Here is a 57,671-nt window from a genome sequence, read left to right as displayed (position 1 = left end):
GCCCGGCTCCAACTCGGAAAATTACAATTGGTGCGAGCCAACCAGTTGTTACTCTCGGGGGCCAGCGACCCCAAGAAGTCGCTCGCGCGGGACTCCTTCATTGCCGCTTCGCAGACATTTGACACCATCGTCGAGAACCTTCGCGGCAAGTTGAAGGAGATGCAGGGGCAAAAAATTGATGCCAACGCCGATCCGCAGGCCGCGGCACTTCGGACTCAGTACCGTGGTGATTTTCTCGATGCAAAACTGAATGCGGGCGAAGCACGAAGGTTGGCTGCATTGACGTACTCTGACCCTGCGACCGACGGCAAAACGTTGCTTGAAGAAGCGATCGCCGAGTTCAAAGACCTCAGCGATAACTACGATGGTTTCGTGACCGGAGCGATCGCGTTGTTGAACCTCGGTCAGTCTCAACAAGCGATCGGCGACGACCAAGCAGCGACCGACAGTTTTATGCGGCTGCTGGAAAAGCCCGATCTCGATCCGCTGCGTGACGCACGGTTCCAAGCGACCAGCGGATTGATCCAAATCGCTCTTGCCAAATCGCCACCCGACTACGATCCCGCAATCGGCCGAGGCAAAGCGATGCTTGCAGATCTACGCATGGACGAAAAAAAATCGCCAAGTGTGCTGCAGTTGAAACTTGATCTTGCAAAGGCCTATCTCGTTAAAGCAGACGATACAGCGAACACTAAAAGTGCCGAGCGAAAAACCGCGGAATCGGAAGGCCGCCAACTGCTCAATGACATTCAAAAGTTGCCCGGCAACCATGCCGCCGAGTCGGCAGAGCTTTTGCGTGGATTGGGTATTGAGGTGGATGATGTGGAGATGCCGAAGGCCGAGGATCCAAAAAGCCTTGAAGATGCGCTCGATTCGGCGAAAAAACTTCTTGAAATCAGCGAGAACGCTCAACAGGCACTCACGATTTTGTCACAACAAGGTGGCGATAGCTCGGAGATGCAATCGCAACGGCAAGAGTTCGCCAAGCAGATCCGCGATGCGAGATTGATTGCGATCCAGATCTTGCAGCGGGGCATCACGATGATTCATAGCGAGACCGATCGCGAGTCGCTGAATCAAGCCCGACAAATTCTTGCCTACTTGTTGTACCAAGAAGAACGATACCGTGATGCGGTTGTCGTCGGCAGTTTTTTGGCACGCACATCCCCAGGTACACAGATTGGCATGGAAGGAGGACTGCTCGCACTTCGCTCGTTCCAAAAGCTGTTGTCGGAGGTCCCCGAGGAATCGAATGGGAATTTGGTGGAACAAATCGAATTATTCGGTAATTTCTTGACCGAAGCGTGGCCAGGTGATCCTCAAGCCTCCGCTGCTCAGGGCATCATGATTCGGTTGGCTTTACGAAGAGATGATTGGGATCAGGCCCGAACGCTTATCGACAAGATGCCCGAGGGAGCCGAGCGAGCAACGTTTGATCGCCTGCTCGGTCGATTGTTGTGGAATGCCTTCATTGCCGCCCGTCAAGCGAAGCATGCGGAGGAGGCATCCGCTTTGTTGGCCAAAGCGGAAAACGCCCTGCGGTCGGGAATCGATGGGATCGCTGGCGAGAGGGCCGAAGCCGAAGGGATGCAGGCCGCATTGGTCTTGGCCAAGGTTTACTTGCGGCAAGGTGACAGCAAACGGGCGCTCGCTACTCTGGATGATCCGAAATACGGACCGATCAAATTGGCGGAAGCTTTGGCGGCAGACGACGATGCGTTTCGCGGTGATTTGGCGGCAACGGAGCTCAGCACCATCGTGGAGCGAATGACAAGCGAAGGTGGTGATCCCGATGCGTTGTTGAGCCGAGCGACTGCGGCGATGGAGAAACTGCAAAGGAGCTTTTCGGGAGCCGAGGGACAACAGCGTCTGAATCAAATCTATGTCGGCATGGCGAGGGGGCTTGAAGAAGAGTTGGAGACCGCGCCCGAGGCAAAGAAAGCGAAATTGATTGAAGCGTTTCGCGTGATTCTTAGCCGAATTGCCGAATCGAGTAAGGACCCGGCTACGTTGGAGTGGATCATGCAAACGCTGGTTCAATTAGGTGAGGCTGCGATGGCGCCGAATGATTCCAAAGCGACCGGCCAAGCGGCGGAACTCCTCAAGACAGCGGTTGCGACCTCCAAGCGGTTGGAAAAAGCATCCCAACAGGTACCCCTTTCGGTTCGCTTCCAGCTTGCGCGGTCCCAACGGTTGCTTGGCCAGTACAGAGATGCGATCGATTCGTACGAGAAAATCTTGCAGGAAAAGCCGACGATGCTCGACGCGCAGGTCGAAGCGGCGACCGCGTATGAAAAGTGGGCGGCCGAGTTGCAGCCGAAAGTGGCCGTTCGTGCTTACGAAGCAGCGCTCAACGGAGCCCGTCCCGGAGCGGACAACAAGCCTGTGATTTGGGGCTGGGGAAAAATCAGCCAATTGACCAGCCGCGACAAGAAGTTCGCGGAAGTCTTTTTCGATGCTCGTTACCACGTGGCGTTGTGCCGTTTCCTGTGGGGGCGGGCCGCCAAAGATACGAAAATCTTGAATCGTTCCGAATCCGACGTCACGCAAGTCGCCGCGTTGTATCCCGATCTCGGCAATCCGGCTCAACGAGCGAAGTTTGATTCGCTACTTCGTCAGATTCAAAAAGCGATCGGAAAACCTGTAACAGGCCTGCCGAAACCCAAAACCTAGGCTTTGAAGAAGCATGAGCAAACAACCCTTTTCTAAGATAACGATCACCGCGTTGTCGCTGGCAAGCCTGCTGGTCAACGCGAGTTCGGTCCGCGCTCAGAGTGATCGAGTCTATCCGTTGACCGGTTCGGCGATCATCGGTGCTGTGGCAAAAACCGACGCGCAAGGGATTCAAGTTAAGCGAGGCAGCAACACAACCAACTTGTTGGCTGGCGAGATCCGAAAAATCCTTTTCGAAGGAGACCCGTCTGCGTTAACCAAGGGACGTGAATTCGCACTCGATGGCCAACACGAAGAAGCTCTGAAGGAACTGAACGGTATCGATCTTGATTCGCTGCCACGGGAAGTCATCAAGGCGGATACAGAATTTTACAAGGCATTTAGCCAGAGCCAATTGGCGTTAGCCGGGCGCGGCGATAAGAAAGCAGCGGCCGCAGCCATGCTTGGCTTCGCATCCAAACACCGCGACTCGTGGCATTTCTATGAAGCTGCCAAAGTGGTCGGCGATCTGGCATTGTCACTCGGCAATACGAAAGACGCACTCAAGTTCTACGGTGCGCTTTCAAGAGCCCCAGCGGTGCCGACCCAGATCGAATCGGTTTATTGGACGGGCATGACCCATTTGGCTGCGAATGACATTGCCGCTGCGAACACCGAGTTTGACAAGATTCTCGTTTTGAAAGTCGATTCCGTTGCGGCGGCTCGGCTGCAATCGCTCGCAAAGGCTGGTAAAGCAACCGCGCTCGCCAAAAGTGATCAGGCCGATGAGGGGCTCGATTTGATTTCGGGGCTGGTCGCGGACATGAGTTCCTCCGACGTCGAAATGGCCGCCCGCGTCTACAATTCCCAGGGGGCGATTTACGAAGCCAAGGGGGATATTGAAGGAGCCATTTTGGCCTACCTCCATACGCATTTGATGTTTTCGAGTCAAAGTGATGCGCACGCAATCGCCTTGTCCAAATTGGTTGAATTATGGCCGAAAGTGGGTAAGCCACAGCGAGCGGCCGAAGCGCGTGACGAATTAAAACAACGGTACCCTGGATTTGGTTCCTAGAACGCCTGTTTTGTCCGATCAGAAACCGGGGCACCGGATGCTGACGCGCCGACGCGAAGTAGAGTATCTTATGAATTCGCTCAACAACCCCATTCGGACGCGAATGCGATCCGACGCACGCAATAAAAACACCTTTGCCCGCTACTTTCTCGGAGAGTTTCGTTGATGTTCGCTTCCTGCGGTTCCCTTCTGCGACGATCGGCCTTGATTGACCCGACACGCCGTCACTCGTTTCGCTTGATCATGATGGCGTTGATCGCGTCGTTGTTCGTTTCCGTATCGGCAATGGCTCAGGATGACGCGATGGAGGAGTTCGGCGTCGTTGACGAGCCCGCGGCGGCGGTCGACGCACCGCTCGATGACGGTGCCGCCGATGCGGGGGCTGCGGCGGACGGTGCGGTGCCGGCCAATGTCAAGAAAGACGAGAACCTGCTTGAATGGACCATCAATTCGCTTGGCTACGGGTACTTGTTTATTTTCTTAGCCCTGTCCATCACGTTGGTTTCCTTGTTTGTGATGAATGTTTTGGCGTCCCGCCGCGATGTGCTCTGTCCGCAAGAATTGATTGAGAATTTTGAAGACAAGCTTAACGAGAAACAGTTCCAAGAAGCCTATGACATGGCGCGAGCGGACGAATCGGTGCTCGGCAAAGTGTTGTCGGCCGGGCTCGCCAAATTGTCGCGAGGCTACAACAAGGCGCTCGAGGGGATGCAGGAAGTGGGGGAAGAGGAAAGCATGAAGCTTGAACACTTGCTTTCCTACATGGCCTTGATCGGCAATCTCAGTCCTATGATCGGGCTGTTCGGAACGGTGCATGGAATGATCTCCTCGTTCCAAAAGATTGCTCTTGGCGGCTCGACCCCGAACCCCTCGGAATTAGCCGAAGGCATCTCCTTGGCGTTGTTCACCACGCTGCTTGGGTTGGCGATCGCGATTCCCGCAATTGCGGCCTACAACGTACTGAGGAACCGAGTCTCGCGATTGTTGTTGGAAGTCGGCGTGTCGAGCGAGAACTTGATGAGCCGGTTTGAGGACGTTCAGCCTCAAGGAGCCAAAAAATAGATGCGTGTCAAATCGAAGAAGCCTGATTTGGCCGGTGGCGATCTGACGCCGATGATCGACATGACGTTCCAATTGATCGCATTCTTTATGGTGCTGATCAACTTCGCTCAAACGGAGGCGAATGATCGTGTCGTGTTGCCGAGTAGCCAATTGGTCAAACCACCCGAAGCTCCCTTGGATTACCCGATCATCTTGCATGTCGCCAAGGATGGCGAGGTCACCCTCGGTGGCGATGACTTTACGGTTGAAACGCTGCGGATTGGGCTGCAGCGTGAACTTTCGGTGATCAAGGCGGAAGGCAAAACCGCTGCCGATGCGAATGTCGTCATCCGAGCCCATCGCGACACGGCAATGGGGGATGTGCAAGAGGTGATCCGTGTTGCGCAAGACCAAAACTTGGTCAACTTTGCACTGCGTGTGAAGGAGGATCGATCGTGAAAATTCGTAATCGTGGTGAGATCGAAAAAAGCGAATTGAACATGACCAGCATGATTGATATCGTCTTTCTGCTGCTCGTGTTTTTTGTGATGACGTTTAAGATTGTCGAACTTGAGGGTGATTTCAGTGTCCGCATGCCGCTTGGCGAAAGTAGTGGGGTGATCGATCCAACGGATTTGCCACTCAAACTTCGCTTGCAGGCGGATGCCGATGGTCGGCTGGCGTCGATGTCGCTCAACGAGATTAGCCTGGGCACCGATTTTGAACAGTTGCAAGCCAATGTGATTTCGTTGATCGGAACCTCGGCACCGGTCGAAGGTGACGAAGGCCCCGAAATTGAAATCGATAGCGACTATAATTTGCGGTACGAAAACGTCATCGATGCGATCACCGCCGTCAGCGGCAGGAAGGATGGAAATCAGGTGGTCAAGCTGATTGAGAAGATCAAGTTTGCCAAGCCTCGCCGTTAGCGATCAATGATCTTACTTTTGGACAACTACGATTCCTTCGTCCACAATTTAGCTCGCTATTTTCGTTGTCTCCGTTGCGAGACCCAAGTGGTTCGCAGCGACCAAGTGGACGTGGCGGGATGTCGTGAATTGAATCCCGTTGCGATTGTGATTTCTCCTGGACCGGGTCGTCCCGAGGATGCGGGCTGCTCGATCGATGTTGTTCGCGAACTTTCGCACCGCATTCCGATGTTGGGGGTTTGTCTAGGCCACCAAGCAATCGGTGTCGCTTTTGGCGGGGCGGTGCTGCGGTGTGGTCCCGTGCATGGCATGAAATCAACCATTCACCATCATGGAACGGAGATTTTTGATGGTTGCCAATCGCCAACCAACGTGGGACGCTATCATTCACTGGCGATCGATCCGAACAGGGTTCCCCCGGAGTTAAAGGTGACGGCGATGACCGACGATGGAGTGATCATGTCGATCGAACACATCCATCGTCCGGTGTTCGGTGTCCAGTTTCATCCTGAATCGATTCTTTCCGACCAAGGGGAACGGATCGTGCAGAACTTTGTTCAAATCGCGTTTCGCCAAGACAGGAAGGGTCGACATGATTCTTGAGTCGATCGTGACGACGGCTGATCAAGACAACCAGGTCAATCTTGCGCCGATGGGAATCGACGTCTCGGACGCTTTGGCGATCCAGGATCCGATTGGCCAAACCATGGTGCTGCGTCCGTTCCGTACTTCAAAGACCTTTTCAAACCTCTGTCATCAACGGCGTGCCGTCGTGCATGTCAGCGACGATGTTGATCTGTTTGCCCGCGGTGCGATCCATCAGGAAAGGGATCAAACCACCCTCCAATCGTTGGTCCATCCGGTCGGTGACGGTTTGTGGGCACTGCATGATTGTCATCGTTGGTTTGCGGTCGAAATCACGTCATCGAACACGTTGTCGACGCGAGCTTCCTTCGAGTGTCGTGTGCTCCAAAGTGAAGTCATCCGCCCTTTCTTTGGGTTCAATCGGGCAAAACATGCCACCATCGAAGCGGCAATTCTGGCGACGCGTATCCAACTGCTTCCCAGAGAAGAAATCGAATGCCACATGCAGCGACTCAAACCACTTATCGAGAAAACGGCGGGTGAGCATGAAAGGAATGCGTTTTCACGATTGGCCGATTACATTGAATCCCACCTCGCCGCATCCACTTTGAGATCATGACGAACCAACAAGTTCGCGTGATCACTGGCGCGCGTTTGCATTTCGGTTTGCTCGACACACAACCTCCCTACGGAGGCGTCGGAGTGATGATCGATTCACCGGCGACTGAAGTGGTCGTTCGGCGTTCGCAGCGATATCGCCCCTGCGCAAAGGAAACCGAACGCATCGATGCGATCGTGCGCCGTTTTGCTGCCTTCGCCAACCTGAAGGGACTGCCACCCTGTGAAATGCAGGTTCTTCAGCGTCCCGATCCTCACACCGGTCGAGGCAGCGGAACGCAATTGTCGATGGCGGTCGCCGAAGCACTCTGCTTACTGTTTCAAGTTCGATGCAATCGCGAAGATTTGGCGTTCCATGTCGCCGCTCGCGGGAAACGATCGGCCGTCGGGATCCACGGTTACTTTGCCGGAGGGCTGATCTTCGAGGAATCGATGGAGACGGCAGATTTAAACCCGATTCGAGAACGGGTCTCGGTTCCGCACGCGTGGTGCGTCGCCATGTTTCGTTCGCGGCGAACTGTTCCGACGGTTAGCGGTGACTTGGAGCAGAACCAGTTTAACCAATTGCCACCTGCTACGTCGGAGCTTCGTGATGAACTTCGCTGCCTTGCATCCGAACAACTCACCACGGCCATCCAGCGAGAAGATTTCGCCTCGTTTACAGACGCCGTCCATCGATACAATCGAGCCAGCGGCATGTTGTTTGAATCGGTTCAGAACGGCCCCTACAATGGGCCCGCTGTGACTCGGTTGGTCGATTCCCTGATCGATCGCGGTGCCAAAGGGGTTGGCCAAAGCAGTTGGGGGCCAACGGTGTTTGCCTGGTTTGAAACACGACAGGAGGCCGAGTACTTCGTGCGGACACGAAGCAACGCGGAACACGAAGAGGTGCAGTTCGCTGCGCCGAAAAATGAACCGAGAACGGTTCATGAGGGACAACGCTAGAGCTCTGAGTGGATCTTGACAATCGCTTCGGGTAACGCGATGCACTCTTGCTCGAACACTCGCGCGGCCAACGTCTCGGCCGTATCCTCGTCGAGTACCGGGCAAACTCGCTGAACAATGATCGGGCCGTTATCGTATTGGTTGTCGACAAAATGTACGGTACAACCGGTTACCTTTACCCCTCGATCGATGACCGCTTGGTGAACCCGGTGACCGTACATCCCCTCACCCCCAAAAGCGGGCAACAGGGACGGATGGATGTTGACCACTCGGTTTTCAAAATCGTTTGGCACCAAAACATGGTTCAAGTAACCGGCCATCACGACCAAATCAACACCCGCATTGCGGCAAGGATCAAACATTTCGCGTGAATGCTCGAACGGATCACGGTGATCGCGTTTGCGGACACATCGCGTGTCGATTCCATCGTCGCGGGCAATTTCGACGCCTCGCACATCGTCGCGACTGCTGATCACCAAACGAATATCAATCGGCAATCCAAATTCGTCACGACGGTGAATCAAATTCGCGAGCGTCCGACCGCTACCGCTGAGAAACACCGCGATCTTCAGAGGGCGATCCAGCATTACGCTTGCTCCCGCTTGACGAAGATTTGGCCGAACTCGGTTTCGATCGGGAGCACCGTATCGAGTGCGGACGACTTCAACTCGTTCGCCAACGTTTCGCCGCAAATCATCTCTCGATGAGCCGCGATCGCAGCCTTCACATCCGCATCCTGGCTGACCACACCGACCACAATCCGGTCGGTGTAATCGCATTGGATTTCTTTGCGTTGACTTTGGATCGTGCGGATCAAGTCCTTCGCAACCCCTTCCTGTCGCAACTCATCCGTGACTTCGGTATTGAGCACCACAACGCAGCTGGACCCCTGCGCTGCGGCCCAGCCTTGTTTGGCTTGCAAGCGAACCTCGATGTCTTCGTTATCGAGTCGAAGCGATTCCCCCCCGGGGAGTTCAATCGATACGAAGCCGTCGCGGCCGAGTGTGGTCAAGAGTGTGTTGCCGTCGGTTTCCGCCAGCGTCTTCTTCACCGCCGGCATGTTTTTGCCGACTCGAGGACCGAGCCGCTTAAAATTGGGGACGACACTGTACTGCACGTATTGCTCCCCATCGGTTGTGTAGTCGACCGCTTTCACGTTCAACTCCTCACGAACAAGTGAATCGTGAGTTTTCAGCCAAGCGATTTCGGATTCATCGGTCAGTACCACTTCCACCTTTGACAGTGGCAATCGGACTTTCAATTTCGCTTCGGCGCGAGCTGATCGGCCCAACGATGCAATTTCGCGCAGCAACTTCATGCTGTCCGATAACTTCCCATCAATCCTTGACGACTCGGCGACGGGGTAATCGCAAAGGTGAACGCTTTTTCGGGCTCGATCCGCAAACGGATGTGTCAAATGTTGCCACAATGTCTCGGCCAAAAACGGGACAAATGGAGCAACGAGCTTGGTGGTTTGAAGGAGCGTTTCGTAGAGCGTCCAGTAGGCGTCGTGCTTGTCCTGCGAATCGGTATCGCTGGACCAATATCGATCTCGACTGCGCCGCACGTACCAATTGCTGAGCGCATCGACAAACGCCGTCAACCCTTGACAAGCATTGTAGTTATCGAGTGCATCCATCCGAGTGACCACGATCTCGGTCGTTCGGTTCAGTTCCGACAGAATCCATCGATCGATCTCGCTGCGTTGGTCGACGTCACGATAGGTTGGCGCGGATGCAAGGGATTCCGTCGACAATTGATTGTCCGCCTTCGATGCCGAGGTCGGATCAAACCCATCAATTCCAGCATAGATGCTGAAGAAACTGAACACGTTCCAGAGTCGCAGCAGGAATTCAGGAATGGAATCCTTGATGGATTGTTCGCGGTATTGGATGGCGGTCCAAGGCGGTTGCCCCGCAAAGAAAAACCATCGAAGCGCGTCGGCACCGTACTTGTCGAAGATTTCGCTCGGCTCGCGATAGTTCTTCTTGCTCTTGCTCATCTTCTTGCCGTCTTCGCCAAGCATCAGCCCAAGCACGATGCAATTGCGATACGGGTGCGGAAACGGTTCGGAGGATGTTTTGGTGACCTGGTCAGACGATTTCGAGAAGCTGGCTCCCTCGGTGAGGCTGGCCCCCTCGCCAAACAACATCGTGCTGATCGCCAATTGGCTATAGAACCATCCACGCGTTTGGTCGAGTGCTTCGCTGATGAAGTCGGCGGGGAATTGGTCGCGGAACCGGTCATCGTTCTGCTGTGGCCATCCCCACTGGGCAAAAGGCATCGCACCACTGTCGTACCAGCAATCGATCACCTCGGTCACCCGTTGCATTCGCGCCCCCTCGGCATAGGGCGAATCGTACGTCACCGAATCGATGTACGGTTTGTGCACCCGCAAATCGTCCGCCAATTCGGGGTTCGCGGCTTTTGCATCGGCCCACACCTCGGTCCCGTCGATTCCCGGTTTGGCCAACAATTCGTCATAGTTCCCAATCGCTTCCATTTGCCCCGTTTCTTGACAAACCCAAATCGGCAGCGGCGTTCCCCAATACCGTTCTCGCGACAAGGCCCAATCGACGTTCGATTCCAAGAAATTACCGAAGCGACCATCACGGATATGCTCGGGTTGCCATCCAATCTTCGCGTTGTTCTTCAGCATCAGGTCACGAAAACGGGTCGTCCGAATAAACCAACTCTGCCGCGGATACTGGATCAATGGATCCTCATCCGCGCGCCAGCAGAACGGGTACTCGTGCAAGTATTGCTCCAGCAGGAGCAGTCGACCCGCTTCACGTAGCGTTCGCGAAAGCGGCTTGTCGGCATCCTTGACCCAAACACCTTTCATCTCCGCAAAGTCGTCTGTAAATTTCCCGTCTGGCCCAACGGCACATAGCAACTCAGGACGTTCCGATTCAACAAATCGTTTCTGCTCGGTCATCAAGACTTCATAGTCGACCTCGCCGAATGCCGGTGCCTGATGAACCACACCGCTACCGGATTCAATCGTGACAAAATCGGCCGCGACGACGCGCCACATTTGATGCTCGGTTTCGCCACCGACCAACGTGCCGGTCGCGTCGCCAAGCGTCTTGTAGTAGTTATCGAACGGCGGGACGTATCGGTTGCCAACCAGCGATTTCCCGAGCAACGTTTCGACCACCGGCAAGTCTCGCTTCAGTTTCGCCGCGATGGTTTCGACTAACGCCGAAGCGATGACAAGTTCAACATCAAGCTCTTCGTCACGGACGACGGAATACTCAAGTTCAGGGTGAACCGCAGCGAACATGTTGCTCGGCAGGGTCCAGGGTGTGGTGGTCCAAACGACGAGCGAACGACCGGGCGAATCGACCAGGGGAAACAAAACGTAGACACTCGGGTCGGCCACTTCACGGTAACCTTGTCCCACTTCGCCAGCCGATAGTGCCGTTCCACCTTGTGCCCACCACCACACGATCTTGTGACCTTGGTACAACAACCCTCGCTCAAACAGGGTCTTCAGACTCCACCATACGCTCTCGACATAGCTTTGATGGTAGGTCACGTAAGCTTCGTCAAGATCGACCCAAAACCCCAATCGGCGCGTGAGCGTTTGCCACTGCTGCATGTACCGCCAAACACTTTGTTGGCACTTCTGGATAAACGGTTCGATGCCGTAGGCCTCGATCTCTTCCTTGCTGTGGATGCCGAGTTCTTTGCCAACCTCAACCTCGACCGGCAAGCCATGCGTATCCCAACCCGCTTTCCGTTCGCAGCGATAGCCTCGCATCGTTTTGTAACGCGGAAAGACGTCTTTGATCGCGCGGGTCAAACAGTGCCCCGGGTGCGGCATCCCATTGGCCGTCGGCGGGCCTTCGTAGAAAACGAATGACGGCGCGTCGCGACGTTGAGCTAGCGATTGGTTGTAGATGTCGTTCTCGTCCCAGAACTGCAGGATCTCCACTTCCAGTTCGGGAAAGCTCGGGCTGCTCGGGGGGGCGCGAAAGGGGCTGACAGAATCAGACATCGGCATTGATTTCGGGTGAAAAATGGCACGGTCGCAAACGAAGCCGAGCGACACGAACACGCTCGTCGACGTTCAGAGTGACAAAGCGGGAAAAGATAGCCGATTTTGTAGCCACGGTCAGGGTGTCGGCCTGAGGACGAAGCGGTTTGCTCAGTCGACCAAGTCATCGGCATCGTCAAAATCATCGAAATCTTCAAAGTTTTCGACTTCCTCGCCCTCTTCACCGCTGCTTAGGCCAAACTCAGCACTGATTTCATCGTCGATCTCGATCTCATAGTCATCGTCGAGTTCTTCTTCGAAGTCGTCGTCAAAATCGTCGTCGAAGTCGTCCTCGTCGATGTCGTCGAACTCGTCCACATCGTCGTCTTCGTCGAGCCCATCATTGAACCCTTCGTCCGTTCCAGGAGCTTCCTCGTCGCCGGTGCCGAAGCCATCATCATCGTCGTTGTCATCGTCATCATCGTCCAAGTCATCCTCGTCGTCGTCGTCAAGGCTCGAATGCGGCGACGAGACGGTCCCACGCCGCAACGGGGATGCCGGGAAATCTGTTCCTGTCAGGGATCCCCCCCTCAATTCCGGCTGATTCCACTCGGTCGAATCCAAACAGGACTCCATGCTGGGCGCCGAATCACTCGGAGCCATTTGCTGTGCTGCGAATTGCTGTGCTGCGAATTCGTGAGGCGCGGTTTCGATTTGAACAGGAGCAGCGATAGACATAGGAAAGGGAAGTCTCGAAAGATTCGTGAAGAAAATGCTGGCAGCTTCAGTCTTGCTGCAGCCGTTCAACCGATGAATTTGGGCAAGCTAGGGAAACTCACATGAGTTTCTCGGTCGATCCGGTTTTGTCAACGCCGTGAAGCTGGACGGGCCGATGGTGGATGCAGTGATCTGGCTAACTTGAGCCACATTTTGATACCTGACATCGAACCGACAAGCCGACTGCGGGGATTTCAGGACAGGATTTTGGCCAGAATTCGTGATTTCCCCGATTTTGGCTCGTTTGAGCCGATGACTTCGGCCCCATTTCCTCGGCCGAAGCAACCAGAAACAGGCAATCCACTCGATACGGATCCGACATGACCAAGTTTGCCGCCTACGCTGCCAGCCTTATCGCGATTTGCTCCTTCGCCTTCGCCGCAGGGTGCGCAGGACGACAATACTCACACATTTTGAGGCAAGACGACGTCGATATGGTCGGCAGCCATGCAGCGGGAGCCGCGACTTGGAACCCCTTGGTTGACGAGTCGGTCGCCAAGTTGCTCGGCCGTTGCCCTCCTGCGATCCAGGCGGTTGGATTTGACATGTCGGGGCAGGTTCCCGGCCAGTTGGCTGGCCATATCGGGGCCGAGGGACAAGTCGGATCCGCTTTAGCGGCGGGGCCTGCGACCGTATGCTTCATAGGCATTGAAAACAAGAGTGCCGAAGAGCTGATCGATTTCAAGGACCAACTGTACGAACGGGTCGATTCGCAGATCAATTCGGCTGAAACGTTCCGTTGCATTAGCCGCCGGATGGTCGATGCGGCACTGCTTGAGACTCGGCTTCGCCCCGATTCGCTTTTTCTGCCTGAGAATCGACAGATTTTTGCCGCCGCGCTCGGCAGAGCGGGCACGCCCGTCGACTATTTGCTCTACGCGACGATCACCAGTGGCACCACAGACCGGAACAGCAGTAGCCAGCGGGACTATGTTTTGACGCTTGAGATGGTGAACCTCAACACGGGCGACTTCCTGAAGGAATCGGCCAAGATCCGTAAAGGCTACTCGAAAGCTCGCACTGGAAAATGGTGGAATTACGGGCCCTTCGGCCAAGCAGATGGTTGAGCCAGCAAACTCGCATGTATCGATTTTGGTCTTCCGCTCTGCCGCTCGTCGTTCTGCTGGTCATCAGCGGATGTGCGGGGGGGCTGCGCAAGATCGACAACGCTCGCGGGGCTTTTGCGGCGGGCGATCTGGACACCAGTGCCGAAACGCTGTCCGAACTCGCTGAATCACGACGCCGTTTTGCGGATGCCGCAGCACTCGACTTGGCCATGGTTGAACTGGCAAGGGGCGATGCTCGATCGGCAGAACAACGCTTTCGCAAACTGCGTGATCAATTCGACGCCCAACCGAAGCTTGCCCCCCTATCCGAAGTGGCGTCGATCGTAACCGACGATACCGCTCGCGTTTTTCGCCCGACCGGGTACGAACAAATCATGATCCGCACCATGTTGGCGGTTTGCTCCTTAGCTACCGACGGTGCAGACGCGGAAAGCTACGCGATGCAGGCGGTGATGCGGCAGAAGGAACTTGCCTCGGAAGCCGAAGATCGTGGCGTGGAGGATGTTTCCCAGGCGTATCAAGCGGTTGCGTTCGCTCCGTACATCCGCGGTATTTTACGTGAAGCGACTCACCACGATTACGACGATGCCGCAAAAGCGTACCAATTGGTCAGTGCGGTCCAACCCAGTTTTCGTGCGGCCACCCGCGACATGGAAAGGGCCAGCGTTGGCAGTCACAGTGCACCGGGGCACGGTGTGCTGTACGTGATCGGCTGCGTCGGCCGCGGTCCGGTGCTACGAGAAGTTGAAGCGCCGACAACGACTTCGGCCATGCAGATCGCCTCATCGGTGTTGAACGCCCAAAACAACCGTGATAACGACGAAGGCGACAGCGGCGACGTTATCGCCTTACCAAACATCGCATCCGTGAAGGTGCCAGCGGTCTTTGTGCCCGATTCGGGAATTGTCGCAATCGGCGTCCGAGCAGATGGTGTTGCCGTGGGAGTGACCGAGACGTTGACCGACGTTGGCATGCTGGCACAACAGCAAAACGACGCCGAAATGCCATGGACGATTGCTCGAGCGGTGATCCGACGCGCGGCAAAAGAAACCGCTGTCGCGACCGCTGGCAACTCACTCGGGCTTTCCGGTACAGCTGGGTCACTGTTCCATTTTGCCGCCTCCTCGGCATGGAGCAGTACTGAACACGCTGACACGCGGTGCTGGGGGTTGCTCCCACGGCAAATTCAAGTGCTTCGGGTCGAATTGCCAGCGGGCGAGTATGACATCGGACTCCATTCGCTCGGCCCCACGGGAATGGAGATGGGCATCGGTCGAATCAAGCCGATCACCCTGATCGACGGGAAGAACGAATACATGATCGCGATCGCGCCCGACGAGACGATCTATTTGGCAAAATAGTTTACAATGCGTCGTCACCCGCTTGGACCACTTCGTGGTTGTCGGTTGTTCTCGCGAGCAACTTCGTCTCGGTGTCAGGAAACGCGTCATCGTCAAACGCCCCTAAATTCGTGTCTCTCCTCAAGGTCCACCGATGTCGCCACCTCGCGCTGCCATCTACACCGGTTCATTCGATCCGATCACGCTCGGTCATCTGCATATCATCAATCGGGCAGCCAAACTGTTCGACGCGTTGATCATCGGCATCGGGATCAACGAAGGCAAACGCCCCCTGTTTGAAACGTCCGAGCGAGTTTCGCTTGTGCAAACGGTGACCACCCATCTCGACAACGTTCGCGTGGAAGTGTTCGATGGTCTGGCCGTCGATTTCGTCCGCCAGATGGACGCTCGGATCATGGTTCGTGGGATCCGGCCCCTGACCGACACGGCGGGTGAGTTTACGATGATGATGGCCAACCACCAACTCGACCCAGGCATCGAAACGGTGTTCTTGATGGCTGATGAACGGTTCACGCACGTTAGCAGTTCGCTGCTGAAGCAGATTGCCTCGATGAGCGATGATGATTCTCAGTTGGCCAAATTCGTTCCGCCCCAAGTCATTCCCGCACTTCGAAACCAGATGGGCCGGTGCGACTGACCCACCTCGAACTTGCCAAATCTCGCTGGCGAACTACAGTCCCCACGTGAATCAAACGTTAGCACCTCGAGACAGAGCGTACGGCGGGATCCTGGATGTATCAGAAACACTACTTGATCGTTGGCGGCAGTCATGGCATCGGCTTCGGTATCGTCCAACGACTGCTAAGTCAAGGAGCTGCCGTGACCATCGTCTCACGGACTCGCGGGCGGCTTGACGAACTCGATGCAGACACCACTTCGAGCATCCACCACGTAGCGGCAGACGTGACGGGTGACCAGATCGATACGTTCCCCCTACCCGATCGGCTCGATGGACTGGCGTATTGCCCGGGCTCGATCAACTTGTCGCCGCTCCGGATGACGAAGCCAGAGCTGCTGCGCAGCGATTTTGAAGTAAACGTGGTCGGCGCGGTTCGCGTAATGCAACGAGCGGCGGCTTCCCTCAAAGCGGCGGATCTGTCGAGCATCGTTTTGTTTAGCACGGTGGCGGTTGGCACCGGGTTGGCGATGCACACCTCGGTCGCTGCCGCGAAGGGAGCTCTCGAAGGGGTCGCCCGTAGCTGGGCTGCAGAACTTGCTCCCAAAACTCGAGTCAATTGCATCGCTCCTGCTTTGACCGACACGCCGCTCAGCGAACGGTTGCTCTCAAGCGAGGCAAAACGAAGCTCGATGGCCAAGCTGTACCCGCTCGGCCGCGTCGGCACCATCGACGATATCGCCTCGATGGCGGTCTTTCTGCTTGGCGAAGCGAGCAGCTGGATCACGGGACAGGTCATTGCTGTCGACGGTGGTCTGTCTCGCGTGAAATCGATGTAAGCCATGCCCGATGGAAACACCGTTCATTGAATCGCCGACGATCACTTGCGGGCCAACGGGACCGTCGATCGCAGCGCGCCCCTAGCTGGACGGTTCTGCCGGAAATCCTCGAATCGGGGGCTCAAGCACCCCTTGGCTGTTACGCCACATCAGCGCGCCTTCGACGACCATCCATGCTTGCAATGCCAAGATTCCTATCCCGAACACAATCAGTGTCCAATTGCGGTCGGGGATCCAGTTGTAGACCAAGTCGTAGGTCATCGCCCAAGCGGGCATCACCAGCATGATGGCCATCGGGATGGCGACAAACGCGAAGGGTTTGCTGCGCCGAACCAAGTAGAACACGGCGACCATCAAGGCCAAGCCAGCAAGCAATTGGTTGGTCGCTCCGAACAGTGGCCACAGCACCATCCCCCCGGTGCCCGGCTTGTCCCCCACGCCGAGGGCGATGGCTGCGGCGACTCCTACCGCAACTCCGGTCGCGACGAATCGATTGGTCAGCGGCTTGATGTGAAGGCTGTTGCCCAATTCCTGCAGTACATAGCGTTGCAAACGCGTCGCGGTGTCCAGGGTGGTCGCAGCGAAACAGGCGACCAAAACCGCCATGATGGCGATGGCGAACTTCAGCGGCAGACCGATCACGGACAGGAAGTTTGCTCCGCCGTCGATGAAGGCCGCCAACTTCTGCGGCAACTTGTGATCCTTCCATCCGCCGGGCGTTCCGTCCGCCTTGGTGGTCCGGTAGTAGGTCCGCCAGGCAGCGGACCCGGTCAGCGCGGTTCCATCCGCGGCAACGACGTTGGAGTATTGACCGACACCCTCTACGGTCGTTCGTTCGACAGGCCCCATCCCAACGCCAGCGCAACACGCAAGAATCACCAACACGGCCAAGGCGCCTTCGAGCAGCATCGCCCCGTAGCCCACCGCTTGCGCGTCGGTTTCACAATCAATCTGCTTGCTGGTCGTACCGCTGCTGACCAAGCAATGAAAACCGCTGCAAGCGCCACACGCGATCGTGATGAACAGGAACGGTAAGATCGGCGGCGCATCAGCAGGCACATTTTCCGGTTTTGCAATCGCGGGAGCCGATGCGATCAAGTCGGCTTGGCCCGAAAAGGATGCAAGCGTCAAACCGATCACCAAAAGTGCCAGCGCAACGTAGAGTTGGTGACTATTGATGTAATCACGTGGTTGTAGCAACAGCCACACTGGCAACACCGAAGCCAAGAAAGCGTAGACCAACAACACCAACGTCCAAACCACCACGGGAGTGAAAAATCCACCCTCGTTCGCCGGCAGTTCAATCGGCCAAACATAGGCTCCGCAGTAGACGGCTGCGTACAAAATAAGCAAGCCCATCAAGCTGGGGATAAGCAAGTGGCCGTTTTTCTTGTAGACCCAAATCCCGATACCGATCGCCACCGGCATTGCGATCCAGACGCTAAGGACCGATTCGGGGTAGATCGCAAAGATAATCGCAATGACGAGTCCAAAGATCGCGAGCACGACCGACAAGGCAAGCGCCAAGACACTTAAGAAAAGTACCTTCGCTCGCGGGGAGATCAGCCGCCCCGCCACTTCGCCGATCGTTTGACCACGATTCCGCAGCGAAATCACCAATGCTGCCATGTCATGCACGCCGCCAATCAAAATGGAACCAAAAACCACCCAAAGCAGCGCCGGCAACCAGCCCCAAAAGACCGCTAACGCAGGCCCCACAATCGGCCCCGTCCCCGCAATGCTGGTGAAATGATGCCCAAAAATGACCGACCGACGCGTAGGGACAAAGTCAATGTCGTCACGCAATTCATGGCTCGGAACGACTGCATCTTTGCGGAGCCCGAACAACCGGCGTGCAAGCCATCGCCCGTAGGTATGGTAAGCGACGATAAAACCGACGAGCGATGCAAACGCGACAACCAAAGTGCTCATGGAACGCAGCGGATCAGGGAAGGAGGAAGCAACAAACCCACAGGGCAACCGCCCTATAGTAGTAGAAGATGAGATCCGCCCTATAATACCGCGAAACAGATGGAGGCGTTGTACGGTCAGCGTCGGTTCGAAGCAAAAATTGAAACGGGAAATACGAAGCGTGGGCGATTCAATCGAAAAAACAGTCATCATCGGTAGTGGTCCCGCAGGCTGGTCGGCAGCCATCTACGCTGCCCGCGCGAATCTGACCCCCGTCGTTTACGAAGGCACCGTGCGGCCCGAAATGATCCCGCTCGGGCAATTGGCGTTCACGACCGAAGTCGAAAACTATGCCGGTTTTCCTGCGGGCAATGTTCGAGCCTTCGTGGAATCCGCGGTTGACAAGGATCGTCACTGGAACTTGCCCATGGCGCCAGCGGGACATGAAAAAGATGGCGCCCCGCACTATGCGGTCCAAGGGGTCGAATTAATGGAGCTGATGAAACAACAAGCACTGAACTTCGGCACACGAGTGGTGGGGGATGACATCGTTAGCGTCGATTTTTCGGATGACGTCCATGTTTTAACGACCCTCAGCGGTGAGACCGTCAAAGCACACACCGTGATCATCGCGACCGGCGCAAGAGCCAACTACATGGGGCTCGAGAGCGAAGAGAAGTACAAGAACAAAGGCGTCAGCGCTTGCGCGGTATGCGACGGAGCACTGCCGATTTACCGAGGCAAACCCTTGGCCGTCGTCGGTGGAGGTGACTCGGCCGTGGAAGAGGCGACGTATTTGGCAAATCTAAAAGATGCTGCGACCATTTACATGATCATTCGTCGTGACCAGATGCGTGCCTCTCAAGTCATGCAAGACCGCGCGCTGAACCATCCGAAGATTGAAGTACTTTGGAATACCGTCGTCGACGAAGTCCTCGGGGATGAGAAGATGGTGAACGGCTTGCGATTGAAGAGCACAGCGGATGGCTCCAAGCGAGAATTGGCGGTCGGTGGCATGTTTGTTGCCATCGGACACACACCGAACACGGCGTTCCTCGATGGGGCGGTTGCGATGAACGAGGCGGGCTACATCCAGTGGTCGAAATCGTTCCGCACTAACACAAGCGTGAAGGGAGTTTTCGCCGCGGGGGACGTCGCGGACGACTACTATCGCCAAGCAATCACTTCGGCTGGAACCGGATGCATGGCGGCGCTCGATGCTGAACGCTACTTGGCAGAACGAGAAGCCTAGTCGTGCAGGTTAACGTCTGAGGGCGAGATGCTAGTGGACCGTCAAGGTTACAACGGCGAGTTTGGACGTAGTGGACTTCGCCAGAAGTCCCTAAGAACATTTGAGTTACGGATTTCTGGCGAAATCCACTACCCTAAAATTGAATGCTGACGGTCCACTAGGCACGCTGTCCAGGTTTACGACCCGGCAACGAGTTGTAAGTACTTGACGAACCGATCGTTGGCTTGGCCGCGATCGCTGTAGTGTGTCGCCTCGTCGATCAAATCACCCACGGCATCACGCAACGTTCGCATTTCGACGTCGGCGCGATCGCCAATCTGTTGCAATCGCTGTTTCAACACCATGGCGTCAGGGCTCGACGGATTCGAGCCGCGGCGAAACGCACGAAGAGCGGAGACGACTTCGGCGTCCGAACGCCGGCCTCCCTCATCCACAAACTGCAAAATCTCCGTCACGACCAAGCCAGCGACGTCGGTCTGTGGCGTCGGCGCAGCCGTTCGGCCTTGTGCGGGCTTCGCCGCTGCCGTGGGCCGGCGATTGCGACGACGGTCAGCCATTTTTAGCCGACGCAACAGGTCACTTCGTTTCGCCATGGCCTCGTCTGTTGGATCGAAAACACCGAAAAGGAATGCGAGTAGGAAAAGTAGCAACCGATCGCGCAGTCGCGGTCGTCACTGTAAAAGGAGAACGCGAAAATACCGAGCACGCACCGCCATGGAAAACACCACTCCCCGGACGTTTGCGGAAATCTGTACCCCGCTGAGGGAGTTTGCGCGGCACTCGGCCCCAACCCTTGTGTTTTGTTCCAGCTAGAGTATTTCAAAAATTGACATGGGATGTAGGGCCGGTTCCTACCGGCCGAATCGAGGCAGTCCGGTGGGAACCGGACCTACGTGTTTTATGGAAATGCTCTAAGAATTGCGGTAGGACGGACTTCCAGTCCGTCATTTCGGTCAACAAAGAATGGACTGGAAGTCCGTTCTACAAATTCGCGGCAACCCCAAAAGGAAGGTGTGACAGACCACGAGCGCTCTCTGTCACTTTTTTTCTTAAGGTTGTGGACCAGGGACTAGCTTGCCGCCGACGCCTGCCGACTCATCGCGAACCCGTATACCGCGACAACGACGAAGCAAATGAGCGGCAACACGAATGAGACGCGAACAGATTCAAGCAGCGTGCCGCCAAGCGTGATGTCCGATCCGTCAATGATCGAACCTTGTAGCGGCGGCATCAATGCCCCGCCAACGATTGCAAAGATCAACCCGGCCGAAGCCAATTTTGCGTCTTCTGGGTTCAATCCATGAAGTGCCAATCCGTAGATCGTTGGGAACATCAACGACATGCATGCCGACACGCCGATCAAACAATACAGTCCGGTGTAACCCTGCAACAAAATCGCACCGCCCGTGAGCAACATGCCACCGATCGCTAGAACGCCCAGCAGCAATCCCGGCCGTAAGTATTGAAGGATCGCCGTACAAGCAAACCGACTGACTAAGAAAATCACCATGGCCACAATGTTGTACCGCTGTGCCTCGGCAGCGGTGAGTCCCAGCAGGGTCATCCCGTAATGAACGATAAACGTCCAACACATGATTTGGGCCCCCACGTAAAAGGACTGCGCCGCAACACCACCGAGGTAGCGGCCCGTCGTCAATCGCTGGACCAAGGCCCCGAGAGAGATCTGTTCATGGCCACTGCCAGTGTCGGGCATCTTTGAAATCAAGAAGGTTGCCATCACGGCCAACACCACCAGTGCAATCACGACATAAGGTATTCGGACCACCGATAAATCGTGGGTCTGCATCTCGGCATGCTTTTCGGGTTCGTTGTCACGAAACGATTCGAGCGATTCGATCATCAAACCGTCCACTTCCGATGGACGCATCGTGGCGTACTCCGGATGTTGGGCGGCCTCGGCCGCCTTGAACGATTCGGTTTGCAACGCAGGCAAAATGAACTGACTCGCGACAATCATCCCCGTCAACGAGCCAATTGGATTGAACGCTTGAGCCAAATTTAATCGACGTGTGGCGGTCACGGGACTGCCCATCGACAAGACAAACGGGTTTGCGGTGGTCTCCAAAAAGGCGAGGCCGAACGTCAAAATGTAGAAGCCAACCAAGAACATGCCAAACGACATCTGCAAACTGGCGGGAATCGAGATCAAGGCTCCGATCGAATACAACGCTAAGCCCGTTATGATGCCGGCTTTGTATGAAAATTTTCGGATCAACAACGCGGCGGGGATCGCCATCGTGGCGTATCCGCCGTAAAAGGCAAACTGGACCAAGGAGCTCTCAAAATTGCTGATCAAAAAGATCTCTTTGAAGGCTCGCACCAACGGGTTGGTAAAGTCGTTGGCAAATCCCCAAAGCGCAAATAGCGACGTCACCAAAATGAACGCCGTCAAATACTGCTTGGGAACGACTCGAGTGTGATCCTCGGCGGCTTTGAGCGAATCAGCCGACGGATCCTGACCGGAATCGGGAGAATCGGTATCCGTGGGCGGTTGATACGGTGTTTCCATCGTGAGTCCGTTAGCAATAAAAAATGTGGGTGGGGGGAGAGTGCAAACGCTGGTGAACACAGTATAGCGTTTCAGCGGACCCTTCACACACTACGACGGGAACGTGTAGCCTTTGCGTCGCGGGTAGGGATATTCTCTCCGTGCGTTGGCGGCATCGTTGTCGATAAATTCCCATTTTTGGGGATCCCATTTCAACGACTTGCCCTCGAGTTCTTCGCCGAGCGCGTAGGCAAGGATCCCGAGGTGGCATACCGCAACGCTGCGAGCGCCGGTTTCGATCGGACAATTCGGCTGTTTACGGCTCTTTAAACAATTGACCCAATCTTGACGGTGCCCGTGATGACTATCGGCAGGGCTTTCGTAAAGATGAATCTCATTCTCGCCAATGGGTTCCTTCAAGGTGTTGGTGAGCGGCTTTTCACAATAGATATCTTTGCCGGCTTGACACGCATCCATGAAGATTAAACATGCCAATGACCCGGCGTGCCGATCGCGACGGCATCGATGTCGTCACGGGCGAGGATGTCGTGGTAATCGACGTAGGTTTCGCAGTCACCGTTGCCATAAGCTTGGTCAACAATCCGCTTTGCTTCATCGCGTCGGTTGGTGTCGACATCACAAACCGCGACCACTTGGATCTCCGGCATGTTGACGAAGTGCGGCAAATGAGATCCCCCCATCATTTTGCCGTTACCGATCGTTGCCAACGTAATCTTGTCGTTCGCCGGAGCGTTGGCCTGGTCCCCCACAGCTCGACCTGAAATCACCCAAGGCACCGACAACGCCGCAGTGGTCCTAACGCAGGAATGCAGCTAAGGGAGCACCGGCCCTCGGCTTCACGGTGTCGTTGGTGTTCACGGTGTCGTTGGTGCGGAGGCGAGACATAAAGACGCGAGGTTCGGCAAGATTTCCGAGTCGATTGACCTTTGCTGCCGCAATGCTCTGGCGAGCCGTCCGAGCGGAGCTTACGTTCGGCAAGTCGACGGGATGAGCGAACGCTTCTTCACGCTCGCCGATTTGCATGGCCTCGTTCAACAATTCCGCTTCGTGCAGATCTTTTACGGTGAACTTGGAATCGCCCTTTTGGATCGCGCTCTCGGATGAGGACGGGGCCAAAGCTTCCAATTCGGCTCGCAAGACGCGGACGTCTCGTGGTGCATCGATTCCCAAGCGAACCTTTCCCCCATCGACGCGGATCAACGTGATCGTGATATTCTCACCGATTTGAATCTTTTCGTTCAGTTTTCGTGTCAAAACCAACATGGCAGGCTCCTTTGCCCAACTGGGACGTCTTCGAATGATGCGACAACTGCGACGATTGCTCTATCCATCGGATTTCTAAGTCGTCGCTAACGAAGCTGTGGTGATGCACACCCCGTGCCAAAACCACACTGCAATCGAAAAAGTAGGCCTTAAGATAGGGTTGCAAAAGGACTTACCGACATTCGGGTTGGCTCCCGGCACGCTCAAGAGGCAGCGAAGGTGGAAAGATTTACAAGCTCGATTGTAGCTTGGGTGTGGCAAAACGGCGTTGACCCCCGCGTTCTTGGCGCGGTATTGCGAAGTTTTGACAGCGGTTCTTCGTTGCCCCTGCGGCAAAGATCCGCAAATCAAACGTATCCTTCCTTAACCCTTTCGTCGTTGAACCCCCGTCGTCACCTTGGCTGGCCCTCCTACAAAACCGCACCCGAATCGCTTCGCCGGAGTCGGCACCGTGCTGTCGTTCGCGTTGCTGCCTGCAATCATGACGGCGTTGGGATGCCAGAGCCGAGCCCATAACGATCTGTACCGCCAAAGGATGGCCAGCGAGATCCGAGTCTTAGAAGATCAGCTCTACGATGCGGACTACCAAAACCAGGTGCTCCGAGACCAATTGCAGCGAGCCAAAAGCCAAGCGGAGGCTTCCAAGCGTTCGGTTGGCGGTACGGTGCCCGCCCCGGAACCCCGTCCCCATCTCGCCCCTGATCGCCAACCCTCGCTCGATCCATCTTCTCTGCCCGATTCCATCGACATGGAAGACGGTTTTGATGCACCGCTGATTGATCCAGGGGAAGCTGTGCCGATGGACCAACTAGGCAATCCCTTCCTAGACACCGAAGATGTCCAGGGTATTGATGAAGAGCCAGTTGACGAACTGGATGCGGAAAGCGAAATGCTGCCGCTTCCACCACCGATCGGTGAACCCGAACCCCCTGGAAAAGCAGACACCGAGGTTTTGCCCATCGAACCGGGCGAATTGTTGCCGCCCCCCAATCCGGGCTTTGAGGAGTTGCCGACGCCGCCCGGACAGATCCAATTGCCCGACGCCGTTAAATCAACGCAGCCCAATCTGATCTTTCCTGAATCGTTGGAACTGCACATGGGACTTTCGGGAGGTCATCGATTCGATGATTCTGACGAGGCACAAGGCAGCGCTGAGTCCGGTACAACCGATGGTCTGTTCCTCGTCGTTCGTGCGCTCGACCGGCGTGGTGTCACGGTCGATTTAAATCAATTCGAGATCGAAGGCGAGCTGACCGTTGTGGCCCTCGATCCGACTCGTGATGCGGGAGCAGCCCGCATCGGCCGTTGGGAATTCTCGGCGGAAGAAGTCGCCAACCTCGTTCGCTCTCAGCCAACAAGCGGATTGCACATCCCCGTCAAATGGCAGGATGCGAAACCAGCAGGTGACGAGGTCGTCGTTCATATCCGGCTACGCAGCGATGAGGACGAAATGCGATGCGAGGGCCGCATCAACACGAAAGAATCGTCCAAGCTCGCCAAGTGGCTACCGCGCAGTGATGAAGCGGCTCAGCGGTAGTCGTTGCCCTACCAAACCGCCTCGTACTGTTCGGGCACCCGATTGCGCGAGTTATAAGTGTTGACCCGTTGCGTCGGTTTGCGATCGAGCGTTTCCAGCGGGTACTTTGCAGCGCACCATCCAAGGATGCTGCCCTTGAAATTCCTGGCATCCCAACCTTCGTCGATCAATTTCCGAGCGTACTTCTCACTTCGGTATCCAGATGTGCAGTAGGTGATCACCGTGCGGCCCTTGTATTTCGCTGGGTCCTTTTCAAATTCACTCGCCGGAATCGCACCAGGAATCACCGAGACGCGGTATTCCGGTTCGCTACGGACATCGACCAGCACGAACGAGGGCTCCGTTGCGATTGCCTGCTGCTGATCGTCCGTTTTCTGCGTCGCGGCTTGATCGGTCAACATCTTACGGAGTTGCGGAGCGGAGATTTCTGGGACTGCTGGCTTCTTCGCGAAAAAACTCCCCAATTGAGCCTCACTCGTGTTTTTGATTCCCAGGGTGACCATCACGATGGCCGCGGAAAGGATCAGGATTCGTTTCATCTTCAATACGCCGTTTCGGTTTTATTGGTAAATCGAGCTTTCGGGGTTTCCGCCGGCTCGCAAGTAGGCAACAAGGTCGGCGATTTCTCGCGAGGTAAACGTGTCAAGCAAACCGGCCGGCATCATGCTTGAGGTCGCCGGTATCGCCTCCTCGATCGTATCACGGTCGATACCGGTTTGCCGAGCGGGGTCGAGCATGTTCGTCATGACCTGCAACTTATTGCCCGAAAGATTGACGACACGTCCCACGACAATTCGGCCATCGTCGGTCAAGAACTGCGTGGCGCCATACTGATCGCTAATCTGTTTGCTGGGTTCGACAATCGCGGTCAACAGATCGCGTGGCGTAAACCGACCGCCGGCACCGGTCAAGTCAGGCCCCAGAATCCCGCCTTGGTATCCCATTCGATGGCATTTGAAGCAACTTGCCTCACCAAACACCTTCCGGCCACGCTCGAAATCAGGCTTCGTTGCGGAACCCGTCACAAGCGACGCCAAATCATCCGCAGTCCATTGTTTCACCAGTGGCCTTGGCTCGGCCGTCGCTTCCGACGCCGATGCATCCCTCGCGGTGAGCACCTCGGCAAGCTGCTTCTTGGTTTCTTCGCTGACATGCTCGAGCGCCGCGTTCTTGATGTTGTCAATGAATCCACCAAACGAGGCACCGCCCCGAGCGGATTGAATGTCGCCGAACCAAGCAAAGTAACGTCGGTACAGATCCGCAGTCCAACCTTCTTCGACCGATCGCAGCGTCATCGCATATTGGATTTGGTTCTCTTGGCTCGGTGACGCTTCCATTTCATGAACGACGCGGCCGACAATTTCTGGTGCATCCAAGTAGACCAGCCACTGAGCCAATTCGCGATCGACTTGGTGATTGCCGCTTGGGAATTCGCCATTCAACGTCGCGATGATCGGTGCTGCCTCGGCCGGCGTTATGCCGCCCAACCGAATCGCCACGAGCGAATAGGCCCTCAGCAGATCCGTTCGCAGCGCTGGCGACAATGCACCCCAGTCGATTTCGTTGAGTGCTGCGAGGCACGATGCTCGATCGGCATCACTTCCGTGCCGCGCCACGGCGACGACACCAAGGATTCGGGCTTTCGGATCGTCCAAGGCCAACACACGATCACGCCAAACATCGATACCGCGTAGCTCGAGTGCGATCCGCGAGACAAAACGAATCGCCCGATCGGGGTGACTCAGGTTCGCAATCGCTTGATCCATTGCCCCCTTGGCTGGCAATGCATGCGTCGCTTCAATCGCATGACGAAGCTCACGAAGAGTCACCGGTTTCTTTTCCGCTTCAGCGATAGCCGGGCTCACCGGCTCGGTGGACTCGTTGCCGGTGTATCGAATCCGGTACAAACCGCTTTGGGTGCCTCGGCCGCCGACGGTAAAGTACATCGCGCCGTCGGGATGGATAACCAAGTCCGTCGCGGGCAAAGGAGCGGCTGTGGCAAACGTTTCAAAGGTCCCCGCGTACGAGCTGCCGTCGGGCGTCAAATGGACGGCGTACAGATTGCCGTAGCTCCAATCGGCAACAAAAAGCGCATTCTGATACCGTTGGGGAAACTTCGCTCCGTAGCCGAAACAGATGCCCGTCGGTGATCCTGGCCCGATGTCCACGGCGGCGCCAAAGGAATCAGGATAGGAGGCGGGCCATTTTCCGGTGCCGTTTCGCCATCCGAACTCGGCACCACTGATCACATGATTGATCCGCGTCGGCCGATACCAAGGCGTCCCAATATCCCATTCCATGTCCGCGTCATACGTGAAGAGTTCGCCATCGCGGTTGAGTGCGATGTCATAGGGGTTGCGAAAACCAGTCGCGAGCAATTCGAAATCACTGCCGTCCGGCTTGATCGAAGCCACAAAGCCACCAGGGGCCAATCGAGTCGCATTGTGCCCACGAGCATCTGGCATGCGGCCAAGCAAATGGTCTTCGCCCCAGACCGGCGGGACTCGGCTACGTGAGATGTTTTCCGGCAATGTCGTGTTATTGCCAGCGCACAGCAGGATTCGCTGTCCATCGGCAGACAAGATCAAGGCGTGCGGCCCATGTTCGCTGCCTCCGTTGAGAGGCAAGAGATGCTCACGAGTGTCATATTGGTCGTCCCCGTCGGTATCGGTCAGCCGCCAAACGCCGCAGGCGTTCACGGCTTCGCCCGAAATGCCCCCGCGATTGGCCCCCCGCTTTTTGGTCGATGGTGAGACGTTCACGTTGGCGTACAACGATCCAAACGCGCAAAGCAAACCTTGAGCTCCGACCAAATCGATTTCCATCTTTTCGACGACCGGATCGTTGCCGGACACCTCAATTCGAAACAACCCGCCATATTGGTCGCATGCCAGCAAACGGCCTTTGGGATCGACGGTTAAACTGACCCAAGAGCCTTGGGTTTCACCCGGAACGTCGTACACCAAATCAACGGTGAAGCCGTCGAGGGTGCTAAAAAGCTGCGCCGGTGTGGCACCGAATCCCTCCGCTTGCGCCGGATACGAAGCCGTGATGCAGAGCAACGAAAACAGACAGGCAAATAACGGAAAGAGGCGCATCGAAAGAGGTTCCTTGCGAGGAGAAAAGGGGCGTGCGGATCGCATGCGGATGAGGAGATGGGTATCGCTTGCGGGCGAGGAAATCACAGTATACCCGAACAGCGTGGCTGTAGCCAACACTGGCGAGATCCACTTGCAGTTTGCTCAAACCCCGTTAGAAAAACACCCATTCGCTCCTTGCGATCGTGTGGCGGACGCTCGTTGGACTCTTAGCGAAATCACTTCTCAACTCCATCATCTATCAGACGAATTTTTCTTTTTCTGTGACGATTCGCTACCGAGCGAAAACTCGCTCCTTGCGGCTTCGCCCCCCTACGACGGAAAGACCATCGCCCTATGACTAAGAAGCCCATTTCTTTGCTGCCCACTTCGATGACCCCTGACGCGATGAAAAACGACAAAGCGGAACTTCAACGAGCGTTGGGTTGGGACCGTGATTTGGCCAGCAACGCGACCGAGCGTCAACATTTGCACGACTACATTACGCTGCAACTCGCCTCCGCCGGACTGCTGCCGCCCGACGGCGACCAGGCCCAGTCGATGACGGCCTTCTCCGCAGGCATTTTGGAGAGTCTGCGAGCCAAGACCCGTTTGTTGGCGGAATATCGAGCACCGATCGATTCGCGGATCGAAACCTTCCTGCATCGCTATTTCCAAGAGGTGATCGACGGCGATCGGCTACGGCTCCCTGGACGAACCTTGACGCTCGATCGGCATGGTATGGGGCGTGAGTTGAGCTTGCCAGCCGGTGGGCATCGCTTCAACAACGAGCTACTCGAATCGTATCGCTGCCTCAACGGGGTGCTTCACAATCCGCGGGCCGATCGCCGCACCACCTCAGGCACCTTTCATGTCGTTTCGGGTGGGCTACCGATACCGAACGACAAACGGGTCGTGCCCAAGCATGTCTTCGCCAACCTGTTCCGCGCCGCGATGTCGCCGCCTGAGGACTTGATGTTGCTGCCCTACACCGCCAAGTCGGCGCAGCCATCCCATACTTGGGTTTCCCTGCTGCTGCGCCCGTTGGTCTGTCCTGCGGTACCCGGATACAGTGATGCCAAAACCATGGAGACTCGGTTCTATGCTCCGGGTTCCTTGGTCAGTAACCTTGATTTTGTCGAATCGATTTTCGGCAACGCAGGCGATCCCTTCAGCCCTCGCAACGATGCGGGTTTGGATGTGCGGTCATGGAGCGGTCATACCGGATGCGTGATCTTGGCGCCCCATTTGACATCGCTGACGAAAAAGGAACTTGGCCTTCCTCACTATGACGATGCCAATGAGCGCCAGCGTCGCGATTCCATGTGTTGGAAAGATCCATCCGAATGCTACAACGATGGCGGTGCATTCAAGCTGACTTGTCGCGATGCATCGGGTGTGATCGTGACGCTGATTGCGGACAACTATTTTGGATATTGCAAGAAAGAAGTCAAAACACAACTCAGTTACGCGACGAACTTGATGGGCGGCTGTGAAGAAGAACATGCCGGTGGCGCTCTCGCCTTTGCGTCCTATTCCCTTGGAGACGAGTTTCAAGTCAACAGCCGCCGCTACAATGGACGTCGGTTTGATGATGTTGCACGTGACTACGAATCGTTTATCGATGTCCAACCCGAAGGCTACGGGGTCGATAAATTTGATCCGACCGTGATCTACATTCCCGAGGATGCCAAGGCCACGTTGCACCAGCGCTGTATCCTCTGGCAGCGGGATGGCAAGGAACATCGCATTGCCTTGTCACCTCAGCATATCTATATCGCTCCAAGTGGCTACAAAATTCGTCTTGAAAAACATCCGGCCGCACCCTCATGGCGTTTGGTCGGTTCGGTAGGCGAAGGCGTTTTCTGCCACAAACCGTGTACCGTCAGCGGTGGCGGCAAGAGTGAGATCAGCAAGAGTCTCCGCGACTACATGTTGTATGGTCCGATCTTCGTCAAAGATCGTGAAGACGATTTCCAAAGGCTCGAAGAGATCTTTTCGCGAAGCTATCACGACCGATGGTCCTCCCACTACGCGGGTCGCACCGACTACACGGACCAGCCCAGTCGTGGTGTGCTCGATCCCGATCGCAGCCTCGGTAGCGTGATTCAGTTGCTGACGCCAACGCCCGATTTCAATGACGAATACAACAATTGGCTGGCGAGTATCCCCGATCATGTCTACGCGATGGCCCTGATCATCAAACGTTTTGTCAAAACGGGGATGGAGAACAACTGGCAAGACTATTTTGGCGTCGACATTGTGAATGGGTCACCAGGGCATGAGCTCAAAATGGACGGGAGGTCTTTAGTCGGTACCTATTTGCGAGTGGGATTGGACCAGAACCGCTGGCGAACCTTCAAAGTGCGGCAAGATTTTGTCGCCGCGGACAAGGTGCAACGTGAAGACGATATCAGTGCGAGCGTGGTGGTGCCTAGCGAAGCCGTCGAACACGTGGGGAATGCAATCTTGCCGGCCGACAGCTATAAGTTTGTTGAGAACTGTGAATTTCGACTGTTTCAACGCCCCGATGATGCGGTGCACCGTGGATTGGACAAACAAACCGAATGGGATCTCTCGCGAACGGGGAATTTCATCAGCAACTTTGAAGCGCTTTCAACCGCCGAGGCAAGAGAGATTGTTGCCGACGCAATCGAGTTTGATAAGTTCACCGGCCCCATGGCCGAGTTGTTGCAAAAGGCTGCGGCGGTCCAAACGGGCTATGTCGTCAGCACCGCAGACCCACGACTTGTCGATGGAGTACGAACCAAGAATCCGCGATACCTGCAAGATCGCCCCGACATGGTCCGGTCACGCGATACCTATGTCGCGATGCGTGGGATGCAATTGCACCGCAGCCTGCCCGTTGATGCGCCGGTGCATACACCGGTTGGCGCGGTGCTCTCCGGACGCCGCAATAATCCACCCGATCCGACCGCTGGATTCCGCTCGTTGGCAGTCTATTCGCCACTGCACTATCAAGAATTGCCGGAATTGCTGATGGACTACGTCTGCTCGTTAACGGGCAAGAGCCCAAGCACGACGGGGGCCGGCAGCGAAGGTGCGCTGACCAAAGGGCCATTCAATGCGTTGATGCCTTCGATTGATCTGAATTCAGTGGTCGTCTCCATGATTTTGACAGGCCTTGGTGGATTCAGTACCGCGGCCGGACATGTGGGGCCGCGATTTGAAGTCGGTCATGATGTGTCGTTGTTGATCCCCGAAGTCTGGTGCCGCTTGGGGCCCGATGAGCGTGAACCCAAAGCCTTGATCGACGCGAAGATGCTCGAAAAGCTCGAAGATTTTGAGGTCAATGGCGAAACGATTCCCGCCAGCCGGTTGGGGTACCGCATCACTCGTCGATTCGTACGAACCTACTTGGCACGCATTTTCGACAACCCCGCCAAAGTGTTTACCCATGAAATCCTGCAACCCGAATTGCAAGACCGGGATTCGTTCATCGATGGAATTCGCTACATCGCTGAAGCTCAACAGCGTGTGGCTCGAGCCTATTTCGAGGATGGTGGCTATGAATTGGCTTGTCCGCCGCTGCAAGCCATCTTGAGCATCATGGCGTTTGGTGATTACGAGGGTAAGACTTCGAATGATCCTGAGGTCCGCGAAATGTTCACTCGCGAATCCGTTCTGGAAAGTGATTGGTACCATCGTAGGCTTCGCGAAAAACGTGACCGTGATGTGGCCCATTGGACCGCATTTGAACTGCGATTGAAACAGAGCATGGACACCTCCCAAGACAGCGACCTTGCAAGCGAATTGAGCCTTCAGGATCGGCTGGACTTCGTCAAAGGTATGCGAAAGAAAGCCGAATCGCCAAGCTACGAATCAGAGCTGCTGGGGACAATCGGTTGCGACCCCATGCGGCCAAGCCCCAAGGACAAGACCTTGCTTCATCGGCTGGCGACCCGCTAAATTCGACCGGGCGCGATTCAATTGCTGACTCCGTTGGATTTCAACGCGCGATCGGTATCCCGGTAGGGATCTTGGCCATGAGCCGGTGGTCGCGCTAGCAGCGACACCGGGATGCGAAAAACGATCCCGCTGCCTGTTCCGATTGCCTTTGACTGGACACAACCTATGTTTATGCTCGGTGGTCTTTATGCTGCCTTTCGAAATTGGAATGCCCCCGACGCAAGCGACGACTTTGCTTCCCTCGAAGAGGCAAATCACGCGGCGTCCACTCAGTTCGGCATGACGTTGTCGCGGCTCAGTGGAGAGCAGCCCGTGCTGTTGGTGTTTTTGCGGCATCTCGGATGCACCTTTTGCCGCGAAACGCTAGCGGACTTGTCCACGCGTCGCGAGCAAGTCGAGAAACATGCAACGATTGTGCTGGTCCATATGACACCCGAAGACGCGGCTAGCCAGAAATTATTTGACAAATACTCCCTCGGGGATGTGCACCGGATTAGCGACGCCGAATCCAAACTTTACCGTGCGTACGGTTTGACTCGCGGTCAAGCGCGTCAGCTGCTTGGCCCATCGGTTTGGTGGTCCGGTTTCAAAGCAGCTGTTTTGAAGCGTCATGCCGTGGGAAAACTTCAAGGCGACGGCTTCCAAATGCCTGGTGTCTTTTTGGTTCATCACGACCAGATCATCAAAGCGTTCCGGCACCGCAGTTCCGCAGATCGTCCCGACTATTGTGACATAGCGGAAATTCAATCGACGAACGAAAGCGACGGATGCAGCACTTAAGATTTCGTGGTCAGAAACTTTTCTACCAAAACCGCGAGGCTGCCGAATCGATGATCCGCCAAATCGATGATTTTCCATCGTTCTTCGAGCCGAGCGACGAACGTCCACTGATCATCGATTGCGGTGCCAACATCGGTGTGTCGATGCTGGAGTGGAAGCATCGCTGGCCTCAAGCCGAGATTCTTTGTTTTGAGCCCGATCCATTTGCCTTTGCCATCCTGTGCAAAAACGTCGAGGCCAATGACATCCCGGGCGTGCGGTGTCTGAATTTGGCGGTTGCGGATTCCGAGGGCACGACCCCATGGTACGGAAACATCTCTGCCAGCGGGGACGCGCGAGGAAATTCGATCGATCCCGCCTGGGGTGATCGCACCGCATGGGGAATCAATCGGACAACGACGCGCACGACGGTCCAATGTGTGCCATTATCGATCTACCTCTCGAAACGCACCGTCAGCTTCTTGAAGTTGGATATCGAAGGGGCGGAAGAGCAGGTCATCAACGAAAGTGCGGAATGCCTGGGCAACGTGGAAGCCGTCTATGTCGAAGTGCACCAGACCAAGGCAAGCGAATCCTACAACTCGTCAGGGCGGATACACAAGGCACTGGAGCAGGCGGGCTTCGTGGTCGAAGCCGAATCTCGTTTCCAGCAACATGCCTTGCCGCCACACCTGGAAGCGTGGCAGCGAGACACTCAGGCGACGCAAACGCAGTTGTTGGCCTGGCGATAGCCCACGTGCGGAAACGCCCGTTGGCGGACCGCCTGCAAACGGCGTCCAGAAGGACCGAGCCAGATGAAGGTCGATACACCCACCATGACCTGAGATAGGATTTGGCTAGAATTCTTCGTTGATCGTTTCCCTCGAAGCTCGCGTGCCTAGCGAACCCCAAAGCCCGTAGGGACTGCCGCTACCAGGCGGGTTGGAACTCGCTTGGGAATTGTTGCGGTACCAGACGGTTTCCGCATGCGAGTCGCCCGCGTCAATCGAATCGGTCACGAACTTCACCGCCCCATCGCCCATCAAAACATGGACACCACCTTGGTGGCGGCTGCTGGCCGTAACCACAGCGTCGGTCCCGTGGCCCCCTGCAATGCACACCTCACGATTGGGAGCCAGAATCGTATTGAACTGAGAGTAGAGCGGCCGGAAGTCGGCCCAGCGGAAACCTCGCTTGTTTGCTGCGCCACCGATCGGTGGTAGCCCACTGCCGGAATCACTTGGGCATCGATAGGCCGGTACATCGCTGGCCCATGGCGCGTAACGGATTGCGTAGGGAGCCGGACCACTCGGTGGCCAAGCTTCGTTCTCCGCATCAACCGATGGATTCGAGATGACTTCCCATAGGGCCTGCTGTTCCATGAATGGCAAAATGCCGACCAGGTAGCTCAACATGTGCCGCGAATAACCCACTGGCGCTGCGGGTGCCAACACGTGGTTGTCTGCGGTGTTCCAATTGTCCTCCGTTTCATTCGTACCCCCCGTTCCGTGCATCGGCATGGCACTGAACGCGGAGTGATAGTTGTGAATGGCCAAACCAATTTGCTTGAAATTATTGCTGCAACTCATCCGTCGTGCGGCCTCACGAGCCGCTTGGACCGCAGGAAGCAAGAGTCCCACCAAGACGCCGATGATGGCAATCACCACCAACAATTCGACGAGAGTAAACGCGGTTCGTTTCTTTGACATGATTCTGTCCCCGTTAGAAAAGGAAAAAGTAGGGCGAGAACAAAACGCCCTCGATTCAACGAAAAGGTGATAAGGCTCTACGTGACGCATCTCGAAATGCCACGTGACCGATAGTTGTCAATCGTGACCTGGTTTCAGGCCGGTCGGGCAAGCGGCTTGCCGCTAAGGCCGTGCAGACCCGCCATCCGTCTCCTCCAGACCTGCTTCATACGCCGCAATCTCCTCTTCACTCGTGGTTACCGGCACCGGTTCGCTCGAAGACCCGCAGCCCAGCGCAGCCGAAAAGGGAACCGCGAGAACAGCGAGCAAAAGAAATCGATACAACATGAAAAGGCTCCAAGGGAAAAGAACAAAACAGAAAGCCACCCTTTGTGGTGCGTGGATTCACTCAAATATGAGGGGGCTCGCAGATGGAATCACGGTTTTTGCGTTGCAGCGGTGGACTAAAAACGGAATTAATCGAAAATTTTTCTCTCGCGTCCGAAACTTTTTGGTCCCAAGCGGGTTAGCCCTTTCCAAGGGTGATGGGAATGGATTCGAATGGGCAATCGACACCGTTCTCCACGTTCGTTCCGACACGATACCTTCAGGCTCCCCACGGCCCAGAGTCGTGCAGTTTCTAAGTCGTTTTTTATCAAGAAGGGGGTTGGAGTTCAGGCTTTAGCCGCAACAGCGCATCCCGCAGTCGCCTGAAGGCTAAATTCCAGCGCACGCCCCCGGCAGCGCACAGCCCAAATCCAATCGGGCTTCGTTCTCAAACGCGTCGGCGTCGGGCGAAGAGCTTTGTTCCTGGGTGCCTTCCGCTGCACTCCCGGCTCCGCATGCTCGCGTGTCCCACTTGACTCGAGAGTCCTTGTGTTGTATTAATGTAGTAACACAAAGGTTCAAGATGCAAATACACATCTCCAGCGATGGCGCACCGATCTATCAGCAGATCGTCGACCAGATTCGGTTTCGAATCGTTTCGGGTGTGCTCGCCAGCGGTGACGAGTTGCCGACGATTCGGGGCTTGGCCGAAAGCCTGCAAGTCAATCCAAACACGGTGGCCCGTGCCTACCGGGAACTGGAGCACGAAGGGCTTGTCGAAAAGAGACGGACGACTGGGACCTTTGTATCGCAAATCGTCGAGCGTCACTCGGCCGCACAACGCCGCCGTATGATTGGCCCCCATATCGACAAACTGCTGACACTCTCTCGTCAACTTGGGATCCCAACCGAGGATCTGGTCACTTTGCTGCACAAACATGATGAACAGTTTTCTGCTCAGCCGAACCGCAAAGAGGAATCGCAATGAGTTTCGAAACAAACCCCCAATCGCTTGCGGTTGACGTTCACAAGCTGAGCCGGTCTTTCCGCGGCAACGTCGCTTTGGATCAGGTCAGTCTACAAATCCCCGTCGGTTCGGTCTTCGGACTCGTGGGGCTCAACGGTGCCGGCAAGACGACGCTGATTCGGCATCTGATTGGATCGTTCAAGGCCCAAAGCGGAACGGTACGAGTGATGGGCCTTGATCCGGTAGCGGATCCTGTAAAGGTTTTATCGCGCGTTGGTTACTTGACCGAAGAAGATTCGCTGCCGACATGGATGCGTGTGGGGGAACTTGTCGACTTTGCTCGAGGAATCTATTCGACGTGGGACGAGGCGTATGCCGCGGAACTGATCGACATGTTTGGATTGTCACGCAGCGATCGACTGCGATCCCTATCGAAAGGTCTCCGCGCACGAGCGGGGTTGTTGGTGGCGATTGCACATCGTCCCGAGCTGTTGATCCTCGATGAACCCAGCAGCGGACTCGATCCGTTGGCGCGACGTGATATTCTCGAAGCGATCATTCGAGCGGTCAACGACGAGGGACGAACCGTCTTGTTCTCGAGCCACTTGCTCGACGAAGTGGAGCGGGTTTGCGACACCGTGGCGTTGATGCGAGCGGGCCAAATCATCGAGACGACAACCGTGGAAGAAATGGAAAGGCGATACGAGGAAGTCACGTATCGAGCGGACTCGGTTGCTCCGCCGAATGTCGCGGGTGTGATTGGCTGGCAACGAAAAGGAAACGAATGGTCCGGCGTGATGGACGCGAACCTCTGTGATCCGAGGCCACTTGACCTGCCCGAGGATGTGACCGTTGTTTCGAGGCGCGAGATCAGACTGGAGAGCTGGTTTGCGGCCAGGGCGGGCCGGGAACGTCCCTCAAAATCGCCAAGCCAAAAGGAAACGGAGGTGTCGGATGTCGGATAACGTTGCACTGCTTCGCTTTCTGTGGTCGCGGCATCGATTCATGCTGCTTTCCTTCGTCAGCTTGTTGGCGATGTCCGAGGCGTTCTTATGGACGCGACCTCCGACCACATCGCCCGAAAGTAGCACCTTCGCCGCCAACGTGTTCTTCTTTGGCTTTTTTCCTGCGTTGATGTGGGGCATTTTCGCTTTCGATTTTGTCTACTGGAACAACTTGGAGTCACCGGAAACAGGTTACAGTCGCTGGTTGCTAAGGATGCCCATTTCTACTTGGAAGCTGGCAATCGTCCCGCTGTTGATGAAGACCGCATGGGTCACGCTCCTATGGTGCTGCATTGCGATCACCTGTTGGCACTTTGGTGAGTCCGTTCCAATCGTCATTCCGATTCTCAGCATGGCGGCAACGGGGTTTTGGGTCTCCGCCATTGCGTGGCGTCCGTTCCGAGTTGGCTGGCACCGCTTTGCGGCACTTGCTGTGTTGGCCCCGATCGCCGTGACCTCATTTGCGGGCCTTGGTGTTGAGGCGGCATCCCCGCGGCTGTCGGCGGCGATCATCGGTTGGATTTATGTTGGCGAAGCCGTGTTTTTTGTGGCTGCGGTCGCGTTTGCGTTTCACACCCTACCGGTCGCCCGCAGCAACGTTGCCGGAACGATGCCAGCCAAAGCCTCTCCGGTCGGCAAGCGTTTCTGGCAATGGCTCGATCGAGATCACGACGGTACATGCAGCGTCCATCACCACAACACAGAGTCGTCGGCACTGTCATGGCATGACCAGCGGCGGTCGCGGCCTTACCGAGCGCGGATGCTGTTATTCATTGTGCTGCCAACCTTTCTGTTCCTGCTGATGATGGAGTGGGACCCCGTCGCAATTTTGGTGATGGGTTCGATCATGATCTTTGTTTGCGGAAACAGCGGCGCGCATTGCATTGTCGAGCCAACGGCCCACAGCGTGACGACGACCTTGCCACCTTACTTGGCCGCCAGCCCGTTGGCGTCGGAAACGATTGCCTGGAGCCGGCTTCGATCCAACGTCATCAACTCACTTCTGTTCTTGACGGTCTGCTTTGTATTCTTGGTCTGTTGGTTCGGTTTCGAAACCAACCGGGAAGCGTGGATGCGGTGGGCCACGGCGATCTCGGAATACCCGACGGTCGACCGAACGCCGATTGCGGCTGGGGCTTGGGCAACGGCCGCGATCACCGTCGCCTTGATCGCCATGGCTGTTGGACGGACCATCGCTTACCAGTGGGTGACGATGACGGGCCGAACGTGGGTTGCCATTTCGGTGGTCGGCGTGTTGGTCCTGTGCTGCAGTGCGATCACGGTTGCCGCCGGCCATTGGTTTTTCCAACAGCGAGAATGGGAAGAAACCATGGCATCCTTTCAGCTTGGTCTAACCTACATTCCCAACATCGTCGTGACGTTATTGGCCATCAAGGCGATTGCGTTGATCGGCTCGCTGAGGATGAGCTACCGAAGTGGGGCGGTGTGTGGCTCGTCGATCAACCGAGCGCTGGCCGTCTGGCTCGCCACCTGCGTGTTGCTGGCAACCGTGCTGTATGCTCTGATTCCCGATGCGCGAGTGACGTTCGCGATGAGCTTGGCTTACATGATGCTCGTGCTACCGATTTCCAGAATCATCGTGCTGCCGGTGGCGGTGCAATGGAACCGGCATCGGTAGCGGGTCCGCCACCAGGCATGCCGTCTTAGGATCGAGCGAAAACAAGTTCGGATTTGCAATGTGGCACAGGCTGCCAGCCTGTGTTTTGCCCATCACAGGCTGGAAGCCCGTGCCACTGATTTTCCGCTTGATCCTTAAGGATTCAGCGAATACCAACCTGTTTCGCGGGCCGCGTTTCGTTTTGGCTGGCCAAGCGGTTGCCGGTACGACTGCTGACGGATCAGTCCGGCTTCACGAACGGGGATACCGTTGGTGTAGGAATCGCGGCTCGATGCATTGATTTCGTAATCGCTGCTGGGTGGCAGTGCTGGCGCAACCGGTGAAGAGCCCTTGTAGTCGGTGCTCGGTTCGAACTGCAACGTCGGGCGGCTGAACGGTGACTGGTAGCTCGGAGGTGCTTCAATCGGCCGAACGTTCGATTGAGGTTGCGACGGATCACTGCTGGAGGTCGTTGAGGAAATCATCTGGTCTGACGCAGCGGATGATGACCCAAAGGCATTCGAATCGGCTGGGTTTTGAAGCTGCCACGCCGAGGGCGGTGGTGTCATGCTGGGCGGGGTCATGCTCGGCGGAGCTACACTCGGTGGGCTTGTGCTCCGTGGGGCAGCGCTGGGTGAGGCCGAATAGGGATAAGCCGATCCGTAGGGCGTCGTCGCGGAATTGAGTTGCGGCTGACTCATCGGTGCCGCGTCGCTGGGGGTGGTTGAAGGCGTCCCCATCAGCGGCGTGTTATTCTGCGGCGTGTTATTCTGCGGCGTGTAGCCCGTACTTGGACCATAGGCCGACGGGGTGCTGCCCGTCGCTGGAATCGGAACCACCGATCGATCGTATGGCGATCCCAATGCACCTGCTTGTCCCACGGCCCCGTAGCTGGTTCCACCGTACCCTAACGAAGGTGGCAATACGGTTGTCGGCGGCGTGTTACCAAGCGATGCGTACGGAGTCCGTTGGAGTTGCTGTTCGTAGGACGAGCAGCCTTGCTGAGTCGTCACGGTCGCACCTGTAATCGGATCCACAGAGGTCACGGGGCGATAATAGGTGACGGGTGCACTGTAATAAGAGGTCTGGTAGTTCGTTCCGAACAGGGAACCGAAGAACCGCGACAAGCCGCCGGAAGCCGGTTGTGAGTTCACGGGATACAGCGGAGGGCCCGCGGTTGCAGGGACCGCTGTCATCGGTGTTCCAATGGGCACGGCTGTCCCGGCATAGCCCGCCGAGTAGCTGTTGTCGTACGATTGAGTGGGATAGGCGTTTCCGCCGTTGTAAAACGATGCCGTTGGCGCGGCGCCACGATAGGTTTGAGTAAGAGGAACCGTATTCGCCGTCGTTGGGAAAACGCCCGAAAAGGGTGTCGCCGAATTGGTGATCGGCAGACGATAAGACGTTTGAACGCTTGGCGATGTCGCGACCGGAAGCCCCGTATAGACCGATGGATTTTGGTAATAAGCAGGCCGCTGGGCCTGGTAGACGCCGCTGACTTGATACTGCGATGTCACGGGCGGAGCGAGCGGCACCGCCGAAGGGTAACCGGCAACATAGGGTGCCGAGACCACGGGGGCATAGCCGGCCGCGTAAGGCATCGTCGTGCAACCATCCGCGGAGCAAACCGTAGCGGGCGCGGGGGTGTAACCAGCGACATAGACCGGAGTGCGTCCGAACAGCCAATCGGTTAAACAGCATGCCGAAGCGTCGGTGGCGATGAACTGGGTCGCAGCAAGCGCGATCGCAGCAAATAGGTGGCGTCGTGTCGACATCCATCAATCCCGTACAAGTACAATGTGCCGAGTCGCGCAATCACGTCATTGCGCGCAGGTCTTCACGTGCAAGTGGACGTTTCAGGAGCGGAAAGGTCAACGTTTCTGCAGTCAACTTTGAAGAAATGGAAACCTTTTCGGTGCGGCATTGAGCGGTTGAAACGGTTGCGAGGATTTTCGGGTCGGCCGGAGACGCGCAAGCAGACATTTGGAAGTCGCGGTCAGCCGTCAGCGGTCAGCGGTCAGCCTTCGGTGTTTTCCGGCCCGCTGGCCATTCAGCCCGCTTCCAAACCGACTCCGTTCCTATAATTGGCACAAGATTTTGAGTAGAGCCGTCGCGTGGGCGAGGACTGGCTTTTCAACGCCCTCAGCCATGATTGCCTCCCCGGCCGATTCCTCCCGCCTCTTGCCAGCATCCGTACTGCGGCTTACGCTTTTCGGTTTGCGCCGTGGGGCTTCTCCCGCAGCATTTTCAGCCCCCCATAATTGTCGGGAGTTCGTTTGGTGTCGGGTACTTGTGTCATTGGTCTGCAGTGGGGCGACGAAGCGAAAGGCAAGTTAGTCGACTTGCTGGCGCCCCAGTTTGACATCGTCGTTCGTTATCAGGGGGGCGCGAATGCCGGTCATACGGTCGTCGCAGGCGACCAGACCTATAAATTGCACCACATCCCTAGTGGTATTCTGCACCCACAAGTGCAGAATCTGATCACCCCTGGCGTCGTCATCAATCCGTCCACAATGCTTGATGAAATGGATGCCCTAGCGCCTCGTGGGATCGATTGTTCGAAAAACCTGCTGATCAGCGAGCGGGCTCACTTGGTGATGCCATGGCACATGGCCGAAGATCGGCAAATCAACGCGACCGAGGTGCGGGGCGAATCGATCGGAACCACCAACCGTGGCATCGGGCCGTGCTATCGCGACAAAGTGGGGCGGACGCATGCGATTCGCATGACCGACTTGGTCCAATCGCATCGCGACGATCGGATTCGTACGGTTGCCGAGCAGAAAATCAACTTGCTGAAGAATCTTGGCGCATCCGACGACGAACTGCAAAAGATCGCACCGGATGTGGTCGTCCCCTTGGCCGCCTCGTGGGCCGAGCGTTTGCAAGGGATGATCGGCGACACAACGGATTTACTTCTCGATGCAGCGGAGGCGAACAAACGGCTGTTGTTTGAAGGGGCTCAAGGTGCACTCTTGGATATCGACCACGGCACCTACCCGTTCGTCACCAGCAGCAACAGCAGCGGTGTGGGCGTTTGTGCTGGTGCGGGTGTTCCTCCAAAATGGATCAACACGGTGCTTGGTGTTTGCAAAGCGTACAGCACGCGAGTCGGCGGGGGACCTTTTGTGACCGAGCTCAGCGATGCAACGGGGGATCGCATTCGTGAACTTGGCAATGAATATGGCACCACCACGGGGCGGCCACGTCGATGCGGTTGGTTTGATGCCGTTGCGGTTCGTTACACGTCGCGGCTTAGCGGGGTGACCCGATTGGCGCTGATGATGATGGACGTGCTGGCGCACTTGGATGAATTGAAGGTCTGTGTTGCTTACGAGCTTGATGGTAAACGGATCGAGCGGTTCCCGGGTCACGCGGATGAGCTGCGCCGTTGCAAGCCTATTTACGAAACGATTCCTGGTTGGAAAGAACCCGTCGACCATGTTCGCAGCATGGACCAGTTCCCCGCTGGTGCACTCGCCTATGTTCGCCGCATTGAAGAACTTGTCGGTGTCCCTGTTGGCGTTTTGTCGGTTGGTCCCGATCGTGCACAAACGATCTTCACCGATGCAGCATCTGTACTGGAATTGCAATCCGTTTAGAAAGCTTCGATGACAGAATCTGTTCACGCTGCTGAGCGACAGGGCGTCACCCAACCGGTTGCGAACCAGCCTCGACATATCGCGATCATCATGGACGGCAACGGTCGTTGGGCCGAATCCCGTGGTCTACCGCGAATCGAAGGGCATCGACGCGGCGTCGGCACCGTGCGAATGGTTAGCGAAACCGCAACAAAACTGAACATTGCAGCGGTGACGCTGTACTGTTTGTCGAGCGAGAACTGGAAACGTCCTCGTGCGGAACTTGATTTCTTGATGCACTTGCTCGAGCAGTATTTGGTCGAGGAGAGGCGCACGATCATGGACCAAGGATTGCGATTGAAGGTGATTGGCCGCCGTGACCGCTTGCCGGAAAACGTGATCGTAGAAATGAACAAGACGCTGGCGATGTCCGACAGCAACCCAGGAACGGAGCTGGTCTTAGCGATCGATTATGGCGGCCGTGACGAAATCACCCATGCGGTTCGCGAATTGGCCCGCGAGGTCGCAGAAGGTTCCCTCCACGAAGAGGACATCGACGAAGAATTGGTGGCCAGCAGGCTCTATACCGTTGGGTTGCCCGAAGTCGATTTGATGATCCGCACGGGCGGTGACATGCGAGTGAGTAATTTCTTATTGTGGCAACTCAGTTACGCCGAACTTTGGGTGACCGAAACGTGTTGGCCCGAGTTCACGCGAGAGCACTTTCTCAGTGCGATCGGCGATTTCTCAACACGTCAACGTCGGTTTGGCGGTTTGAGTGTGAATGAGTAGGTCCGGCGACAAGCCGACGGCCACCCGCGAGCCCGACTTCGGAGAACCACTGCGTGCTGATTGATCGACTGAAAACATCTGCCCTCTTGATCGTTGTGATCTGCACGCTGGTCTACATGGACGCGACCCATGGGATGACGGGTGCCGAAGGACTGTGGCTGCTGCCGGTTTTGGTGTTCTTCTCACTTGGCACCGCCTGGGATTTGGCGGGGCTGATCCAGCAAAGCGGACGGCCAATTTCGCCGTTCGTGGCGATCGCCGGCACGGCAACGGTAACCCTTTCCGCCTGTGTTCCGATGCTTTGGCCGATCTTTGGGCAGGTCTATCCGGTCGATTGCGAGATCGGGCAGTTGGGATGGATTGTTTTCGGCGTGGTGGCTGCTGTGATGCTGGCGATGGGCCATGAAATGTGGGTGTACGGCGGGGACGATCAAAAATCGACCAAAAGTCATGCAATTGGCCGCACCTGCTCCTCGGTGTTTGTGTCCAGTTACGTCGCCGTGCCCATGGCGCTGCTGGTTTCGCTGCGAATGATGGGAAGCGGAAACTGGGGATTGGCAGCGATTTTGACCACCTTGGCGGTGACCAAGTCATCCGATGCAGGCGCCTATTTTGTGGGCCGAGCCCTCGGACGCCACAAATTGATTCCGCGGCTCAGTCCAGGAAAGACGATTGAGGGTGCGATCGGAGGAATTGCGACCAGCACGATCGTTGCGTTCGTATGTTTGCGTTGGCTTTTTCCTGCGTTCGGATTTGTCGGTGCCGATTTGTCGTTTTTGCACCACCTTGGGGGGGCCATCGTATTGGGGCCTGTTTTGGCAGTGTCCGGTATGCTTGGCGATTTAGCGGAATCCTTAGTGAAACGCGATGCGGACGCGAAAGACAGTGGACAATTGTTGCCTGGTCTTGGTGGCGTGTGGGATGTGACCGATTCGCTGATCGCAGCGATCATGCCAGCGTTTCTGTGCTTTTCCGCAGGGGTCGCTGGACCTATTGTTTAACAAAATCATTTTGTATTTCTTCCGGTTTGGAATGTAATACGTAGTACAAGGTGAGTTGATTCGTTTTGCACCCGCGATGCGTCTCGGCCCGACCCGGAAGATTATTTTTCAGGCATTTGAATGACCGAAGCGACTTTAGCGATCACCAACTCGGAAGAGGTTCTCACTCTTTTCGGGCCGCGCGACCAGCACATTCGCAAGCTGCGGCGGTTGTTTGATGTCAGCATTACCCAGCGTGATGGACAAATCCGGATTGCCGGTGATGGGGATCGCGTTCAGCAAGCGACCCGAACCTTGGAAAAGATGCGTCAAATCTCGCGAAAAAAGGGAACGCTCAGCATCGACGACGTCGACGGCGCCGCGACCGAGCAAGGAGCGGTGATCGAAGGTGTGCTGCCTCGGATCTCAGGCGACGAGATCGACATCCAACATGCTGGTCGTCGGATCAAGCCGCGAACACCAGGCCAGGCACACTATGTCGATACCATTCGCAGCCACGATTTGACCTTTGCGGCGGGCCCAGCCGGTTGTGGTAAGACCTACTTGGCCGTCGCGATGGCGGTCGAAGCGCTCCGAGCCGGATTGGTCCGCAAGATCGTGTTGGTGCGCCCAGCGGTCGAAGCCGGGGAAAGTTTGGGGTTCCTGCCGGGAGATTTACGTGCCAAACTGAATCCGTACCTGCGTCCGTTGATGGACGCTTTGGGGGAAATGATCGACTACGATCAATCTCGAGAGCTGATGGAGCAAGATGTAATCGAGGTGATTCCGCTTGCCTACATGCGAGGCCGGACGCTCAATGACGCATTCATTATTCTGGACGAGGCCCAGAATACCACGGTGGCTCAGATGAAGATGTTCCTCACTCGAATGGGCGAAAACAGCAAAATGGTGGTCAGCGGCGATATTTCGCAACAGGACTTGCCTCGCGGTATCACCAGCGGGCTGCGCGATGCGATGCAACGGCTTGGCAGTATTGACGGAATTGGCTCCCTTACACTCCGCGACTCGGATATTGTCCGGCACCGGTTGGTCCAACGGATCGTCAAAGCGTACGATGCTCATAGCGATGAGTAGCACAACCAAACAACGAACCCGTCAAGAACGCATCGAGTCGCTTGGTATCCCCAAGCCTCGGTTCATCCAGTGGTGGCAGCGTGGCGACAAGGCGGACTTTTTGCTGCGAGTGGGCATGGCGGTCCTTGCGGCCGCGTTGATGTTGGTGCTCTGCCAATCCTGGCGACCACCGTTTGCCTATCGCAAGGGTTCCGTCTTGCCCCGCGATTTGATCACGCGTGTCACGTTTCAAGTTCCGGATGAGCTGGAAACCGATGCCGTTCGCCGACAAAAACGACGTGAGGAACCGGTGCTTTACCGGAACCGGACCAAACCGCTCGATCAATTGCGAGCGATCTTGAAGGACCAGCTGTTCCTGGCACTTGGGGCCCAGTCGTTTGACCAGATGACCGAGGATGAACACAACGCTTTCGCGCAATTCTATGAGGGCGATGAAACCGCTGGTCCAGGTGACACGGCTACGGATCGGTTCGCCCTGCTGAAATCGATTTTGTCGACAGATCCCGAGTTGACCAAGGTGGACGAAGCGGTCGCGATGGCGATGAAACCGATTTACGCAAATGGCTTGCTGCGGTCAATGCAACACACGCCTGACCAAGGCAATCAACGGATCATCTTGGTTTATCCCGCGGGTCAACCCGATGATGCCGTGCCGGTGGAAGCGAGCAAGGTGCGTATCGCTCAAGCAAGCACCGACTTGCAGAGCCTGTTGCACGAGTACTTTCGCTTACGGTTTGACAACGATCCGGATCAAGTCGTGGCACGGATGATCAGCGAATGGATCATAAACGAACTACCGAAATACGAGACCTTAGTCTACGACGATGAAATGAGCGAACGAGCGCGTGTGGCCGCAGCCGCTCGGGTTGAACCGGTGATGACAACCTACTATTCGGGCGATTCCAAATTGGCGGATGCCGGCAAACCGCTCACGGGTAAAGAGCTTGCGCTGCTGCGTATGGAGGAGAGCGAGTTCGCCAATCGGATGGGCTGGCGGGACAAGTTGGCACGTTTTGCCGCTTACGCAGGCATGATTACGGCGCTGTACTTGCTGTGCGGATCCTACGTTTTCTTCGTTGAGGATCGCGAACTGCTGCTCGATCGTGTCAAGCTCGCAAAAATGCTGCTTTTGATTGTCGCGACGGTCGCACTTTGTTTTTATGCCGCCAGAGACGAATGGCGAATTGAGTTGATTCCGCTGGTTTTGGCGTCCACGGTGATGGCTGTCGTCTACGGTCGGGAATTGGCGTTGCTGTTGATGGCAGCACTGTGTCTGACCGTGACGCTTTTTCTTGGCGCCCGAATCTCGGAAATGGTGATGTTGTTGGCGGCCAGTACGAGCTGTATCTTGTTGCTCGGCCGTATTCGCAGCCGCACCCACTTGTTGTATGTCGGCGCGGTCTCGGCGGCGATCACGACGATGACGGTGGTGGGTGTGGGCGTGGTTACGGCGCAGACGCTTTCGGCAAGTGATTTCAGCGGCGACCTGGAAGGGATGTACAGCGGTCCTGAATTTGAAACGGTTGTGTTTGGGCTGGGGCGAGAATCGCTTTGGGCGGGCGTTTGTATTTTGGTGTCGGCCGCCGCGATGACTGGATTGCTGCCGCTCGTCGAAAAAGCATTTGGTGTGCAAACCGACTTGAGTTTGCTGGAACTGGGCGACGCCTCCCATCCGCTGCTGCGACGGTTGGCACAGCGAGCACCGGGGACCTACAACCACTCGATCAACGTGGCGTCGATCGCGGAAGCCGCTGCCGATGCCATTGGTGCCAATGGGCTGCTGGTCCGCGTCGGAGCCTATTTTCATGACATCGGAAAAATGTTTAAGCCCGAGTACTTTATCGAAAACCAAAGTGCCGGAATCAACCAACACGATTCGCTGCAGCCCGCGATGAGTACCTTGGTGATCATCGCGCATGTCAAAGATGGTGCCGACTTGGCTCGTAGTCACCATCTGCCGGAGTCGATTGTCGATTTCATTTTGCAGCATCACGGCACCACGTTGGTCGAGTATTTCTATCGCGAAGCCGCGCGCCGAAGCGAAGAAAACCCAAACGGCGAATCGGTTAGCGACAAGGATTTTCGTTATCCAGGGCCGAAACCCCAAACGCTCGAAGCCGCCGTGATGATGTTGGCGGACACCGTCGAAAGTGCCTCGCGGACGTTGGTGGACCCGACACCCTCGCGGATTCAAGGGCTTGTTGATTCGATTGCCCAAAAGAAAATGGCGGATGGCCAATTCGACGAATGCGGGCTGACGTTCCGCCAACTCGACCGCGTCCGCGCCAGCCTTGTCAAATCCTTAACCGCGATCTACCACGCACGTGTCAAATACCCTGGTCAACAATCTGCCTAACGAAGGGGATCGCCAACCGGCGGAATCTCTTTTGATCGAAATCCTTGCGGATGACCCTTTACCTGCTCCATGGTCGGAAGCGGAATGGGATGTCAAACTTCGCACCGCGATTGAACATGCGCTTGCGCATCGAAAGTATCGTTGCGGCGAGATCGGCGTTCGAATTACCGAGGATTCGGTGATCCGCGAAATCAATCGTCGCCACCTCGATCATGATTACGAAACCGATGTGATCAGTTTCGGCTACCTCGCTGATCCACCTCAAATCGCAGGCGAACTGGTCGTCAGCATCGAAACGGCCCGGCGTTCGGCGGCCGAGGCAGGCTGGCCCCTCGCAAACGAGCTGCTGCTGTACGTCGTTCACGGCACGCTGCATATCACCGGCATGGAGGACCAAGATCCTTGTTCGCGAGCGGAGATGCGAATCGCCGAGCGGGACGTCCTCCGACAACTCGGCATCGAGGACGCTGAAAAGTATGCTCCCGCTGAGCCTCGATCGTCAGAAATCCATGCACCGGGGGGATCGCAATGACCGAGCCAATCTATGGGTGGTTGCTATCCGCGTTCGGTTTCACACTTAGCAGCGTCGGAGGCCTCGGCGGCGAATTGCTGGACCGCTTTGCCGGTCGGTCGCTCGAGGCGTATTGTCGGCTGAACAAGAATCGCGAGCGATTTGGTGCGGTCATCGACCATCAAGACGCCGCGATCCGAGGCAGCGAGTATTTGCGAATGATCGGAACAACCCTGTTCTTGATTTCAGGGACGGCCGCGTTGTTCGCAGCCGAGGTTCAGCCCAACGGTAAGATTCTCACCGTGTGGGCCACCGGGGCGGGCTTGTCGATGATGTTGATCCACGTCTGGATTCCGACGGCGGTCACACGGTTCGCCTCGACTCAGGTGCTTTACCACACATGGCCCTTTTGGCGCACCTTGTCGACTCTGATGCATCCGTTGTCCGCACCGGGGGAATTGGTCGAAGTGATCACACGACGCTTGGCTGGCAAGCAGGAGCATGAAGATGAAGACGAAGAGCAACTGGAAGATGAGATTCGCACCATCGTAACGGCGGGCCAGCGCGAAGGTTACTTCGGACCCGGGGTGCGCGAGATGATCCAAGGCGTCATGACCTTGCATGAAGACACCGTCGGGCACATCATGACACCGAGGGGTGACGTCGATGCGATCGATGTCTCGTGGAGCTGGGACGAGATCCTCAAAACGATCGTGGATGCGGGCAGAACTCGATTCCCCGTCTACGACGGAACGCTCGACAACGTGATCGGCATCTTGTATGTCAAGGATCTGCTGGAGTACTTGCAGCGAGACGGCAAACCGGATCAGCCGATCACCGAAATCATGCGCCGCAGCTGGGTGGTGCCGGTTGATCGGTCGGTTGAGTTTTTGTTGCGTGAGTTCTTGCATAGCCGCAGCCACATGGCGATCGTACTCGACGAATTTCAACAAACCACAGGCGTCGTGACCATTGAGGATGCCTTGGAGGAGATCGTCGGCGAGATCGTTGACGAGTCCGACGAGGAGGAAGAGATCGGGTTGCAAATGATCGACGACAACACCGTCGAAGTCGATGGCCGATTGATGATCGACGACTTAAACGAATTGCTTGGGTGGGATTTACCCGAAAGCGACGATTACGAAACGATTGCCGGTTACGTTTTGTTCCACACCGGAGCAATTCCCGAAGCAGGCCATCGACTCACACTGGGCGAATCGGAAATCGAAATCTTAAAAGCCAGTAATCGAAAAATCGATTCCATGCGGATTCATCGCCAAAGCGTGAAGGATCAAAAAGCTGGCTAGCCCGGCCGCGAAACCGAGCGTTTTGCAGTGTCCTGTCAACGTGATTGTCGAGTTGTTGTCGGCTGGCTACACTAGGGCAAAACTTGAAAGAGTGTAAAGCGACCCGTTTTCTCCTCTCGTCGCGATCCGTTTGATTGTCCCAACCAACCTGGAATCCTAAATGAGCAACGCTGCTAGTCTAGACGTGAAACAAAAAGGTGAAGCAAAGCTGGTTTACGATGGGACGGAAACCTCGTTGCCGGTTGTGGAAGGCAGTGAAGGGGAGCGTGGCGTTGACATCAGTCAATTGCGTGGACAGACGGGAATGATCACGCTCGACGAAGGGTTTGTGAATACCGGCAGCACGCGTAGCGCGATCACCTTTCTGGATGGCGAAAAAGGTATCCTCCGTTACCGGGGTTACCCGATTGAACAACTTGCCGCAAATTGCGACTTCATCGAGACCACCTTCTTGCTGATCTATGGCGACTTACCCACCGCAGCTCAAGCGGCCGAATTTCGTGCGGGGATCCGCGACCATACCATGATCCACGAGGACATGAAGTCGTTCTACAACGGCTTCCCGCGCGACGCTCACCCGATGTCGATTCTGAGCAGTGTTGTCGGGGCGTTGGCAATGTTTTATCAGGACTCGCTCAACCCGAACGACCCCAAGCAGGTCGAGATCTCGCTGTATCGACTGCTGGCGAAATTGCCCACGATTGCTTCGTACAGTTATAAGAAATCGGTTGGCCAACCCTTCATGTATCCCAACAATGATTTGGGATACTGTGAGAACTTCTTGCATATGATGTTTGCCACTCCGGCACGAGACTACGTGGTGGATCCCGATTTTATCGAAGCATTGCGGTTGCTACTGATCGTTCACGCTGATCACGAACAGAACTGCAGCACCTCGACGGTACGGATGGTCGGTAGCAGCAACACCAACTTGTTTGCGTCCATTTCGGCTGGCATCAGTGCATTGTGGGGACCGCTTCACGGTGGAGCGAATGAGGCATGCGTGAACATGCTGGATGAAATCGCCAAAGACGGTGGCAATGTTCAAAAGTATGTTGACCGGGCGAAGGATAAAGATGACAGCTACCGATTAATGGGTTTTGGCCATCGCGTCTACAAGAGCTTCGATCCGCGAGCCACGATCATCAAAGCCAGTTGTGATAAATTGCTCAAGAAATTGAATCTTGACGACCCGTTGTTTGAAGTTGCCCAGCAGCTTGAAGAAGTTGCTCTAAGGGACGAGTACTTCATCGAGAAAAAGCTCTATCCGAACGTTGACTTTTATTCGGGTGTGATCTATCGAGCCCTTGGAATCCCGATTCAGATGTATACCGTCTTGTTTGCGATCGGCCGACTTCCCGGCTGGATCGCTCACTGGATTGAAATGCATAATAATCCGGCGACTCGAATCAATCGCCCTCGTCAGATCTACACCGGTCAGACCGAACGCAGTTTCGTTCCGATCGAACAACGCGGCTAATCAGGGTTGCGGGACCGCTCGGTCATTCCCATTTTTGACCGATGCGTCTCTCCTGATCGATGAAGCGATCGGTTGACGAGTTCGAGAGGGCCATTTCATTGAAAATCTGGATCGATGCCGACGCCGCCCCTTTTGATGTGAAACAGATTGTGTTTCGCGCTTCGAAACGCCTCCGCGTGGAAACCCTGTTGGTGGCCAACCGGTTTCTTGAAACACCGGTTGCGTTGACGACGGTTCGATCGATTCAAGTCGCGGATGGTGCCGATCAGGCAGACCGCTACATTGTCACTCATGGCGAGGCGGGCGATTTGGCGATCACAGCGGACTTGCCTTTGGCGGGGCAATTAGTCGATAAGGGACTGTTTGTGATCGACCCTCGAGGCGATGAGTATTCGCCCAACACGGTTGCCACCCGTTTATCGATGCGGAATTTCCTCGATGATCTCCGCGGCAGCGGCATGGTGACCGGCGGCAGCCCGCCCTATGGCGAAACCGACAAGAAAGCCTTTGCGGCGACATTTGACCGTTTATTGACGAAAGCCATTCGTAGAGCAAAAGCTAGCGAATCGCCTTAATCCCCTGTTTTGGGCGATCGATCCGCCGTCGGACATTGGTGCCACGATGGGGGTTTGACATCGACGGTTGTGGTAGCGAAGAAACCCTAGAATCACATCGACAAAAAGGGCGAATTTCGCGACAATGCCAAATCGCCAAACCAAATTTCCGGCAACGACTTATCACGAAGGACGCTGAAAACGATGCTTGACCAGACCTCCATGGCCCCCGCTGACATCTCGCTTGAGGACTCCAATAACCTGCTCGCGTCTTTGCCTGATGAACTTCGTCGCCACCTCTATTACACACTTGGCATCCATGACAAAGAATCGGATCCAACCTATTACTATCGTGCCTTAGCGACGGCCGTTCGTGACCGATTGGTCCCCTATTGGCGTGAAACCCGCGAGCGATTTCGCGAAAGTGACCAACGGCGCGTCCATTATTTTTCGCTCGAATTCTTGCTCGGTCGCTCGCTCAACAACGCCGTTCAGAACTTGGACTTGGACGAAGCTTCACGTGAAGCACTGCACCGCTACGGCGTAACCCTCGAAGAAGTTGCTGAGGAGGAACCCGATGCCGGGCTTGGCAACGGTGGCCTTGGCCGTCTGGCAGCTTGCTTCCTGGACAGCTGCGCAAATTTGCAGTTGCCTGTCGCTGGATACGGCATCCGTTACGAATTCGGCATGTTCCATCAATCGATCGAAGCTGGACGGCAAGTCGAAGCCCCTGATCACTGGCTGCGCGATGGGAATTTCTGGGAAATCGAACGTCCTGAGCACACGCGGACCATCAAAATGTATGGGCACACCGAGCGTTGCATGGATGAGAACGGCACGCCATACAGCCGTTGGGTTGGAACTCACGACTTGTTGGCCGTGCCCTATGACATGCCGATTCCCGGCTACAAAAACGATACGGTCAACACACTTCGGTTGTGGAAAGCCGAAGCGACGGACGTGTTCGACCTGGAAGAATTCAACTCGGGTAATTACCCCGACGCGGTCGTCCAAAAGAACAATGCAGATCAGATTTCGATGGTGTTGTACCCCAACGATGCGAGCGAAAACGGCAAGGAACTGCGTCTGAAGCAGCAGTACTTTCTTGTCTCGGCAAGTCTCCAAGATGTGCTTGCTAAATGGGTTGAGCAGTATGGTGATGATTTCAGCGATTTTGGTCGCTTGAATTGCTTCCAATTGAACGATACCCACCCCGCGTGTGCCGTTCCCGAACTGATGCGCTTGTTGATGGACGAGCACAAAGTTGATTGGGATACTGCTTGGCAAATCACCACGCGATGCATGGCTTACACAAACCATACCTTGCTGCCCGAAGCACTTGAACGATGGTCGGTTGCGTTGTTCAGCCGACTATTACCTCGGCTGCTGGAGATCATTTTTGAAATCAACGAGCGATTTTTGTCTCAAGTAGCGAAGAAGCATCCGGGCGATACCGAGCTTCGTCGCCGTGTGTCGCTGGTCGAAGAAGGCGATCAACCGCACATCCGAATGGCTTACCTGTGCATCGTCGGCAGTTTTTCGGTCAATGGTGTCGCTCATCTGCACACCGAATTACTGAAGAGTGGTTTGTTCTCGGACTTTTATCACATTTGGCCTGAGAAGTTCAACAACAAGACCAACGGTGTCACACAGCGCCGCTGGCTTTCTCACTGCAACCCGGGTCTGCGAGACCTTCTCAATGAGACGATCGGCACCGAGTGGGACTCGGAAATGGAGCAGATGAAGAAACTGATCCCCTTGGCGGAAGACCCCGCTTTCCGCAAACGTTGGGCGGAAGTGAAACAGGAAAACAAGCGTCGTCTCGCCGACTATGTTCTGGAAAACACGGGTGTTGAGTTCAATGAAGCGGCGATGTTTGACGTCCAGGTGAAGCGGATTCACGAGTACAAGCGTCAATTGCTGAACGTGTTGCATGTGATTCATCTGTATGACCGAATTTGCCGTGGCGAAACGAAAGACATGGTTTCGCGATGTGTTTTGATCGGCGGCAAGGCTGCTCCGGGGTATCATGTTGCAAAATTGATCGTCAAGCTGATCAATAACGTTGCCTCGGTGATCAACGCGGATCCAAAGACCAAAGACTTGCTACGGTTGGTATTCTTCCCAAATTACCGAGTCTCTTCGATGGAAATTATCTGTCCGGGGACCGAGCTTTCCGAACAGATTTCGACGGCTGGCAAGGAAGCATCAGGAACCGGCAATATGAAATTCATGATGAATGGTGCGATCACGATCGGAACCCTTGATGGAGCGAACATCGAGATCCGCGATCAGGCAGGTGCCGAAAACTTCTTCTTGTTTGGACTCGATGCCAAGGGTGTTGAAGTGGCAAAGCAAAAGTACGATCCAAACGCGATCATCGCTGCGGATACGGATATCCAGCGGGTCATGGAGATGCTCGAAGGTGGTATGTTCAACGAGCAGGAGCCTGGGATCTTTGACTTGCTAACGACGGGATTGCGGAACCCTCACGATCAGTGGCTGACCATCGCGGACCTGCGCAGCTATATCAACGCGCAAGTCGAGGCATCGAAGACCTATTTGGACAGCGAGAAATGGAACCGCATGAGCATTCTCAACGCCGCCAATAGTGGGTGGTTCTCGAGCGATCGCACCATCCAACAGTACGCGGACGAAATTTGGGGCGCCAAGCCGCTGCAGGATTCCTAATGCGTTTTCCCCGCTCGTCCGGAGTGCTTTGCCATATCACCTGTTTGCCAAATGAGTTTGGCATTGGTGACCTGGGCGATTCGTCGTTTCGTTTTGTCGATTTCCTGCATCAAGCGGGACAGGGCATTTGGCAAATTTTGCCACTCAGCCCTCCGGCTCATGGTAATTCGCCTTACAGCGCCTACTCGGCGTTTGCGGGCAACCCGCTGTTGATTAGCCCTCGTTCGCTCGTCGAAACGGGGCTGCTGAACGAGTCGGATATCGCGGAGACGCCGCCCACTCCAACCAATCCGAGTCGCGTTGACTTCGATTCGGTCGCCGCTTACCGACAACCGCTGCTGAACAAGGCCTTTACGAACTTTCTCCGTGACGGTCACAGCGAGTTGAAGTCGAGTTTTCGATCGTTTGTAACCAACAGTGCTTGGTGGTTGGACGATTTTGCTCGTTATGAGTCCTTGATGCGGCATTTCAATCTTTGCGATTGGACGCGTTGGCCGAGGGAGTTGGCGCAGCGATCGGAGGAAGCGATTCGCGAATGGGATGACAAATTAGCGAATCAGATCGAGTTCTCGAAGTTCCAGCAGTTTGTGTTTGACGTGCAATGGATGCGAGTCAAGGACTACGCCAATCAACGAGGCATTCGGACCTATGGTGACATGCCGATTTTTGTTGCGCATGAAAGCGCCGATGTCTGGGCAAACCAAGATCTGTTTTGCCTCGATGGGTCGGGGAAACCAACGCTTATCGCTGGAGTCCCGCCAGACTACTTCAGCAAAACGGGACAACTTTGGGGCAATCCACAATATCGCTGGGACGTGATCGAGGCCACGGATTATGCATGGTGGACCGCCAGATTCGGCCAAGCGCTGCATCAGTTTGACTTGTTGCGAATCGATCATTTTCGCGGTTTCGAATCCTATTGGGAAGTGCCCGCCGGGTCGCGAACTGCCGTCGCTGGCAAGTGGCAACAAGGCCCAAAAGAAAAACCGTTTATGGCGGCGAGAAAGAAACTTGGTGAATTGCCGCTGATCGCCGAGGACCTTGGAATGATCACCGAAGCTGTTCACCGACTTCGGGATCGGCTTGGATTCCCAGGCATGCGAGTGTTGCAGTTTGGATTCGAACAGAAGGACGACGCCTATCATCGTCCCAGTCATTATCCAGAAGGTTCCGTTGCCTATACGGGAACCCACGACAATGACACGGTGATGGGCTGGTACAAAGACCATCTGCGCGATCCAGACAAACGCGAGCTGTTGGCTGAAATCATTACTTCCGATCAAGAGATCCATTTTCAACTTGTTGCCGCAGTGCTCAACTCCCGATCCGATACGGCAGTGATTCCCGTGCAAGACTTGCTTGGGCTGGGAAGTGAGGCACGGATGAATCAGCCCGGCAAAGCCAAGGGGAGTTGGGGTTGGCGGCTTCAATCCGGGGCAATCACAAACGAGCTCGCGGAACGGCTCGCCGCCATGACCCATTCAGCCGATCGGTGTTAGCAGAGCACTTGTGGCCAACGTGCGCTGGAACGTTGCTACGTTAACACATTGACCACGGCCAGCGACGACGCCTTGAGCTGTTGGCCAAGCCAGGGGATCGACGCGGTAAACGATTGTGCGTAACCGATGCGAAATTCCGGAGCCATCGCGGCGACTTGAATCCCCACAGGAATCCCACCGGATACCAGAATGCCACCACTGGTTCCAACGACAAACGGATGCCGATCGGATGAGGTGGGTTGGGTGACGCCACTGGGTTTGGCTTCATAGCGGAAGATGTGCCTCAGTCGTCCCAGCCCTTGGATCGAAAGCTGGGGATAGAAGGTTCGCCAATTCCAACCAACCGATTTTCCGATCGCAAAGAAATTCCCATCGGTCCCTTTGCGAATCCAGCGAAGCAGTTCGCTCTCGCTAACCAGGTCAATCGCAGGAGCCGCAACGCGGGGCAAGAACCCGCTGAGCCAAAGTCGGTCCAGCCCGGTTTCGACCAGGCCAACATCGGGCCCCCCTGGGATTCGTCCCCGAGCAATCACACGACCGCGAATCGCGTCAGGCCCATCCCCGCACGCAGCCAGCCTACGAACCTTGGCGGCACGCCGCTTCCCATCTGCGGAATTGCCGGTAAAGAGATGCGAGACGGTCAACACACCCCATCGCCAACGTGGATCTTCCACTGCATCGCTCGGTGGCGGTGGCAGCGGACGAACTCGCGTCCAGCGGACCACCACCGCGGTGCTGGCGTAGGCGGCTTCGGTGCTGATTCGCACCGCGGTTGGCACAACCGAACCGACTTCAACCACATTGGTTGGCAGCCTTAACGAGTCGTAGGTGTCACGGCATCGATCACGCAGTCGGACCGGCTCGACCTTTTCAATCCGTTGCGGCGGCGTTGCGTCAGTCCTCTTTCGGCAAACATCAAACTGAGCCACGACTGGCAACGCGGGACGCTCGGATCCCCGCAACTTGTCGTCATCCAATGGTTAGAACCCGACCGAACGGATATTCAAGGGATCCCGCCCGATCACTCGGCGGTCGAGTGTTGCTTGGATGCGTCGCAGTCGGTCGAGCGTTAGCTTCATGGCGATTCGGCTTCCACGATCACGTCATAACGATCGCCAACTTGCAAGCTCTGTGACAACCAGTCCTCAGCAGCTCGCTGGACCGAAAACGCCAGCGATCCAGCGGGAACGACGATCCGAACCACAACCTCGCCACTCTGCTCCTCTGCGTCGACCGAAACAACCTCGGCGTCGAGCTGCTTCAGGTAGGTTCGCAGTTCAATGGACAGCCGCGCAAGGTCGATGTGTTCGGGATTCGTCAAACGCGATGTCCCCAACGATCGATCATCGGCTTTCGTAGGCTGATTGGGCGTGACTGCCGCCGCTGTGATCGGGGTGGTCGCCATCACCTCAAGCAGTTGAAAGACCATTTGCCCGTTTTGGAAGGTCAGTCCGTATAGCGAGTGATAGCCATCGCCACAACAAAAATGCTCGGAACCGCCCATGTCGACGGGGCATCCCGAGAAAGGCAAAAAGCCAACGTAACGAAATCCATACAAACGTTTGCAACCGCGTGGGTCTCGGCCAACAATCGATTCGTAGAACCCGATTGGGACATTCTGAGCCGGCACGGTGAAGTTGACCTCTTGGGAGGTCGATGGCTTCGACGCAGTGGGAATGACATCCCCGATTCCCGTCAGGACGCTGCCGATCGCCCTTAGATTTTCATCGGTTTGACTATCGAGATCTTGGCTGATTTCCGTCAGGTTCCAGCCGTCTTCAAGTTGGATGCCAACACTGGCAGTCCCCAAACCAGGCCGAACATCGATCGCATACTCTTCGCTGAAATCGGGCAAATAGGCCAGTGAAATCCGGACCATTCCCGGCACCAACGTGGTTTGGTTCTTGTCGACCGCAACTTCGGCCGGCTCCACTTTTAGGTAGGGTTTTGGCCGGTAATAACGAATGCCGTTGTCATTCGGTGCCGGATGAGCGCGGACAATCACTCGGGGCGTGCAGCCCATCGCAAGGAAAAGCGAGGCAAAAAGACAGGACGCGGCAATCGCGCGACCGATACCGTAAAGCATGGTGCACCTTCCACCCGTAGCAGCAAGACGACGTGATGATCAGCGAGCTTGCCCCTTTCTTCACAGATCAAATCACAGAAACCGATTTTTCAGATGGAATCGGTCATGACACGTATCGGACTTGCAAGGGAAGCGAAACAATTGCCTCATGCGGGTCAGGCAAACTGTACCGTCGCCGTAAGAGGTCGTCCGGTTTTTAAGTTGTTGATTGAAAAAGACATACAGGATTTACCTCTCCCGCTGGGCTCGTTGTACCGCGCATGAGGTATGGCTCCGGTGTCCAATGATCTCTTAGAAAAGAGTCCCCGACGGTCGGTCGTCCGCCGGGAACCGGTAGCACCCTTGGCGCACCGTCGACCGGGATATCCCTTGTCAAGTTGCACCTCTGC

Annotated in this window: 47 protein-coding genes (1 of these 47 running past the window's edge); 31 read left to right on the top strand and 16 right to left on the bottom strand. The window is 55.9% G+C overall.

The features are described from left to right. The 8 genes from Poly41_RS15020 to Poly41_RS14985 form a co-directional block, all read left to right on the top strand. Positions 1-2,673, top strand: partial view of a tetratricopeptide repeat protein gene (locus Poly41_RS15020; RefSeq protein ID WP_146527260.1) — the 3' portion only. Its footprint begins 387 nt before the window's first position; the window shows 2,673 of its 3,060 coding nt (coding positions 388-3,060); the start codon falls outside the window, past its left edge; it ends in the stop codon at positions 2,671-2,673. Between the two features lie 13 nt (positions 2,674-2,686). Continuing rightward, positions 2,687-3,727 (top strand): YfgM family protein, encoded by a 1,041-nt coding sequence (locus Poly41_RS15015; protein ID WP_146527258.1) that lies wholly within the window; start codon positions 2,687-2,689, stop codon positions 3,725-3,727. Positions 3,728-3,892: 165 nt separating this feature from the next. Then, the gene (locus Poly41_RS15010; protein WP_390621429.1) at positions 3,893-4,789 is read left to right on the top strand and encodes a MotA/TolQ/ExbB proton channel family protein; all 897 of its coding nucleotides are present in this window, start codon (positions 3,893-3,895) and stop codon (positions 4,787-4,789) included. Next, positions 4,790-5,227 (top strand): ExbD/TolR family protein, encoded by a 438-nt coding sequence (locus tag Poly41_RS15005; protein WP_146527256.1) that lies wholly within the window; start codon positions 4,790-4,792, stop codon positions 5,225-5,227. Next, positions 5,224-5,697, top strand: coding sequence for an ExbD/TolR family protein (locus Poly41_RS15000; protein WP_146527254.1), 474 nt, complete (start codon positions 5,224-5,226; stop codon positions 5,695-5,697). Before Poly41_RS15005 ends, Poly41_RS15000 begins: the two co-directional genes overlap by 4 nt. A 6-nt stretch (positions 5,698-5,703) precedes the next feature. After that, a complete protein-coding gene (locus Poly41_RS14995; protein WP_146527253.1) occupies positions 5,704-6,300 on the top strand; it encodes an anthranilate synthase component II in 597 nt (198 codons plus the stop codon). After that, a complete protein-coding gene (locus Poly41_RS14990; protein WP_146527251.1) occupies positions 6,290-6,901 on the top strand; it encodes a DUF447 domain-containing protein in 612 nt (203 codons plus the stop codon). Before Poly41_RS14995 ends, Poly41_RS14990 begins: the two co-directional genes overlap by 11 nt. Then, positions 6,898-7,845, top strand: a complete 948-nt coding sequence (locus Poly41_RS14985; RefSeq protein ID WP_146527249.1) for a beta-ribofuranosylaminobenzene 5'-phosphate synthase — start codon at positions 6,898-6,900, stop codon at positions 7,843-7,845. Before Poly41_RS14990 ends, Poly41_RS14985 begins: the two co-directional genes overlap by 4 nt. Here the strand turns inward: Poly41_RS14985 and purN are convergent. From purN to Poly41_RS14970, 3 genes are all read right to left on the bottom strand, one after another. After that, positions 7,842-8,432 (bottom strand): phosphoribosylglycinamide formyltransferase, encoded by a 591-nt coding sequence (purN, locus tag Poly41_RS14980; RefSeq protein WP_146527247.1) that lies wholly within the window; start codon positions 8,430-8,432, stop codon positions 7,842-7,844. The two genes, Poly41_RS14985 and purN, sit on opposite strands and share 4 nt — an antisense overlap. Continuing rightward, positions 8,432-11,848 carry an isoleucine--tRNA ligase gene (gene ileS / locus Poly41_RS14975; RefSeq protein WP_146527245.1) on the bottom strand — a complete coding sequence of 1,139 codons (3,417 nt, stop codon included), beginning with the start codon at positions 11,846-11,848 and terminating at the stop codon, positions 8,432-8,434. The genes purN and ileS overlap by 1 nt, the downstream gene beginning before the upstream one ends. Before the next feature lie 150 nt (positions 11,849-11,998). Continuing rightward, positions 11,999-12,565 carry a hypothetical protein gene (locus tag Poly41_RS14970; protein WP_390621428.1) on the bottom strand — a complete coding sequence of 189 codons (567 nt, stop codon included), beginning with the start codon at positions 12,563-12,565 and terminating at the stop codon, positions 11,999-12,001. Positions 12,566-12,924: 359 nt separating this feature from the next. On the opposite strand from Poly41_RS14970, the gene Poly41_RS14965 reads away from it, so the two are divergent. From Poly41_RS14965 to Poly41_RS14950, 4 genes are all read left to right on the top strand, one after another. Next, positions 12,925-13,671 (top strand): penicillin-binding protein activator LpoB, encoded by a 747-nt coding sequence (locus tag Poly41_RS14965; RefSeq protein ID WP_146527243.1) that lies wholly within the window; start codon positions 12,925-12,927, stop codon positions 13,669-13,671. A gap of 14 nt (positions 13,672-13,685) precedes the next feature. Beyond that, complete coding sequence (locus Poly41_RS14960; protein ID WP_146527241.1) at positions 13,686-15,032, top strand: hypothetical protein; 1,347 nt, start codon at positions 13,686-13,688, stop codon at positions 15,030-15,032. Positions 15,033-15,165: 133 nt separating this feature from the next. Then, a complete protein-coding gene (coaD, locus tag Poly41_RS14955; protein ID WP_197231358.1) occupies positions 15,166-15,669 on the top strand; it encodes a pantetheine-phosphate adenylyltransferase in 504 nt (167 codons plus the stop codon). Between the two features lie 95 nt (positions 15,670-15,764). After that, on the top strand, positions 15,765-16,487 hold the full coding sequence (locus Poly41_RS14950; RefSeq protein ID WP_146527239.1) for an SDR family NAD(P)-dependent oxidoreductase: 723 nt from the start codon (positions 15,765-15,767) through the stop codon (positions 16,485-16,487). A gap of 81 nt (positions 16,488-16,568) precedes the next feature. Here Poly41_RS14950 and Poly41_RS14945 read toward each other — a convergent pair whose 3' ends face one another. Further along, positions 16,569-18,419, bottom strand: a complete 1,851-nt coding sequence (locus Poly41_RS14945; protein WP_146527238.1) for a carbon starvation CstA family protein — start codon at positions 18,417-18,419, stop codon at positions 16,569-16,571. A 160-nt stretch (positions 18,420-18,579) separates the two neighbouring features. On the opposite strand from Poly41_RS14945, the gene Poly41_RS14940 reads away from it, so the two are divergent. Then, on the top strand, positions 18,580-19,650 hold the full coding sequence (locus Poly41_RS14940) for an NAD(P)/FAD-dependent oxidoreductase (protein ID WP_231615671.1): 1,071 nt from the start codon (positions 18,580-18,582) through the stop codon (positions 19,648-19,650). A gap of 176 nt (positions 19,651-19,826) precedes the next feature. Here the strand turns inward: Poly41_RS14940 and Poly41_RS14935 are convergent, their stop codons facing one another. The 5 genes from Poly41_RS14935 to Poly41_RS14915 all read right to left on the bottom strand — a co-directional run bounded on the left by Poly41_RS14935 (position 19,827) and on the right by Poly41_RS14915 (position 23,443). Further along, positions 19,827-20,243: a hypothetical protein gene (locus tag Poly41_RS14935; protein ID WP_146527234.1), complete on the bottom strand. Its 417-nt coding sequence runs from the start codon at positions 20,241-20,243 to the stop codon at positions 19,827-19,829. A gap of 476 nt (positions 20,244-20,719) precedes the next feature. Further along, a complete protein-coding gene (gene fucP / locus Poly41_RS14930) occupies positions 20,720-22,180 on the bottom strand; it encodes an L-fucose:H+ symporter permease (protein WP_146527232.1) in 1,461 nt (486 codons plus the stop codon). 90 nt (positions 22,181-22,270) lie between these two features. Beyond that, the gene (locus Poly41_RS14925; protein ID WP_146527230.1) at positions 22,271-22,636 is read right to left on the bottom strand and encodes a hypothetical protein; all 366 of its coding nucleotides are present in this window, start codon (positions 22,634-22,636) and stop codon (positions 22,271-22,273) included. Between the two features lie 5 nt (positions 22,637-22,641). Further along, positions 22,642-22,947, bottom strand: coding sequence for a Gfo/Idh/MocA family oxidoreductase (locus Poly41_RS14920; protein WP_146527228.1), 306 nt, complete (start codon positions 22,945-22,947; stop codon positions 22,642-22,644). A gap of 28 nt (positions 22,948-22,975) precedes the next feature. Continuing rightward, positions 22,976-23,443 carry a carbon storage regulator gene (locus Poly41_RS14915; RefSeq protein WP_146527226.1) on the bottom strand — a complete coding sequence of 156 codons (468 nt, stop codon included), beginning with the start codon at positions 23,441-23,443 and terminating at the stop codon, positions 22,976-22,978. A gap of 451 nt (positions 23,444-23,894) precedes the next feature. On the opposite strand from Poly41_RS14915, the gene Poly41_RS14910 reads away from it, so the two are divergent. Next, positions 23,895-24,980, top strand: coding sequence for a hypothetical protein (locus Poly41_RS14910; protein WP_231615670.1), 1,086 nt, complete (start codon positions 23,895-23,897; stop codon positions 24,978-24,980). Between the two features lie 8 nt (positions 24,981-24,988). Here the strand turns inward: Poly41_RS14910 and Poly41_RS14905 are convergent, their stop codons facing one another. Continuing rightward, positions 24,989-25,519 carry a rhodanese-like domain-containing protein gene (locus tag Poly41_RS14905; protein ID WP_146527222.1) on the bottom strand — a complete coding sequence of 177 codons (531 nt, stop codon included), beginning with the start codon at positions 25,517-25,519 and terminating at the stop codon, positions 24,989-24,991. 21 nt (positions 25,520-25,540) lie between these two features. Next, the gene (locus tag Poly41_RS14900; RefSeq protein ID WP_146527220.1) at positions 25,541-28,078 is read right to left on the bottom strand and encodes a c-type cytochrome; all 2,538 of its coding nucleotides are present in this window, start codon (positions 28,076-28,078) and stop codon (positions 25,541-25,543) included. Between the two features lie 336 nt (positions 28,079-28,414). Between Poly41_RS14900 and Poly41_RS14895 the strand changes: the two genes are divergently transcribed. The 3 genes from Poly41_RS14895 (at position 28,415) to Poly41_RS14885 (ending at position 33,498) form a co-directional block, all read left to right on the top strand. Beyond that, a complete protein-coding gene (locus Poly41_RS14895) occupies positions 28,415-31,987 on the top strand; it encodes a hypothetical protein (RefSeq protein WP_390621427.1) in 3,573 nt (1,190 codons plus the stop codon). Between the two features lie 111 nt (positions 31,988-32,098). After that, entirely contained in the window at positions 32,099-32,767 is a 669-nt protein-coding gene (locus tag Poly41_RS14890) for a peroxiredoxin-like family protein (RefSeq protein WP_146527218.1), read from the top strand. Further along, positions 32,755-33,498 carry an FkbM family methyltransferase gene (locus Poly41_RS14885; protein ID WP_146527216.1) on the top strand — a complete coding sequence of 248 codons (744 nt, stop codon included), beginning with the start codon at positions 32,755-32,757 and terminating at the stop codon, positions 33,496-33,498. The genes Poly41_RS14890 and Poly41_RS14885 overlap by 13 nt, the downstream gene beginning before the upstream one ends. Positions 33,499-33,603: 105 nt before the next feature. Here the strand turns inward: Poly41_RS14885 and Poly41_RS14880 are convergent, their stop codons facing one another. Both Poly41_RS14880 and Poly41_RS34120 read right to left on the bottom strand, forming a co-directional pair. Then, positions 33,604-34,455, bottom strand: coding sequence for a DUF1559 domain-containing protein (locus Poly41_RS14880; RefSeq protein ID WP_146527215.1), 852 nt, complete (start codon positions 34,453-34,455; stop codon positions 33,604-33,606). 162 nt (positions 34,456-34,617) lie between these two features. Then, positions 34,618-34,782, bottom strand: a complete 165-nt coding sequence (locus Poly41_RS34120) for a hypothetical protein (RefSeq protein WP_197231357.1) — start codon at positions 34,780-34,782, stop codon at positions 34,618-34,620. A 562-nt stretch (positions 34,783-35,344) separates the two neighbouring features. Here Poly41_RS34120 and Poly41_RS14875 point away from each other — a divergent pair. Genes Poly41_RS14875 through Poly41_RS14865 form a run of 3 tightly spaced genes read left to right on the top strand, consistent with a single transcriptional unit; the run spans position 35,345 to position 38,371 of the window. After that, complete coding sequence (locus tag Poly41_RS14875) at positions 35,345-35,749, top strand: GntR family transcriptional regulator (RefSeq protein ID WP_146527213.1); 405 nt, start codon at positions 35,345-35,347, stop codon at positions 35,747-35,749. After that, entirely contained in the window at positions 35,746-36,693 is a 948-nt protein-coding gene (locus Poly41_RS14870) for an ABC transporter ATP-binding protein (RefSeq protein WP_146527211.1), read from the top strand. Before Poly41_RS14875 ends, Poly41_RS14870 begins: the two co-directional genes overlap by 4 nt. Next, positions 36,683-38,371, top strand: a complete 1,689-nt coding sequence (locus Poly41_RS14865) for a hypothetical protein (protein ID WP_146527209.1) — start codon at positions 36,683-36,685, stop codon at positions 38,369-38,371. The genes Poly41_RS14870 and Poly41_RS14865 overlap by 11 nt, the downstream gene beginning before the upstream one ends. A 134-nt stretch (positions 38,372-38,505) precedes the next feature. Here Poly41_RS14865 and Poly41_RS14860 read toward each other — a convergent pair whose 3' ends face one another. Further along, positions 38,506-40,125, bottom strand: a complete 1,620-nt coding sequence (locus tag Poly41_RS14860) for a hypothetical protein (RefSeq protein WP_146527207.1) — start codon at positions 40,123-40,125, stop codon at positions 38,506-38,508. Between the two features lie 504 nt (positions 40,126-40,629). On the opposite strand from Poly41_RS14860, the gene Poly41_RS14855 reads away from it, so the two are divergent. The 11 genes from Poly41_RS14855 (at position 40,630) to malQ (ending at position 55,196) form a co-directional block, all read left to right on the top strand. Beyond that, a complete protein-coding gene (locus tag Poly41_RS14855) occupies positions 40,630-41,952 on the top strand; it encodes an adenylosuccinate synthase (protein ID WP_197231356.1) in 1,323 nt (440 codons plus the stop codon). Between the two features lie 9 nt (positions 41,953-41,961). Beyond that, positions 41,962-42,723, top strand: coding sequence for a polyprenyl diphosphate synthase (gene uppS, locus Poly41_RS14850; RefSeq protein WP_146527205.1), 762 nt, complete (start codon positions 41,962-41,964; stop codon positions 42,721-42,723). 53 nt (positions 42,724-42,776) lie between these two features. Then, positions 42,777-43,724, top strand: a complete 948-nt coding sequence (locus Poly41_RS14845; protein ID WP_146527203.1) for a phosphatidate cytidylyltransferase — start codon at positions 42,777-42,779, stop codon at positions 43,722-43,724. Between the two features lie 120 nt (positions 43,725-43,844). After that, on the top strand, positions 43,845-44,798 hold the full coding sequence (locus Poly41_RS14840; protein WP_146527201.1) for a PhoH family protein: 954 nt from the start codon (positions 43,845-43,847) through the stop codon (positions 44,796-44,798). After that, positions 44,791-47,154: an HD family phosphohydrolase gene (locus Poly41_RS14835; protein WP_146527199.1), complete on the top strand. Its 2,364-nt coding sequence runs from the start codon at positions 44,791-44,793 to the stop codon at positions 47,152-47,154. Before Poly41_RS14840 ends, Poly41_RS14835 begins: the two co-directional genes overlap by 8 nt. Continuing rightward, entirely contained in the window at positions 47,123-47,686 is a 564-nt protein-coding gene (ybeY, locus tag Poly41_RS14830; protein ID WP_231615669.1) for an rRNA maturation RNase YbeY, read from the top strand. The genes Poly41_RS14835 and ybeY overlap by 32 nt, the downstream gene beginning before the upstream one ends. After that, positions 47,683-48,972 (top strand): hemolysin family protein, encoded by a 1,290-nt coding sequence (locus Poly41_RS14825; protein WP_146527197.1) that lies wholly within the window; start codon positions 47,683-47,685, stop codon positions 48,970-48,972. Before ybeY ends, Poly41_RS14825 begins: the two co-directional genes overlap by 4 nt. A gap of 160 nt (positions 48,973-49,132) precedes the next feature. Then, positions 49,133-50,452 carry a citrate synthase gene (locus tag Poly41_RS14820; RefSeq protein WP_146527195.1) on the top strand — a complete coding sequence of 440 codons (1,320 nt, stop codon included), beginning with the start codon at positions 49,133-49,135 and terminating at the stop codon, positions 50,450-50,452. A 98-nt stretch (positions 50,453-50,550) separates the two neighbouring features. Next, the gene (locus Poly41_RS14815; RefSeq protein ID WP_146527193.1) at positions 50,551-51,027 is read left to right on the top strand and encodes a YaiI/YqxD family protein; all 477 of its coding nucleotides are present in this window, start codon (positions 50,551-50,553) and stop codon (positions 51,025-51,027) included. A gap of 183 nt (positions 51,028-51,210) precedes the next feature. After that, positions 51,211-53,697, top strand: coding sequence for a glycogen/starch/alpha-glucan phosphorylase (locus tag Poly41_RS14810; RefSeq protein ID WP_146527191.1), 2,487 nt, complete (start codon positions 51,211-51,213; stop codon positions 53,695-53,697). After that, on the top strand, positions 53,697-55,196 hold the full coding sequence (malQ, locus tag Poly41_RS14805; protein WP_146527189.1) for a 4-alpha-glucanotransferase: 1,500 nt from the start codon (positions 53,697-53,699) through the stop codon (positions 55,194-55,196). The genes Poly41_RS14810 and malQ overlap by 1 nt, the downstream gene beginning before the upstream one ends. Positions 55,197-55,231: 35 nt before the next feature. Here malQ and Poly41_RS14800 read toward each other — a convergent pair whose 3' ends face one another. Both Poly41_RS14800 and Poly41_RS14795 read right to left on the bottom strand, forming a co-directional pair. Next, positions 55,232-56,173, bottom strand: coding sequence for a hypothetical protein (locus Poly41_RS14800; protein WP_146527187.1), 942 nt, complete (start codon positions 56,171-56,173; stop codon positions 55,232-55,234). Positions 56,174-56,271: 98 nt separating this feature from the next. Further along, entirely contained in the window at positions 56,272-57,282 is a 1,011-nt protein-coding gene (locus Poly41_RS14795) for a hypothetical protein (protein ID WP_146527185.1), read from the bottom strand. Between the last annotated feature and the right edge of the window lie 389 nt (positions 57,283-57,671).

It is taken from the genome of Novipirellula artificiosorum (assembly GCF_007860135.1).
GTDB lineage: Bacteria > Planctomycetota > Planctomycetia > Pirellulales > Pirellulaceae > Novipirellula_A > Novipirellula_A artificiosorum.
Note: the sequence above shows the minus strand (reverse complement) of the source record. Positions and strands in the feature narration are given on the sequence as shown.

Excerpts from the sequence above, each read along its gene's own strand:
- Poly41_RS15015 (WP_146527258.1), top strand. The coding sequence starts at position 2,687 with ATGAGCAAACAACCCTTTTCTAAGATAACGATCACCGCGTTGTCGCTG.
- Poly41_RS15010 (WP_390621429.1), top strand. The coding sequence starts at position 3,893 with ATGTTCGCTTCCTGCGGTTCCCTTCTGCGACGATCGGCCTTGATTGAC.
- Poly41_RS15005 (WP_146527256.1), top strand. The coding sequence starts at position 4,790 with ATGCGTGTCAAATCGAAGAAGCCTGATTTGGCCGGTGGCGATCTGACG.
- Poly41_RS14995 (WP_146527253.1), top strand. The coding sequence starts at position 5,704 with ATGATCTTACTTTTGGACAACTACGATTCCTTCGTCCACAATTTAGCT.
- Poly41_RS14990 (WP_146527251.1), top strand. The coding sequence starts at position 6,290 with ATGATTCTTGAGTCGATCGTGACGACGGCTGATCAAGACAACCAGGTC.
- Poly41_RS14985 (WP_146527249.1), top strand. The coding sequence starts at position 6,898 with ATGACGAACCAACAAGTTCGCGTGATCACTGGCGCGCGTTTGCATTTC.
- purN (WP_146527247.1), bottom strand. The coding sequence starts at position 8,432 with ATGCTGGATCGCCCTCTGAAGATCGCGGTGTTTCTCAGCGGTAGCGGT.
- ileS (WP_146527245.1), bottom strand. The coding sequence starts at position 11,848 with ATGTCTGATTCTGTCAGCCCCTTTCGCGCCCCCCCGAGCAGCCCGAGC.
- Poly41_RS14970 (WP_390621428.1), bottom strand. The coding sequence starts at position 12,565 with ATGTCTATCGCTGCTCCTGTTCAAATCGAAACCGCGCCTCACGAATTC.
- Poly41_RS14965 (WP_146527243.1), top strand. The coding sequence starts at position 12,925 with ATGACCAAGTTTGCCGCCTACGCTGCCAGCCTTATCGCGATTTGCTCC.
- Poly41_RS14960 (WP_146527241.1), top strand. The coding sequence starts at position 13,686 with ATGTATCGATTTTGGTCTTCCGCTCTGCCGCTCGTCGTTCTGCTGGTC.
- coaD (WP_197231358.1), top strand. The coding sequence starts at position 15,166 with ATGTCGCCACCTCGCGCTGCCATCTACACCGGTTCATTCGATCCGATC.
- Poly41_RS14950 (WP_146527239.1), top strand. The coding sequence starts at position 15,765 with ATGTATCAGAAACACTACTTGATCGTTGGCGGCAGTCATGGCATCGGC.
- Poly41_RS14945 (WP_146527238.1), bottom strand. The coding sequence starts at position 18,419 with ATGAGCACTTTGGTTGTCGCGTTTGCATCGCTCGTCGGTTTTATCGTC.
- Poly41_RS14935 (WP_146527234.1), bottom strand. The coding sequence starts at position 20,243 with ATGGCGAAACGAAGTGACCTGTTGCGTCGGCTAAAAATGGCTGACCGT.
- fucP (WP_146527232.1), bottom strand. The coding sequence starts at position 22,180 with ATGGAAACACCGTATCAACCGCCCACGGATACCGATTCTCCCGATTCC.
- Poly41_RS14925 (WP_146527230.1), bottom strand. The coding sequence starts at position 22,636 with ATGGATGCGTGTCAAGCCGGCAAAGATATCTATTGTGAAAAGCCGCTC.
- Poly41_RS14915 (WP_146527226.1), bottom strand. The coding sequence starts at position 23,443 with ATGTTGGTTTTGACACGAAAACTGAACGAAAAGATTCAAATCGGTGAG.
- Poly41_RS14905 (WP_146527222.1), bottom strand. The coding sequence starts at position 25,519 with ATGAAACGAATCCTGATCCTTTCCGCGGCCATCGTGATGGTCACCCTG.
- Poly41_RS14900 (WP_146527220.1), bottom strand. The coding sequence starts at position 28,078 with ATGCGCCTCTTTCCGTTATTTGCCTGTCTGTTTTCGTTGCTCTGCATC.
- Poly41_RS14895 (WP_390621427.1), top strand. The coding sequence starts at position 28,415 with ATGACTAAGAAGCCCATTTCTTTGCTGCCCACTTCGATGACCCCTGAC.
- Poly41_RS14890 (WP_146527218.1), top strand. The coding sequence starts at position 32,099 with ATGCGAAAAACGATCCCGCTGCCTGTTCCGATTGCCTTTGACTGGACA.
- Poly41_RS14885 (WP_146527216.1), top strand. The coding sequence starts at position 32,755 with ATGCAGCACTTAAGATTTCGTGGTCAGAAACTTTTCTACCAAAACCGC.
- Poly41_RS14880 (WP_146527215.1), bottom strand. The coding sequence starts at position 34,455 with ATGTCAAAGAAACGAACCGCGTTTACTCTCGTCGAATTGTTGGTGGTG.
- Poly41_RS34120 (WP_197231357.1), bottom strand. The coding sequence starts at position 34,782 with ATGTTGTATCGATTTCTTTTGCTCGCTGTTCTCGCGGTTCCCTTTTCG.
- Poly41_RS14875 (WP_146527213.1), top strand. The coding sequence starts at position 35,345 with ATGCAAATACACATCTCCAGCGATGGCGCACCGATCTATCAGCAGATC.
- Poly41_RS14870 (WP_146527211.1), top strand. The coding sequence starts at position 35,746 with ATGAGTTTCGAAACAAACCCCCAATCGCTTGCGGTTGACGTTCACAAG.
- Poly41_RS14865 (WP_146527209.1), top strand. The coding sequence starts at position 36,683 with ATGTCGGATAACGTTGCACTGCTTCGCTTTCTGTGGTCGCGGCATCGA.
- Poly41_RS14860 (WP_146527207.1), bottom strand. The coding sequence starts at position 40,125 with ATGTCGACACGACGCCACCTATTTGCTGCGATCGCGCTTGCTGCGACC.
- uppS (WP_146527205.1), top strand. The coding sequence starts at position 41,962 with ATGACAGAATCTGTTCACGCTGCTGAGCGACAGGGCGTCACCCAACCG.
- Poly41_RS14840 (WP_146527201.1), top strand. The coding sequence starts at position 43,845 with ATGACCGAAGCGACTTTAGCGATCACCAACTCGGAAGAGGTTCTCACT.
- Poly41_RS14835 (WP_146527199.1), top strand. The coding sequence starts at position 44,791 with ATGAGTAGCACAACCAAACAACGAACCCGTCAAGAACGCATCGAGTCG.
- Poly41_RS14825 (WP_146527197.1), top strand. The coding sequence starts at position 47,683 with ATGACCGAGCCAATCTATGGGTGGTTGCTATCCGCGTTCGGTTTCACA.
- Poly41_RS14820 (WP_146527195.1), top strand. The coding sequence starts at position 49,133 with ATGAGCAACGCTGCTAGTCTAGACGTGAAACAAAAAGGTGAAGCAAAG.
- Poly41_RS14810 (WP_146527191.1), top strand. The coding sequence starts at position 51,211 with ATGCTTGACCAGACCTCCATGGCCCCCGCTGACATCTCGCTTGAGGAC.
- malQ (WP_146527189.1), top strand. The coding sequence starts at position 53,697 with ATGCGTTTTCCCCGCTCGTCCGGAGTGCTTTGCCATATCACCTGTTTG.
- Poly41_RS14795 (WP_146527185.1), bottom strand. The coding sequence starts at position 57,282 with ATGCTTTACGGTATCGGTCGCGCGATTGCCGCGTCCTGTCTTTTTGCC.